At 58.1% G+C, this 57,671-nt stretch carries 46 protein-coding genes (2 of these 46 cut by a window edge); 23 read left to right on the forward strand and 23 right to left on the reverse strand.

The window, feature by feature from the left end:
* The 3 genes in view from GWQ27_RS06255 to GWQ27_RS06265 are tightly spaced (each overlapping or abutting the next) and all read left to right on the forward strand, a layout consistent with a single transcriptional unit that may run on beyond the window.
* Positions 1-1,793: the 3' portion of a hypothetical protein gene (locus GWQ27_RS06255; RefSeq protein ID WP_275906925.1), read on the forward strand. 88 nt of this gene lie to the left of the window's left edge; only the last 1,793 of its 1,881 coding nucleotides appear in the window; its start codon lies off the left edge, out of view; it ends in the stop codon at positions 1,791-1,793.
* Positions 1,786-2,781, forward strand: a complete 996-nt coding sequence (locus GWQ27_RS06260) for a hypothetical protein (protein ID WP_275906926.1) — start codon at positions 1,786-1,788, stop codon at positions 2,779-2,781. The genes GWQ27_RS06255 and GWQ27_RS06260 overlap by 8 nt, the downstream gene beginning before the upstream one ends.
* Complete coding sequence (locus tag GWQ27_RS06265) at positions 2,778-3,818, forward strand: N-6 DNA methylase (RefSeq protein WP_275906927.1); 1,041 nt, start codon at positions 2,778-2,780, stop codon at positions 3,816-3,818. Before GWQ27_RS06260 ends, GWQ27_RS06265 begins: the two co-directional genes overlap by 4 nt.
* A 58-nt stretch (positions 3,819-3,876) precedes the next feature.
* On the opposite strand, the gene GWQ27_RS06270 is transcribed toward GWQ27_RS06265, so the two are convergent.
* Together GWQ27_RS06270 and GWQ27_RS06275 are read right to left on the reverse strand one after the other, a co-directional pair.
* A complete protein-coding gene (locus tag GWQ27_RS06270) occupies positions 3,877-4,704 on the reverse strand; it encodes a methylated-DNA--[protein]-cysteine S-methyltransferase (RefSeq protein WP_275906928.1) in 828 nt (275 codons plus the stop codon).
* A gap of 51 nt (positions 4,705-4,755) precedes the next feature.
* On the reverse strand, positions 4,756-5,520 hold the full coding sequence (locus tag GWQ27_RS06275) for an SDR family oxidoreductase (RefSeq protein WP_275906929.1): 765 nt from the start codon (positions 5,518-5,520) through the stop codon (positions 4,756-4,758).
* Positions 5,521-5,841: 321 nt separating this feature from the next.
* Between GWQ27_RS06275 and GWQ27_RS06280 the strand changes: the two genes are divergently transcribed.
* Both GWQ27_RS06280 and GWQ27_RS06285 read left to right on the forward strand, forming a co-directional pair.
* Complete coding sequence (locus GWQ27_RS06280; protein WP_275906930.1) at positions 5,842-7,215, forward strand: leucine-rich repeat-containing protein kinase family protein; 1,374 nt, start codon at positions 5,842-5,844, stop codon at positions 7,213-7,215.
* A gap of 223 nt (positions 7,216-7,438) precedes the next feature.
* On the forward strand, positions 7,439-8,086 hold the full coding sequence (locus tag GWQ27_RS06285) for a thiopurine S-methyltransferase (RefSeq protein WP_275906931.1): 648 nt from the start codon (positions 7,439-7,441) through the stop codon (positions 8,084-8,086).
* Between the two features lie 303 nt (positions 8,087-8,389).
* Here GWQ27_RS06285 and GWQ27_RS06290 read toward each other — a convergent pair whose 3' ends face one another.
* Positions 8,390-11,164: an insulinase family protein gene (locus GWQ27_RS06290; RefSeq protein WP_275906932.1), complete on the reverse strand. Its 2,775-nt coding sequence runs from the start codon at positions 11,162-11,164 to the stop codon at positions 8,390-8,392.
* A 162-nt stretch (positions 11,165-11,326) separates the two neighbouring features.
* Between GWQ27_RS06290 and sixA the strand changes: the two genes are divergently transcribed.
* The 3 genes from sixA to GWQ27_RS06305 all read left to right on the forward strand — a co-directional run bounded on the left by sixA (position 11,327) and on the right by GWQ27_RS06305 (position 13,255).
* Positions 11,327-11,794: a phosphohistidine phosphatase SixA gene (gene sixA / locus GWQ27_RS06295; RefSeq protein ID WP_021140381.1), complete on the forward strand. Its 468-nt coding sequence runs from the start codon at positions 11,327-11,329 to the stop codon at positions 11,792-11,794.
* Positions 11,795-11,927: 133 nt separating this feature from the next.
* On the forward strand, positions 11,928-12,134 hold the full coding sequence (locus GWQ27_RS06300; protein WP_021140380.1) for a DUF1107 domain-containing protein: 207 nt from the start codon (positions 11,928-11,930) through the stop codon (positions 12,132-12,134).
* Between the two features lie 200 nt (positions 12,135-12,334).
* Entirely contained in the window at positions 12,335-13,255 is a 921-nt protein-coding gene (locus GWQ27_RS06305; RefSeq protein WP_275906933.1) for a DMT family transporter, read from the forward strand.
* 47 nt (positions 13,256-13,302) lie between these two features.
* On the opposite strand, the gene GWQ27_RS06310 is transcribed toward GWQ27_RS06305, so the two are convergent.
* Positions 13,303-14,919 carry a peptide ABC transporter substrate-binding protein gene (locus GWQ27_RS06310; RefSeq protein WP_275906934.1) on the reverse strand — a complete coding sequence of 539 codons (1,617 nt, stop codon included), beginning with the start codon at positions 14,917-14,919 and terminating at the stop codon, positions 13,303-13,305.
* Here GWQ27_RS06310 and GWQ27_RS06315 point away from each other — a divergent pair.
* Positions 14,903-15,292 carry a hypothetical protein gene (locus tag GWQ27_RS06315; RefSeq protein ID WP_275906935.1) on the forward strand — a complete coding sequence of 130 codons (390 nt, stop codon included), beginning with the start codon at positions 14,903-14,905 and terminating at the stop codon, positions 15,290-15,292. The two genes, GWQ27_RS06310 and GWQ27_RS06315, sit on opposite strands and share 17 nt — an antisense overlap.
* Positions 15,293-15,302: 10 nt before the next feature.
* Positions 15,303-16,337 (forward strand): class 1 fructose-bisphosphatase, encoded by a 1,035-nt coding sequence (gene fbp, locus GWQ27_RS06320; RefSeq protein WP_005315352.1) that lies wholly within the window; start codon positions 15,303-15,305, stop codon positions 16,335-16,337.
* An 88-nt stretch (positions 16,338-16,425) separates the two neighbouring features.
* Here fbp and mfd read toward each other — a convergent pair whose 3' ends face one another.
* Positions 16,426-19,902 carry a transcription-repair coupling factor gene (gene mfd / locus GWQ27_RS06325; RefSeq protein ID WP_275906936.1) on the reverse strand — a complete coding sequence of 1,159 codons (3,477 nt, stop codon included), beginning with the start codon at positions 19,900-19,902 and terminating at the stop codon, positions 16,426-16,428.
* A gap of 9 nt (positions 19,903-19,911) precedes the next feature.
* Positions 19,912-20,487, reverse strand: coding sequence for a PilZ domain-containing protein (locus GWQ27_RS06330; protein ID WP_275906937.1), 576 nt, complete (start codon positions 20,485-20,487; stop codon positions 19,912-19,914).
* Between the two features lie 76 nt (positions 20,488-20,563).
* Between GWQ27_RS06330 and GWQ27_RS06335 the strand changes: the two genes are divergently transcribed.
* From GWQ27_RS06335 to lolE, 3 genes are read left to right on the forward strand one after another with little or no spacing between them, the layout of a single operon-like run.
* Positions 20,564-21,799 (forward strand): lipoprotein-releasing ABC transporter permease subunit, encoded by a 1,236-nt coding sequence (locus tag GWQ27_RS06335; protein ID WP_099993449.1) that lies wholly within the window; start codon positions 20,564-20,566, stop codon positions 21,797-21,799.
* Positions 21,800-21,854: 55 nt separating this feature from the next.
* Entirely contained in the window at positions 21,855-22,553 is a 699-nt protein-coding gene (lolD, locus tag GWQ27_RS06340) for a lipoprotein-releasing ABC transporter ATP-binding protein LolD (protein ID WP_275906938.1), read from the forward strand.
* Complete coding sequence (gene lolE, locus GWQ27_RS06345; RefSeq protein WP_275906939.1) at positions 22,553-23,794, forward strand: lipoprotein-releasing ABC transporter permease subunit LolE; 1,242 nt, start codon at positions 22,553-22,555, stop codon at positions 23,792-23,794. The genes lolD and lolE overlap by 1 nt, the downstream gene beginning before the upstream one ends.
* An 88-nt stretch (positions 23,795-23,882) precedes the next feature.
* On the opposite strand, the gene yfbR is transcribed toward lolE, so the two are convergent.
* Both yfbR and GWQ27_RS06355 read right to left on the reverse strand, forming a co-directional pair.
* Positions 23,883-24,473, reverse strand: coding sequence for a 5'-deoxynucleotidase (gene yfbR, locus GWQ27_RS06350; protein WP_005315363.1), 591 nt, complete (start codon positions 24,471-24,473; stop codon positions 23,883-23,885).
* A 95-nt stretch (positions 24,474-24,568) separates the two neighbouring features.
* Positions 24,569-25,003 carry a YccF domain-containing protein gene (locus GWQ27_RS06355; RefSeq protein WP_011898663.1) on the reverse strand — a complete coding sequence of 145 codons (435 nt, stop codon included), beginning with the start codon at positions 25,001-25,003 and terminating at the stop codon, positions 24,569-24,571.
* Between the two features lie 428 nt (positions 25,004-25,431).
* Here GWQ27_RS06355 and tig point away from each other — a divergent pair, with 428 nt between their 5' ends.
* From tig to ppiD, 6 genes are all read left to right on the forward strand, one after another.
* Complete coding sequence (tig, locus tag GWQ27_RS06360; protein ID WP_159166523.1) at positions 25,432-26,742, forward strand: trigger factor; 1,311 nt, start codon at positions 25,432-25,434, stop codon at positions 26,740-26,742.
* Positions 26,743-26,828: 86 nt separating this feature from the next.
* Positions 26,829-27,452, forward strand: a complete 624-nt coding sequence (clpP, locus tag GWQ27_RS06365; protein ID WP_005315368.1) for an ATP-dependent Clp endopeptidase proteolytic subunit ClpP — start codon at positions 26,829-26,831, stop codon at positions 27,450-27,452.
* A gap of 128 nt (positions 27,453-27,580) precedes the next feature.
* Positions 27,581-28,855, forward strand: a complete 1,275-nt coding sequence (gene clpX / locus GWQ27_RS06370) for an ATP-dependent protease ATP-binding subunit ClpX (RefSeq protein WP_017411865.1) — start codon at positions 27,581-27,583, stop codon at positions 28,853-28,855.
* A gap of 141 nt (positions 28,856-28,996) precedes the next feature.
* Positions 28,997-31,351, forward strand: coding sequence for an endopeptidase La (lon, locus tag GWQ27_RS06375; protein WP_021140372.1), 2,355 nt, complete (start codon positions 28,997-28,999; stop codon positions 31,349-31,351).
* Positions 31,352-31,591: 240 nt separating this feature from the next.
* Complete coding sequence (hupB, locus tag GWQ27_RS06380) at positions 31,592-31,864, forward strand: nucleoid-associated protein HU-beta (RefSeq protein ID WP_005315375.1); 273 nt, start codon at positions 31,592-31,594, stop codon at positions 31,862-31,864.
* Between the two features lie 151 nt (positions 31,865-32,015).
* Positions 32,016-33,929, forward strand: coding sequence for a peptidylprolyl isomerase (gene ppiD, locus GWQ27_RS06385; RefSeq protein WP_275906940.1), 1,914 nt, complete (start codon positions 32,016-32,018; stop codon positions 33,927-33,929).
* 292 nt (positions 33,930-34,221) lie between these two features.
* Here ppiD and GWQ27_RS06390 read toward each other — a convergent pair whose 3' ends face one another.
* The 5 genes from GWQ27_RS06390 to GWQ27_RS06410 all read right to left on the reverse strand — a co-directional run bounded on the left by GWQ27_RS06390 (position 34,222) and on the right by GWQ27_RS06410 (position 40,538).
* Positions 34,222-35,814 carry an ABC-F family ATPase gene (locus tag GWQ27_RS06390; RefSeq protein WP_111587757.1) on the reverse strand — a complete coding sequence of 531 codons (1,593 nt, stop codon included), beginning with the start codon at positions 35,812-35,814 and terminating at the stop codon, positions 34,222-34,224.
* Positions 35,815-36,050: 236 nt separating this feature from the next.
* Positions 36,051-37,706, reverse strand: a complete 1,656-nt coding sequence (locus GWQ27_RS06395) for a cation acetate symporter (protein WP_042467894.1) — start codon at positions 37,704-37,706, stop codon at positions 36,051-36,053.
* Complete coding sequence (locus GWQ27_RS06400; RefSeq protein WP_058394009.1) at positions 37,703-38,014, reverse strand: DUF485 domain-containing protein; 312 nt, start codon at positions 38,012-38,014, stop codon at positions 37,703-37,705. The genes GWQ27_RS06395 and GWQ27_RS06400 overlap by 4 nt, the downstream gene beginning before the upstream one ends.
* Before the next feature lie 107 nt (positions 38,015-38,121).
* On the reverse strand, positions 38,122-38,748 hold the full coding sequence (locus GWQ27_RS06405) for a 3'-5' exonuclease (protein WP_275906941.1): 627 nt from the start codon (positions 38,746-38,748) through the stop codon (positions 38,122-38,124).
* Between the two features lie 2 nt (positions 38,749-38,750).
* Positions 38,751-40,538: a putative nucleotidyltransferase substrate binding domain-containing protein gene (locus GWQ27_RS06410; protein WP_275906942.1), complete on the reverse strand. Its 1,788-nt coding sequence runs from the start codon at positions 40,536-40,538 to the stop codon at positions 38,751-38,753.
* 182 nt (positions 40,539-40,720) lie between these two features.
* Here GWQ27_RS06410 and GWQ27_RS06415 point away from each other — a divergent pair, with 182 nt between their 5' ends.
* Complete coding sequence (locus tag GWQ27_RS06415) at positions 40,721-41,527, forward strand: crotonase/enoyl-CoA hydratase family protein (protein ID WP_005315394.1); 807 nt, start codon at positions 40,721-40,723, stop codon at positions 41,525-41,527.
* Between the two features lie 79 nt (positions 41,528-41,606).
* Here GWQ27_RS06415 and GWQ27_RS06420 read toward each other — a convergent pair whose 3' ends face one another.
* On the reverse strand, positions 41,607-43,106 hold the full coding sequence (locus GWQ27_RS06420) for an alanine/glycine:cation symporter family protein (RefSeq protein ID WP_111587760.1): 1,500 nt from the start codon (positions 43,104-43,106) through the stop codon (positions 41,607-41,609).
* 300 nt (positions 43,107-43,406) lie between these two features.
* Here GWQ27_RS06420 and GWQ27_RS06425 point away from each other — a divergent pair, with 300 nt between their 5' ends.
* Positions 43,407-43,844: a GNAT family N-acetyltransferase gene (locus GWQ27_RS06425; protein WP_275906943.1), complete on the forward strand. Its 438-nt coding sequence runs from the start codon at positions 43,407-43,409 to the stop codon at positions 43,842-43,844.
* An 18-nt stretch (positions 43,845-43,862) separates the two neighbouring features.
* The gene (locus GWQ27_RS06430; RefSeq protein WP_275906944.1) at positions 43,863-44,678 is read left to right on the forward strand and encodes a M90 family metallopeptidase; all 816 of its coding nucleotides are present in this window, start codon (positions 43,863-43,865) and stop codon (positions 44,676-44,678) included.
* A gap of 81 nt (positions 44,679-44,759) precedes the next feature.
* On the opposite strand, the gene GWQ27_RS06435 is transcribed toward GWQ27_RS06430, so the two are convergent.
* The 9 genes from GWQ27_RS06435 to GWQ27_RS06475 all read right to left on the reverse strand — a co-directional run bounded on the left by GWQ27_RS06435 (position 44,760) and on the right by GWQ27_RS06475 (position 56,821).
* Entirely contained in the window at positions 44,760-45,356 is a 597-nt protein-coding gene (locus GWQ27_RS06435) for a GPR1/FUN34/YaaH family transporter (RefSeq protein ID WP_005315399.1), read from the reverse strand.
* A gap of 644 nt (positions 45,357-46,000) precedes the next feature.
* Positions 46,001-48,892 (reverse strand): DUF748 domain-containing protein, encoded by a 2,892-nt coding sequence (locus GWQ27_RS06440; protein ID WP_275906945.1) that lies wholly within the window; start codon positions 48,890-48,892, stop codon positions 46,001-46,003.
* Positions 48,893-48,940: 48 nt separating this feature from the next.
* Positions 48,941-49,702, reverse strand: coding sequence for a transporter substrate-binding domain-containing protein (locus tag GWQ27_RS06445; protein WP_275906946.1), 762 nt, complete (start codon positions 49,700-49,702; stop codon positions 48,941-48,943).
* Positions 49,703-49,739: 37 nt separating this feature from the next.
* A complete protein-coding gene (locus GWQ27_RS06450; RefSeq protein WP_005315403.1) occupies positions 49,740-50,150 on the reverse strand; it encodes a MerR family transcriptional regulator in 411 nt (136 codons plus the stop codon).
* Between the two features lie 14 nt (positions 50,151-50,164).
* Positions 50,165-51,121, reverse strand: coding sequence for a hydroxymethylglutaryl-CoA lyase (locus tag GWQ27_RS06455; protein WP_275906947.1), 957 nt, complete (start codon positions 51,119-51,121; stop codon positions 50,165-50,167).
* A complete protein-coding gene (locus tag GWQ27_RS06460) occupies positions 51,118-53,103 on the reverse strand; it encodes a biotin carboxylase N-terminal domain-containing protein (RefSeq protein ID WP_265421463.1) in 1,986 nt (661 codons plus the stop codon). Before GWQ27_RS06460 ends, GWQ27_RS06455 begins: the two co-directional genes overlap by 4 nt.
* Positions 53,104-53,206: 103 nt before the next feature.
* A complete protein-coding gene (locus tag GWQ27_RS06465; protein ID WP_265421462.1) occupies positions 53,207-54,046 on the reverse strand; it encodes an enoyl-CoA hydratase-related protein in 840 nt (279 codons plus the stop codon).
* A gap of 10 nt (positions 54,047-54,056) precedes the next feature.
* Positions 54,057-55,676 carry a carboxyl transferase domain-containing protein gene (locus GWQ27_RS06470; protein WP_275906948.1) on the reverse strand — a complete coding sequence of 540 codons (1,620 nt, stop codon included), beginning with the start codon at positions 55,674-55,676 and terminating at the stop codon, positions 54,057-54,059.
* Complete coding sequence (locus tag GWQ27_RS06475) at positions 55,673-56,821, reverse strand: isovaleryl-CoA dehydrogenase (protein WP_265434535.1); 1,149 nt, start codon at positions 56,819-56,821, stop codon at positions 55,673-55,675. Before GWQ27_RS06475 ends, GWQ27_RS06470 begins: the two co-directional genes overlap by 4 nt.
* 252 nt (positions 56,822-57,073) lie before the next feature.
* On the opposite strand from GWQ27_RS06475, the gene GWQ27_RS06480 reads away from it, so the two are divergent.
* Positions 57,074-57,671: the 5' portion of a CoA-acylating methylmalonate-semialdehyde dehydrogenase gene (locus GWQ27_RS06480; RefSeq protein WP_275906949.1), read on the forward strand. Its footprint extends 914 nt past the window's final position; 598 of the gene's 1,512 nt are visible here — the first part of the coding sequence; its start codon is at positions 57,074-57,076; its stop codon lies beyond the right edge, outside the window.

The following is a 57,671-nucleotide window of genomic DNA, read 5'->3' on the forward strand; positions in this document are numbered from 1 at the left end:
CACTTTTTAATGAACCATCTTATTTTGAAGAACTTAGGACACATCGTCCTTGTGTTTTGATCGGAGGGCGAGGTACGGGAAAAACGACAGTGCTGAGAGGCTTGTCATATCAGGGTCAGAAAGCACTATCAAGCAATACAACACCAATTAAGGATTGGCCATTCTATGGTTTATATTATCGAGTTAATACAAATAGAGTTACTGCATTCAGAGGTGCAGAGCTGACAGAAGAAAAATGGGCTTCTTACTTTGGTCATTACATAAATCTTATTTTTTGTCAGCAGCTTTTAGATTTTGTTGATTGGTTTCAGTCCAATGAGAACTGTGAGGTTCAGATTAATTATAAAGATCTAAAAAGAGTCACTATTACGCTTGGATTGGAAGATATAAATACATTAGAAGATTTAGTTGAGGAGATAGAGTATCTCATCTTGGATTTCGAATCGCTGATAAATACAGTAGCAGATAACCCACCAGAGCGTATATCTACCCTCGGAGCCCCATTGGATGCTTTAGCTAGAGCTTTGCTTACATCTCCACAACTAAAAGGGAAGCAGTTTTATTTTTTGATAGATGAATTTGAAAATTTTGAAGATTATCAGCAGCGTGTTCTAAATACAATAATCAAGCATGCTAATACAGATTATACATTTAAAGTTGGTGTAAGAGAGCTTGGGTGGCGTCAAAGAGCGACGTTGAACCTTAATGAGCAGTTAACATCCCCTGCTGACTATGCGCGTATAAGTATTATGGATCGTCTAAACGATGCTCGGTTTCCAGCTTTCGCGGAAACTGTAATTCGACAAAGAATATCCAGTGCTTTTTCAGATGATGCTTCTGTCATTACGGCTCCTCAGCAGCTATTACCATCAATGAGTGAGTTAGAAGAGGCTGAGATTTTACTTGGCACAGATGGACTCACAAAACTTAAAGAGAAAATTTTAAAAATAGCACCTCCAGATCTTGTTGAGGCTGTAAGAAATATAGAGGCCGGCCATCTCTATTTTCTAAATTATATGGGGGGCGATAATGATGATAAATTTGTTGAAAATATAAAAACTTGGATTGAAAATAAGTCTGAATGGAAACATAGATTAGACAATCATTTTCATGCTTCACTGTATGCAATCAGGAAAGGTAAGCGTGGAATTAGCAAATACTATTCAGGGTGGGACACTTATGTATCCCTATCGAATGGAAATATAAGGTATCTACTTGAGCTGGTTCATGCTGCCTTCATAAGGCATGTGGAAAATGGAGGTGGTTTGCATGAACCTATATCACCTAAGTCCCAAACTGAAGCGGCGGAAGAAATTGCTAGAAAAAATCTATCAGAGTTAGAAGGTCTAAGTGTTGAGGGTGGAAAATTAACTAAATTGGTTCTAAGTATTGGTCGTATTCTGCAAGTAATGGCATCCGATGCGCATGGTCATGCTCCAGAGGTTAACCAGTTCCATATTAAACAAAATCCTTTGGTGATAGATTGCTCAGATCAAGTCAAAAGAATTTTAGATCAGGCTGTTATGCATTTGGCTCTTGTCCGTTCGCCTGGAAACAAATTAATGTCGGAAAGTGACACTGCTGATTATGATTATCGATTGCACCCAATTTTTTCATCATTATTTGTTTTCAGTCATAGAAAGAAAAGGAAATTTTTGTTAGCTGACCAACAAATTCTTGGTCTCATATCACGCCCTAAAGATACTATTAAAGAGGTTTTGTCTCAAAGTAATAGAAGTGATGACTTAAATCTCCCAGATCAACTTAACTTATTCGGTTCTTACTATGCGTGAAACTAAAGAAATTCCAATTCTAACGGATACTTTCGATAAAGCTGAAGATTTTAGACCGATAGAAAATAGCCTTTACATTTTTGCCTCAACGGGAGAGAGTAGAACATCGCATACTGATTCTTGGAGCACCTTAATTCAGAATGTTAAGTTATTAGAGATTTTAGAAGAAACGCAAAATTCATTTAAGGTGAAGGGCGATGTAAATTCTATTTCTCTTCGTTCAGAGTTAGCACTGAAAGCTCTGTGGGTGGACCTGCTCCCTGCTTCAAAAGTGTACTTAGATATTACCGGATTAACACATTCAGTATGGGCCGGCATATTGAAATCTGCTCTTCAGATGAAGCTTGAGGTGCTAGTAGTATATGTCGAGCCAGATGCGTATTCACGAAGTTCTGCTCCAGTAGAAGGACAAATATATGATTTAAGTGCAAGCATACAGGGTATATCGCCATTACCTGGATTCGCTACATTATCATCTAGAAATAGTGAGCAGTTTACATTCATACCATTATTAGGTTTCGAGGGGCCTAGACTAAGGTACATAATTGAGCAAATTCAACCAGGTTTTGAATATATAACGCCTATTGTTGGCTCCCCAGGATTTAAGCCTTGGTATGTCTTTGAAGCTTACATAGGAAATAAAGGTGCTTTAACAGAAACATCCGCTTGGCAAGCTGTTCGGTACGCTCCGGCGAATTGCCCATTTAGTTGTTACTACCTATTAGAAGAGATTGCAGCAGACAATAATGAAAAAGCACTTAAGATTGCCCTGATAGGTACCAAGCCTCATGCTCTTGGTGCGATTCTGTTTACTTTATCTAGCTCTACACCTGTTGAGTTGGTACATGATCATCCAATTAGAAAGGCGGGACGAACTGGAGGTACAGCAAAGTTACTGGTATATCATGTTTCAGCTCTGTTTGATGATTCGTCAGCTATTCATTTATCTCGTACCAGTTATCGCCCCCGCAGGTCAGCTTGTAGATGATCGATATCCATTACACACCTAGTGAACTAGCTCAAACTATGATTGAATGCATTCCTAGCAGCTTTACCCCGAGCACAATAGCTGATTTTTCTGCTGGTGAGGGAAGCTTATTAAATGAAGCTGCAAAAAGATGGCCGTTCGCAATGGTTTTTGCAAATGACTTGAATAAAACAAGTTCTAGAATGCTTGCTTCGCTAAATAAATTATGGTCGGTTTCATGTTCTGATTTTCTTAAGTCGACATCACACACTAATACAAAATTTTCCTCAAAAAAGGGAGGGGTAGATTTAATTCTATTAAATCCACCATTTAGCGAGCGAGGGCGAAAGCCTATTGAATGGTTTGAACAGCCAAGTATTAAGTCTGGTTTGGCTACTCGGTTTGTTAGCTTGAGTTTAAATTATCTTTCATTAAATGGTTATATGCTTGCCATTCTTCCGAATGGTTCGTTAAATAGCGAGAGAGACTCTCACGGATGGTCTGAAATTAAAAAACGGTATAGCGTAGAAATTATGGCTACTAATCCGTTGCACACCTTTAAAAATGCTGCGGCGAGAACATCTATAGTTTTAATAAGACATAAGTTAGCGAATGATTTTGATGAAGTGGATGAGTTTCCTCTGGAAAAACCTGCTTATAGATTTGTCCGCCGAGGAAGAGTCCAAATGCACTCTTTTAAATCTAATGCTAATGGATATCCGCTCATACATACGACTGAACTTACAAATGGAAAGGTTATCATAAATGGTACTAATATATTAGTAATGTCGAGCATCATTGTCCGTGGCCCTGCATTACTTTTCCCTCGCGTCGGAATGGTTACTCATGAAAAAATTTGTATTTTGGCTAACAATGTTGCTGTAGTGCTTTCAGACTGTGTTTTAGCGATCGAGTTTCAAGAGATGATTAGAGCTGTCAATACGAGGGAGTACCTTTTACGCGACTGGCTAAATTTTTCAAATATTTATAATGGTACAGGGGCTAAATATACAACCATTAAAAAGACAGAGGCGTACTTTCAAGGGGTGATCTCTTGATATATAGAATATATAGAATTTGGTGATTTTAATTAAGCAGGATTATAGGTTTTGCTAGCTACTCAAACCTCGCCGCTTCCCAGGCGTGTATCGCCTGTTTGCGGGTCTCACCCCAGTGATAGCCGCCGAGTTTGCCGTTTTGCTGGATGACTCTGTGGCAGGGGATCATCAAGGCGACGGGGTTGGCGCCCACCGCCAGCCCCACGGCGCGGGCGGCCTTGGGGTTGCCGACGGCGCTCGCCACCTGGGCGTAGCTCACCACCTTGGCGGGCGGGATCTGCAGCAGCGCCCGCCAGACGCTGATCTGAAAGTTGGTACCGCTCACGTGCAAGGAGATGGGGCGATCCGGTGCCTTGCTGCCATCGAACATGGTGTCGATGACCCCCTGGGTACGTGATGGCGCCTCCCGCAGCTCCGCTTCGGGCCAGCTGTGGGCGAGGGCGGTTAGCGGTGCCTGTGGAGCCTGGTCATCTAGAAACGAGAAGTTGCACACCCCCCGCGGGGTCAGGGCGACGAACGCCTGGCCGAAGGGGGTGTCGTGCACCCCGTGATCGATAACCAGCCCGGCCCCGCGCTGCTTGTACTCGCCCGGCGTCACCGCTTCGAGCTGCACGAAGTGATCGTAGAGCCGCGAGCCGCTGCTAAGGCCCAGGGTATCGGCCACCTCCAGCAGTGGGCGCGACTCCTGCAATAGTGCCTTGGCCCGCTCCAGGGTCAGCACCTGCAAGTAGCGCTTCGGGGTAACCCCGGCCCAGCGGCTGAACAGCCTCTGGAAGTGAAAGGGGCTTAAGTGCACGTGCGCCGCTATCTCGTCCAGGGTGGGCTGGCGCTCCACCTGGCTTGCGATAAAACGAATGGCATCGGCGATGCGGGCGTAATCAGACATAAGGCGCTCTCACGATAAGGTTGCGGTCGCAGGATCTTGGGTGCGACAAGGTCATGTACGACAAATAGATACCCCACCATCGGCCAGCAGGGCAATCCCGGTGGTAAAGCTGGATGCATCGGACGCGAGATAAAGGGCCGAGCGGGCGATCTCCTCCGGTTGGGCCAGCCGTTTGAGGGCATGCATATTCTGCACAAAGGCGAGACTCTCTGGCGTATTGGTAAAGGACTGCCCCATGGGGGTGTCGGTGCCCCCCGGCAGCAGGGCGTTGACCCGTACCCCTTGCGCCCCGAACTCGGCGGCCAGCACCTGAGTCAGGCCGATGAGGCCGGCTTTGCTCGCGGCATAGGCCGCCATGCCGGGCAGCCCCAGGGTATGGCCGACGAAGGTGGAGGTAAAGATAAGGGAGCCGCCGCCGCGCGCCAACATGGCGGGGATCTGGTATTTGGCCCCCACAAAGGCGCTGGTGAGGTTGGTATCCAGGGTCTCCTGCCACTGCGCCAGCTCAAGCTCCTCTACGCTGCCCGGTGTCCCCGTGGTGCCGGCGTTGTTGAAGGCGATATCGAGCCCGCCGAAACGCGTTAGCGCGAGATCCACCAAGGCGCAGGCATAGGTTTCGCTTCTGACGTCTCCCGTCAGACTCACCGCCTGGCCCCCCTCATGGCGGATCTCCTCCACCAGCAGATCCAGCTTGGGTTGGCGGCGGGCACCGACGACGACGCTGGCTCCTTCCCGGGCAAACAGGATGGCGCTGGCGCGGCCGATGCCGGAGCTGGCTCCGGTGATGATGGCGACCTTGTTGGACAGTAGTGACATGGCAGTTCCCTCGCTGAGTGTGTTGTGCGCCAGTTAAGTGGCGCACAGGGTTGGCAGTGGATTGGAACCTCAATAGGTTCGAACCCACTCTGGGTTGACCCCACTATGGCAACCAGCCCTCGCTGGGACGACCCGGATCTTGCTCTCTTTGCCCCCAAGTCGCTTTGTTACACGTCGATGCAGGCCTTAGTGGCAACAAAAGGGGCGATCTGCGTCCCGAATTCTTTATAATGCCCGCCTTTAAAACCGCTGGACGCAGGTTCGGCGCGCGCTGATGGCTGGCTACGCCATCAGGCAGATGATCAGGATTGAGAAACGGTTATGCATACTCTGGAACAGCTGCGCGCGGGTGAACTGTGCGGCGCCCGCCATCTGAAGCTTTGTGAAAATCTGACGGAGTTCCCACCCGAGATCCTGAGCCTTAAAGAGACGCTGGAGGTGCTGGATCTGACCGGCAACCAGTTGAGCGGCCTGCCGGACGAGTTGGCCGGTTTCAGCAAACTGCGCATCATTTTCTGCTCCGAGAATCGCTTTACCGTGCTGCCCGAGGTGCTGGGGCGTTGCCCGGCACTGACCATGGTGGGCTTCAAGGCCAACCAGATTTCCACAGTCCCCGCCGCGTCGCTGCCAGTGGGGTTGCGCTGGCTGATCCTGACTGACAACGCCATCGCACAGTTGCCCGATGAGTTGGGTCAGTGCAGCCGCCTGCAAAAGCTGATGCTGGCGGGCAACCGTCTGCGCGAGCTGCCCGCCAGCCTTGCCAACTGCCGCAATCTGGAGCTGCTGCGCATCGCCGCCAACCGGATCGAACGCTTCCCCGGCTGGTTGCTCACGCTGCCGCGCCTTGCCTGGCTTGCCTATTCCGGCAACCCCTTTAGTGAGGGGGAGGAGGCGCGGGCCATCGATGTGGATCATGTGGCTCATATCGCCACAGTGCCTTGGCGGGCGCTTGAGTTGGGTGAGTTGCTGGGGCAGGGGGCCTCTGGCGTGATCCACAGTGCCACCCGCATCACTTGCGACGGATTGCAGGGTGACGGGCCGCGCTCGGTGGCGGTCAAGCTGTTCAAGGGGGCTGTGACCAGCGATGGTTTGCCCCACTGCGAGATGGCGGCGTCGCTGGCGGCCGGCACCCATCCCAATCTCATCAGGGTGCTGGGGAAGGTGGCGGATCACCCCTCCGGCATGCCGGCGCTGGTGATGGAACTGATAGACCCAACGTTTGCCAATCTGGCGGGCCCGCCGAGTCTGGACTCCTGCACCCGCGACGTCTATCCAGCAGGGCTGTCATTCACTCCGGCTGCCGTGCTCGCCATGGCGCAGGGCATAGCGGCTGCCGCGGGGCATCTGCATGAGCGAGGCATCATGCACGGCGATCTCTATGGCCATAACATACTGCACTCCTTTCAAGGGAAGGGTCAGGTGCTGCTCGGCGATTTTGGCGCGGCCTCTTGCTACGACCGCACGGAATGCGTGCTGGCCGATGGGCTGGAGCGGATAGAGGTGAGGGCCTTTGGTTGCCTGCTCGACGAGTTGCTGGCACGCTGCCAGCCGGAGAGTGAGGCGTTGCAGGATCTCGCTCTGCTGGCCCAGGCATGCCTCTGCGAACAGGTGTCGCAGCGCCCCTCGTTCGCACAGATCTCGGCCAGGATAACGGCGGTGGCGGCCATGATGGCGGCCGAGCCCGTCTGTGCCTGAGCCCGCGTGGCCAGTTGGCATGTCAGCGCACGTTATGTTGGTGAGGCTGCAGATCACCCATCACATATCCATGACATAAAGATGTCAGAAAAGGGGCCTGGCGGTCCTTTTTGGTTTTGCAATCGTTTGCCTGGCAAAAATCACCCGTCGGCCCGGCGCAAGGCTTGCGTGCGCCGGGTTAAGTTGTGATATTGAGGCATCTTTAGGTAACAGGGGTATTAGGATGGAAGCTGCGTTTTGGCATCAGCGTTGGGAAGAGAACCGGATTGGCTTTCATCAGGCAGACTTCAATCGCTGGCTGCAATCCTGGTGGTCTGCCCAGCAACAGGATGAACCCGTGCTGGTGCCCCTGTGCGGCAAGTCCCGCGACATGCTCTGGCTCAATGGCCTGGGGCACCCCATCGATGGTTTCGAGCTTTCTGCGCTCGCCATCGAACAGTTTTTCAGTGAAAACCAGCTCACCGAGACCCTCAGCGAGCTGGGCCCTTATCAGTGCCATCAGCACGGCTCCTTGCGCATCCATCAGGGGGATTTCTTTGCCGCCCCCGAACTGGGGCGGCGCTACCGGCTGGCCTATGACAGGGCGGCGCTGATCGCCTTGCCGACGGAGATGCGCCGCCAGTATGCGGAGCTGATGAGTCGCCTGATGGAAACCGGTGGCCAGATCCTGCTGGTGACTCTGGAGTATCAGCCGGAGCAGCAGAAACAGCCGCCCTTCTCGGTGGGGGAGATGGAAGTGCGCACCCTGTTCGAGCGCGATTTTCGGGTGGAAGTGCTGGGCCGTGCCGCAGAAGTGGATCACCCCAGGGTACTCTCCGGTCAGCTCTCCTATTTTGATGAAGTGGCCTATAGCCTGATCCGCCGGGGCTAAAAAGTGAAAGCGTGATCCAGGCCGACAAACCGGCAGGTCACCGACTCTTTGCTACCTCCTTTGACATAGATCAACGTGACAAGGGAGGGGAGTGCCTAAGATGAGCCTGTTTCTCAATCACTGTTGATATTGGCAGGTGCGCTCTGGTTTGAACCATCCGGCCGACCATCAACGCTGTGTCTGATTTTCACGCTCATGTTCACTTTTGGCGGCTTTGGTCGCAATTGTTATGGTTTTTCCAGCCGACCCCAAGGGGTCGGCTTTTTATTGGGCGGGATTGGCTGATGGGCGGGAATGCCTGCTTCAGGCCTCGAAGGTGTTGGCGGCGAGCCTGAACGCCTTGGGGTCGTCGATAAACTGGCCCGTGATGCGCTCGTCGTGTTCGTGACCCTGGCCATAACTGCAGAGGATCAGTCTGTCCGAGGTGCGTGAGCGCAGCTGTATGATGAAGCGTACCAGATCGGCACGGCTCAGTTTGCCCACCTCTTCGCACACCCTTTCCCGCTGATCAAACCCCAGATCCTTGTTGCCTATGCTGACCCAGAGCCGCTGGCCGCGACTGCGCAGGTTGGCGTCCCGTTCGCTAAGCTGGGCCTGCAGGCCCACCTTGCTGTCTTGCCACTGTTGCTCGGTCAGCTCCAGCATGGCCAGCGGGAAGAGGTCGATGAACTCTTCTACCGCATCCAGCAGGTGCTGGGGCCCTGCCACTGGCGACTGGATATAGAAGATGAGGCCGGGGTGACGGTTGAGGGGCAGGTTGCCGGCACCCACCACGTACCCCAGCTGCTGGCGCGTGCGCAGCTCGTGGAAGAAGGTGGATGACATTATGTGGTTGGCCAGGGTGAAGCAGGCGAGATCCCGCGCCCGGGTGGTGCGTGACTGGTAGTAGACCAGCAGTGCCGAGTCTTCGTGCTCGCAGCCCTGCTCACGAATGAGGGTGCCCCTGTTTTGAATGGAGATGAGAGGGCGGCGGGTCTCGGCACTGGGCTGGCTGTGGGTGCCGAGGTGGCGCTCCAGCAGGGCGGCAAGTTCGAGCGCCTCGGCGGCATTCCAGTCACCGTGAACCAGCGCCTCTATGTGTACCTCCCCGAACAGCTGGGCGACAAACGCCGGCATCTCGTCAAGTTCCACGGTGCGCAGATGGCGCAGCAACTGCTCAAACGGCGGGTTGTTTGGTTGCAGCAAACTGGTGAGCTGGTTGAACAGCTGGGAGATGGGCCGCGCCTTGGACTGGTTGTCCCAGTTGCGGATGAGCTGCTCTTTTATCTCGGCGAAGCGGCCCGGATCCGGATAGCCCAGGGTGCGGTTGCCGAGGATCATGTCGAGCAGCAGGGGTTGCTTGTCGGCAAAGCCGCTCAGGTTGATGGTAAAGCCGCCCTGATGGGCATAGATCTGGTAGCCCAGCCCCGCCAGCTCCGCCGGGTAGGTGAGGGCGTTGAGGTGATCGGTGAGTAGCTCCACCGCAAGCCGTGCCATGGCGATGTGGCGCGGGCTTTTGACCGCGTGCTCGCTGTCGATGGAGATGTAGAGGTTGCCCTTGGGCACGCTGAACTGATGCTCGTGCAGATGCCAGAGCCGAAACCCAGGTCTGTCGATGATGCAAGCGGGCATGTCGGCCTGCAGTGCTGGCTGGCGCGGATCGAGCCGGTTGCTGATAAAGGGGTTCGGCAAGGGCAGAGTGAGGGCCGGATCGGGTTCGCTCTGCTGCCAGTGGATCTTTTCCGCCTCCGTGATGATGTCGACGCCATAGGGGGTCTGATACCAGCGGGCCAGGCGATCCGTGGCCAGCTCCGGCGCCGTGATGGTCATGCGCAGGTTGTGTGGCGTGAGCTTGGCGAGCAGGCGGCGGATCAGCGCCTCGTCGTATTCGCGCATCATGTAATCGCCGTAGAGCAGATCCTCGGGCGTGTAGCTGAACAGGTTCAACACCAGGCCGGAAACGGTGTCGAGGGCCCGGCCCCGCTCCTGAAAGCGGAACGCCGACTCAAGCACGGTACGCTTCTCTTCGTAGCGCCAGCTTTCTACCCCGCCACGCTCGATGAGTTTCAGATAGCCGAACAGGGCGGCTACTATCTCGTTGACGTGTTCAAGCCCGAGCGGCGTGAGGCCAAAGCTCACCCCAAAATCCTTGAAGTTGGCACCGCTGATTCCGCCTCCGGCGGAGAGCTGGTTGACCCAGCCTTTTGCTTTCAGCAAGGAGAGCAGGCTGCCATCCCCTTCATAGCCGATGAGGTGGCTCAGGAAGGTGAGGGGTTTTTTGTCATAAAACTCATCCACATTGGGCAGCGGAAAGGTCAGCGCCAGCTTGCGGGTCTCCTTGACCGGATTGATGCGGATGCGGATGCCGAGATCGTCGAGGCGATAGAGGGGAACCGTCAGGGCCGGTATTCCCAAATTGCGATTCAAAATGGGAGCGAAAAAGCGATCGCACCACTCAATCTGGGTCTCGATGGATTCAGGCGAGATCATCACCAGCGCCATGCGATCCGCGCTGTAGTGAGATTCGTAGAACCGGATGAGATCGGCGCGCTGATCCCGGCCGGGCAGATCCGCCAGGGTATCCAGGTTGCCGACCGAGAATTTGGAGAAAGGGTGGGCCGGGTTGACCGTCTCTTTATGTACCTGGTAGCTGCGGCGCACATCGTCCTGCAGCTTGAGGCGGTATTCGGAGTCGACCGCGTTGCGCTCTTTATCCACCCATTCGGGTGTGAAAGTGGGGCAGATGAAGAACTGGGAAAAACGGTCGAGACCGGCCTCGAAGAAGCCGGTGTCTATCTCGAAAAAGAAGTTGGTGAACTCGGTGCCGGTCCAGGCATTGTTGCTGCCGCCATGACGGCTCATAAATTGCTGGTATTCACCAGGCTTGGGATAAGTGCGGGTACCAAGGAACAGCATATGCTCAAGGAAATGAGCCATCCCCTGCCGATCGGCCGGATCGTCGAAATGGCCGGTGTTGACGGCCAGAGAGGCGGCAGACTTGTCGGTGTCGGGATCGCAGATCAACAAGACCCTGAGCCGGTTTGCCAGCTCCAGATAGTGGTATTGCCGATGGTCATTAGGGCTGGCATATGGGCTCATTGGCGCGTGACTCGTGTTGGATTTATTTGAATTTAAACATGATTATCGACCCCGCTATCCAGTGAGGCAAACCCTTTTCTGAGAGGTAGCGCAATTGTTTCCCCCGGCATGGCGGGGTAAGATCCCCCCGCTATCAAAACAGGCCCGTTGGGCGAGGTTGTAATGAAAATCTACATCATGCGTCATGGCCAGGCTGGCATGAATGCGAAAACAGATGAACAGCGTCCACTGACCGAGCAGGGAATTGAAGAGTCCATTCACATGGCCAGTTGGCTGGCACCCCAACTGGACGGGGTGCTGGATTTGGTTGTCCATAGCAATTATCTGCGCGCCAGACAAACCTGGCAGAGCATATGCAGTGAATTGCCCAAGGCCACCAGGGTCGAAGAGAGCAAGGAGATCACTCCCTATGGGGATCCTGCTTTTGTCGCAAGTTATCTCACTGCGTTGGCGGCAACACATGACCATATTTTGATGGTCAGCCACCTGCCATTGGTGGGTTATCTGGTGCAGAGCCTCTGCCCGGCGGCAGGTGCCCCCATGTTTGCCACGTCAGGCATGGCCTGTATCGAATGGCAAGATGGCAAGGGGGTATTGCTCTGGCTGGAAGGACCACATACAATACGTTAAAAGTTAATAAAAAGTTATAGATTGGTTTTTTGGGGAAGAGAGTTGCGATTTTTCCGGATTTTTATAAAGAATTTACGGAATTATTTCGCAGAAGCTGCTGTCATACGGATACAACTGCAAGAGGTTGCAAACGATGAGAGTGTTCAAGAAGTACCTGCCACTGATGGTGGCAAAACATGTCAAAACCTTCTTCAAGGGGCGGATTTATATCCACGGCAGGGGGCGTTTTGATTTCCAGTCAGGCTTGCTGATGATGCCAACACCAGCTGACATACCCCACCGCCAGACCGTGGTCGAGGTCAACGAGATGATCTCCAGACTGCACATGGATGCGGCATAAGTTCTGTGCCATCTCATCCAGCCGCTTCATGCCCGCTACTGTGCGGGCATGATTGTTTTCAGCCCTGACATGGCCGAATTGGCTCAGTTCGATCTCGGTTCAACGTCACCCGCATTCGCAAGGCCGGGCTGTGCTTGCGAATCTTGTTTACCCCCTTATACTCCCGCCTGAAATACCGGATCGTTTCTGTGGACAGCGCTATGCCTCTTGCCTTTTTGTTTCCCTTCTCCTGCATGGCCATCTGGTCTGGCAATGCCATTGTCAGCAAGCTGGCGGTTGGATTGCTTTCACCCGCGGCACTGGCCTGGTCGCGCTGGATGGTGGCCGCCATCATCTTGACGCCTTTCCTCGCACACCGCGCCTGGCGGGATCGGGCCAAACTGCGGGCCGGCTTTTATCAACTGGCGGCGTTGGCCCTGCTCGGCATGGTGCTGAACCAGACCCTGGGGTACTACGCGGCGCAAACCCTGGGAGCCACGGAGATAGGTCTGATGATGGGGCTGACACCGCTGATGACGGTACTGCTCAGTATCTGGCTGCTGCGTGAGCGTCCCACCTGGGGGGCTCTGCTCGGTGGGCTTATCTCCATTCTGGGGCTGACCATCTTGCTGGGGCAGGGGGATCCGTCCCGTCTGTTTATCCAGGGCATTCATATCGGCTCTGTCTACATGCTGCTCTCGGCGGGCACCTATGCCCTCTATAGCGTCTTGCTCAAAAAGTGGGATCTGGGGCTCGACAACTGGTCCATGCTCTACGGCCAGGTGCTGTGCAGCCTGCTGTTTCTCACCCCGTTCTACCTGCTGGTGGATGGGCAGTGGCCAGATGGCCGCGCGCTCTGGCTCATCCTGTATGCGGGGATCCCCACTTCGGCGCTGTCGCCTTGGCTCTGGATGCAGGGCATAGCCCTTCTGGGGGCAAGCCGCACCGCCATCTTCATGAATCTGCTGCCAGTGATGACGGCGGCACTGGCCATCAGCTGGCTGGGGGAAACGCTGACCAGCTATCACCTGATCGGTGGTGGCATGACGCTGCTTGGGGTATTGCTGGCGCAACTGCTGGTGCAGCCTGTGGTGCTGCGTCGTCGGGCCAGGGTGGCACTGGCGAGCTGTCGGGAAGATTGAAAAAAGACCGCCTTCGAGGCGGTCTTTCTGTTTAGGAGGTCAGGGCGTTACTGCGCGGTGAGATAGAGGTCTTTCGAATAAACCACGTCTTGCGGGTTCTGATAGGGATAGCCCTTGATATTGGGCTTGAGCAGCCGTGACTTGACATAGAAGTAGACGGGGGCGATAGGGGCCTCTTGGTCGATCAGCGCCTCGGCCTCTTGATAGAGCCGGTTGCGCTCGGCCGGATCCTTGGAGTCATGGGCCTTCGCCAGCAGGGCATCATATTGCTTGTTGAACCACTTGCCGCTGTTGGCGCTGCTGCTGGAGGTCATGATGTCGAGGAAGGTCGAGGCATCGTTGTAATCCCCGTTCCACGAGTAGCGACTGACGGTAAAATCCCCCTCATTGAGTGCGGACACCATGGTCTTCCACTCCATGTTGTTGAGCTTGGCGGTAACCCCCAGGTTGCGTTTCCACATGGAGGAGATGGCCAGGGCTATCTTCTTGTGGCTCTCGTTGGTGTTGTAGAGGATGTCCACATCCAGCGGCTTGCCCGGGCCGTATCCGGCCTCGCTCAGCAATGCTTTCGCCTGTTTGATCCTCTCCTCCTTGCTCAGCAACTGGCTGGCAGGGCGCTTGAGCTCGAAGCCGTCGACGCTCGGCGGGGTCAGGCTGAAGGCGGAGAGCTGACCTTGTCCCAGGATCTTCTCGGTGATGGTGTCTCTGTCGATAGCAAGCGACAGCGCCTTGCGCACCTTGGGATTGTCGAACGGTTTGCGCTGAGTGTTGAACACATAGTAATAGGTGGCGAGCATGGGAGCGTTGACAAGCTCCTCCGGGCTTTGGCTCTTGAGCTGTTTGTACTGCTCCAGCGGATAGGGCGTGTAGTGCAGTTCCCCTGCGCGATAGCGGTTGTAGGCGGCGGTGTCGGAGACTATCTCCAGATAGAGCACCTTGTTGAGCACTGTGTTCTGGTTATCCCAGTAGAGGGGATTGCGCTCTGCGATGAGGCGCTCGTTGGGGGTCCACTCCTTGAGCATAAAAGCGCCGTTGGAGACGATGTTGCCCGGCTTGACCCACTCATGACCAAACTTCTCTATGGTCGCCTTGGGCGTGGGGAAGGTGGTGTAGTGGGAGAGCGTCTTCAGAAAGAAGGGCACAGGATTGTTCAGGGTGATCTGCAGGGTGTGCGTATCGAGGGCCTTGATGCCGAGGGCATCCGGGCTTTTTTTACCCTGCACCACGTCGCTGGCGTTGGTGACGCCGGTCAGCTCGATGAACCAGGCATAGTTGGAGGCGTTTCTGGGATCCGCCGCCCGTTGCCAGCCATAGACATAATCCGCCGCCGTCACCGGCTCGCCGTTGGACCATTTGGCCTCGGGTCTCAGCTTGAAGGTGTAGACGGTGCCCGTGGTGTCGAGTTCATAGCCAAGCGCCCCGGCTGCTTGCAGCTTGCCGTCGCCATCCAGGGTGTAAAGACCCTCGAACAGGTCGTTGACGATGTCGCTGCCAGAGCTCTCTTCCACCATCTGGGGATCGATGGAGGCGGGCTCTGAACCTATGTTGCGCACGAAGATTTGTTGATCGCCGGGTAGCAGCTGGGTGCCGGCCGGTACGTTAGCCGCCAGAGTCGGTAACGCGAACAGAGCGGCAACCGTGCCGGCAATGAGTGTCCTTTTCATTGAATATCCTTATGTTTTTTTGCTTCCAAAGCCTGGTCAGTGTGCTGGATTGATCTGGAGATCTCAAGAGGTGGGCACCGGCCTTGCCATCAGCTACCCAGATAGGGGGCCAAGTGGGCCGTTGCACCCATCATGGCTGCTTGTTCGTGATTTTTTGCTGCGAATTAACATGATGAAAGTCACCAATTGGCACTGGTTTTATGCCCTTTTGATGGGGTGGCGAGGCGTAAATCGCACGTTTATCCAGCGGCTTAATTCGCTGCAAAAACAAAAAACAGGCGTTACATTAGGTTACAAAACAAGGCTGCCGAGGATCGGCACTTTTTTTGTCGACGTGTGCAAACGTTTTCAAAGCCAACGGAAACGCTCTTAAAGGAACAATAATGCGAAACATGATCACCATGGGCGAGTTCATCGTCAAAAAGCAGGCGGATTATCCCACCGCGACCGGCGAGCTGACCTCACTGCTCAGTTCCATCCGCCTGGCCGCCAAGGTGGTGAACCGGGAGATCAACAAGGCGGGGCTGGCAGATATCATCGGCTCCATGGGTGCTGAAAACGTGCAGGGCGAGGTGCAACAGAAGCTGGATGTGTATGCCAATGAGCGCTTTAAAGCCGCGCTGGAAGCCCGTGGTGAAGTGTGCGGTATTGCATCCGAAGAAGAAGAGGACTTCGTCTCCTTTGATTCCGAGCTCTCCCGTCACTCCAAATACGTGGTGCTGATCGATCCCCTCGACGGCTCTTCCAACATTGATGTCAACGTCTCGGTTGGGACAATCTTCTCCATTTACCGCCGTCTCAGCGCCCCGGGGACGGGCGTCACCCTGGAAGACTTCCTGCAACCGGGCAACCGTCAGGTCGCTGCCGGTTACGTGGTCTACGGCTCTTCCACCATGCTGGTCTACACCACCGGCTTTGGCGTCAACGGCTTCACTTACGATCCTTCCATCGGTTGCTTCTGCCTCTCCCACGAGAACATCCGCATCCCGGAGGAGGGCAAGATCTACTCCATCAACGAGGGCAACTACATCAAATTCCCGGACGGAGTGAAGAAGTACCTCAAATATTGCCAGGAGCGGGACGAGGCGACTCACAGACCCTACACCTCCCGCTATATCGGCTCCCTGGTCTCCGATTTCCATCGCAACCTGCTAAAGGGCGGCATCTATATCTATCCGTCCGGCACCAACTCCCCGAACGGCAAGCTGCGCCTGCTCTATGAGTGCAACCCCATGGCATTTCTGGTGGAGCAGGCCGGTGGCAAGGCGTCCGACGGCTTTGGCCGCATCATGGACATCCAGCCCACTGCCTTGCACCAGCGCACCCCTTACTTCGTCGGTTCCACCAAGATGGTGGAGCGGGCCGAGGCCTTCATGCGGGAGTTCTCCGCCCACGAAGATCCTGCCAATCAGGGTTGATGCACTGATCCAGCGTCTGCGATGAGCGCATAAAAAAACGGGAGCCGACATGGCTCCCGTTTTGTTTGGGCGAGTTGCGTTGCTTGCATCAGTGGCTGGCGTGGTTGGCGAGATCCGCCAGCAGGCCGTCCACCAGTTTCAGGCGCATGGCGCGGTCCGGGGTCGGCACCTGGAAGCGCAATCGGGTGGGTCCATCCATCTTGTAGATGCGTGGCTGCTCGGAGAGCAGCTTGACCAGATAGCCAGGGTTGACGCGAGTCTCCTGAGTGAAGTCCAGGTAACCGCCGCGCTCGCTCATCTCCACCCGGCGAATGCCAAGGGCGGTGGCGCGCTGGCGGAAGGCGGCAATCTCCATGAGCGTCTTGGTTGCCTCCGGCAGCAGGCCGAAGCGGTCGATCAGCTCCACCTTCAATTCGCGCAGCTCCTGCTCGTCGGCCGCGCTGGCGATGCGCTTGTACATGGACAGACGCATGTTGACGTCCGGTATGTACTCCTCCGGCAACAGGGCGGGCAGGCGCAGCTCGACCTCTGTGTGCTGGCTCATCAGCTGCTCCAGCGATGGCTCCTTGCCATTTTTCAGCGCCTCGACCGCCTGCTCCAGCATCTCCATGTAGAGGGTGAAACCGACCGATTCGATCTGGCCGCTCTGATCGTCGCCCAAGAGCTCGCCTGCACCCCGGATCTCCAGATCGTGGGTCGCCAGCGCAAAACCGGCGCCGAGATCTTCGAGCGATGCGATGGCCTCGAGCCGCTTGAGTGCATCCTTGCTCATCAACTTGGGATGAGGGGTGAGCAGGTAGGCATAGGCCTGGTGGTGGGAGCGGCCAACCCGGCCCCGCAACTGGTGCAACTGGGCCAGCCCCAGATGATCGGCGCGATCCATGATGATGGTGTTGGCGCTGGGGACGTCTATGCCGGTCTCTATGATGGTGGTGCAGACCAGCAGGTTGAAGCGCTGGTGGTAGAAGTCCGACATGACTCGCTCAAGATCGCGTTCGCGCATCTGGCCGTGGGCGATGCCGATACGGGCCTCCGGCACCAGCTCGGCGAGATCGCCGGCGCATTTTTCTATGCTCTCCACGTCATTGTGCAGGTAGTAGACCTGACCGCCCCGCTTGAGCTCACGCAGTACCGCCTCGCGGGTGACCGCAGGATCCTGCTGGCGCACAAAGGTCTTGATGGCGAGGCGCTTGGCGGGCGGGGTGGCGATGATGGAGAGATCCCGCATGCCGGCCATCGCCATGTTGAGGGTGCGCGGGATAGGCGTCGCCGTGAGGGTAAGGATATCCACGTCGGCCCGCAGCGCCTTGATCTTCTCCTTCTGGCGCACCCCGAATCTGTGCTCCTCATCGACGATGAGCAGCCCCAAATCCTTGAAGGTCAGGTCTGAGCCCAAGAGCTTGTGGGTACCTATGATGATGTCGACCTTGCCATCGGCCAGCTCCTTCATCACGCTGGTCTGCTCCCTGGCGGTACGAAAGCGGCTCAGCACCTCGACCCGCACCGGCCAGTTGGCGAAGCGATCGCGGAAGTTGTCGTAGTGCTGCTGGGCCAGCAAAGTGGTGGGCACCAGCACGGCGACCTGCTTGCCGCCGTGGACGGCCACGAAGGCGGCTCGCATCGCCACTTCTGTCTTGCCAAAGCCCACGTCGCCGCACACCAGCCGGTCCATGCTCTTGGCTTGGCACATGTCCCCCAGTACCGAATTGATGGCGTTGAGCTGATCCTCTGTCTCCTCGAACGGGAAACCGGCGGCGAACTGGCGGTAGGCCTCCCTGTCGTGCTGGAAGGCAAAACCGTGGCGCGCCGCCCGCAGGGCATAGACATCCAGCAGCTCGGCTGCCACGTCGCGCACCTTCTCTGCCGCCTTGCGCCGCGCCTTGACCCAGGCCTCGCCGCCGAGTTTGTGGCTGGGCGGGTTGTCAGAGCCTGTGTAGCGGCTGATGAGGTGCAGGTTGGTGACCGGCACGAACAGCTTGTCGCCACCGGCATACTCGAGGGTCAGGAACTCGGTGGGCAGGCCACCGGCATCGATGGTTTCGAGCCCCAGATAACGGCCGACGCCGTGATCCAGGTGAACCACAGGCTGGCCCTGGGTCAACTCGCCGAGGTTTCGGATCACCGCATCCGAGCTTAAGTTCTTGTTCTTTTCCCGGGCTCGCTTGCTGCGGACTTTACCGCCCAGCAGCTCTGTCTCCGTGATAAGGGCGAGCTCATCATGCCCGGCCTCTTGCAGCAGCTCTCGTAGCAAAAAGCCCCGCTCCAGCGGTGCAACCAGCAGACCGTGGCGCGCCTTGCCCGCCATGAAAGCCTCAAGGGAGGGGAACTCCTTGGGTTGCAAGGATATGCGCGCCAGCAGATCGCCGAGCACTTCCCGCCGCCCTTCGGATTCCACTACGAACAGGGTGCGGCCCGTGAAGCTGTCCAGAAACTGGTTCAGCGCCAGCATGGGCTGCTCTTTGCTGTGATCCAGTTGCAGCTCCGGCAGCGCGGCTATGGGGAGATCATGCTGGCCGGCGCCGCCGTCGGTGGCGGCTTCCTGCAGCCGCACGGCGCCATAGTGACCGAGGGCAGCAAACAATTGCTCCACCGGCAGGTAGATCTGCTGGGGTGGCAACAAGGGGCGGGTGTTGTCCCAGCGCCTGTCCTCATAGCGCTGGCCTATGTCGTTCCAGAAGCGTTGGGCCGCGGGATAGATATCCCCCACTGTGAGCAGCAGGGTGTTGTCCGGCAGGTAGTCGAACAGGCTGGCGGTCTGATGGAAGAAGAGCGGCAGATAGTATTCGATGCCGGCGGGCCAGCGCCCCTTGCTCACCTCCTGATAGACGGAGCCTTCCGCGCGCGACAGCTCGAACTGTTCGCGAAATTGCCCGCGAAACAGCTCGATGGCGGCCTCGTCGGTGGGGAATTCCCGGGCGGGCAACAGGCTGACCGTCTTGACCGGTTCGCTGGAACGCTGGGTCTCGGGATCGAACGGACGTATGGAGTCCACCTCGTCATCGAAAAAGTCGATGCGATAAGGGCTGTTGCTGCCCATGGGAAAGAGATCGAGCAGTGAGCCGCGGGCGGCAAACTCGCCGTGCTCCAGCACCTGATCCACCGCCACATAGCCTGCCTCGGCCAGACGCCCTCGCAGTTGTTGCAAGTTGAGGCGCTGACCGGCCTTCACCATCAGGCTGTACTTGTCGAGGTAGACTTGGGGAGCGCAGCGCAGCATCAAGGTCGAGATGGGCACGATCAGCACGCCGGCGTTCATTTGCGGCAGTTTGTAGAGGGTCTCCAGTCGCTGGGAGATGATGTCCTGATGGGGGGAAAAGGTGTCGTAGGGCAGGGTTTCCCAATCCGGGAACATCAGCACAGGGCAACCTTGATCGGCCAGCAGGAACTGCAATTCCTGCTCGAGGCGCAGGGCACTCGGGGTATCGGCGGTCACCAGCAGGACTGGGCGGCTCGCTTGGGTAGTAAGGCGGGCGGCAACCAGTGACAGGCTGCTGCCTGTCAAGTGGCCGAGCGTTAATTTTTGGCCCGCCTTGGCGGGCAAGGCGGGAAGCTTCATTGGCATCATGTGATTCTTTTAACGTTGACGGTCTTGAGCACGCAATTTGAGTTGCTTGGATTGGACATGCAGGCTGGCACGGACCAGCAGTTCGCGGTCATCCTCACGGATCCGGGCATAATCGAGCCCCACCTGAGTGCCATGCTCGCCCGGTTCCAGTCTCTTGACCTCGGCATAGCAGTAGATGGCGGAGGCCTCTTCCCGCAGGAAGATCTTGAGCCGCACTATCTGGTGCAGGAGCGGCGGCTCGCCATGACCCTGGCGCGGATGCAGATAGGTGAGCTGGCCTGCGCTGAAACGCAGGGTCTGGAAGCGATGCTCGGGGTGATCCTGCACCGACAGCACATAACCCATGATCATGTCGATCTTGCGCGACTGCTGGTTGACGATTTCCACCAGATCGTGCATCGATTCATTCTGGTTTCGCATCAGGCGACTGGTCACCATGTCGATGGAGGTAATGGAGGAGGCGATGCGAAAGGGCTCGGGCAGTTCGGCCTCCAGTGCCTCCAGCGTCGGCAGAGGAAAGTCACCGGGCATGGGGATCACATTGACCGGGGTGGCATGGGTGACGCTGAAGAACTGTTCCTGCATGGAGGCTATCCCTTGTTGTCATAGACGGTTTCCCTTTATTATCCGGTATCTTATTTTGTTGGCAACGTAGAACTCCTTGAAGACTGGACTTTTTCAGCCGCTGTCGCTGGCCATTGGCCTTCGCTACGCAGGCTCACGACGCAGTAATCGCTTCGTTTCATTCATCTCCCTGTTCTCCACCTTTGGTATCGCCATCGGGGTCGCGGCCCTGATGGTGGTCATATCCGTGATGAACGGCTTCGAAGGGCAGCTCAAGGGCCGGATCCTGGGCGTGATCCCCCATGTGGTGGTGACCAACCAGACTGGCCGCATCGATGCCCATCCCGACGGTTTGCCCGACCTTGCCAAGCTGCCCCATGTGATTGCCAGCGCCCCCATGCTCGATAGCGAAGGGATGTTGCAGAGCCCGGGCCAGCTCATCGGTGTCAGCGTACAGGGGATAGACCCGGCCCAGTGGCCAAAGGATGACATACTGCACGCCCAGATGCAGATGGGTCGCCTCGACAGTCTGCAGCAGGGTGAATACCACATAGTGCTGGGGCAGGGGGTGGCCAGCCGTCTCAAGGTCTCCATGGGGGATCAGGTTCGTCTGCTTCTGACCGAGGGCACCCGTTTCACGCCCTTTGGTCGGGTCCCTGCCCAGCGCCTGTTTACCGTTTCCGGCATCTTCGGGGTCGGCGCCGACGTGGATAGCCAGGTTGCCCTGGTTGCGTTGGGGGATGCCCAGCGCCTGCTGCGCCTGCCGACAGAAACCGTCGGCGGCATTCGGCTCTGGCTGGACGATCCCTTTGCCGCCGATCAGGTGATAAAGACAGCATTGCCGGACGGGCTGGAATGGCAGGACTGGCGCCGAGAGCGCGGTGAGCTGTTCCAGGCGGTCGCCATGGAGAAGCGCATGATGGGGCTGATGCTGGTGCTGATCATCGCGGTCGCCACCTTCAACATCCTCTCAGCCCTGGTGATGGTGGTCACCGACAAGGAGGGAGAAGTTGCCATACTGCGCACCATGGGCATGAACGAGGCAGGGATAGTCAAGATATTCATGGTGCTCGGCGCTTCCAGCGGTGTGATCGGCGCCCTGCTTGGCGGTCTGACCGGGCTCGCACTCTCGCTCGGACTCAACCCCCTGCTCGATGCGGTGGGGCTCAACCTCTATATGACGGCGGGCGGTAGCGGCCTGCCCGTGATAGTGGAGCCAACCCAGGTCATTACCATCTTGCTGGGCGCCGTGCTGCTCAGCTTCAGTGCCACCCTCTACCCTGCGGCCCGTGCGGCCCGGGTGAAACCGGCCGAGGCGCTGCGTTATGAATAACTCATCTTCTGTTGTTACCTCCGGTGAGATTGCCGGCGTAAGTGGAGCTCCCTTTATGAATGAACCCTTGTCCAGTGAACCTCTGCTGCGTTGTCAGGCCCTGAATCATGTTTATCAAGAGGGTGAGCTGGAGACCCAGGTCCTCAAGGGGATTGATCTGAGTGTGGCCCCCGGCGAGATGCTGGCGGTGGTGGGCAGCTCGGGATCGGGCAAGACCACCTTGCTGCATCTGATGGGGGCGCTCGACAACCCGTCAAGCGGCGCCGTGCTGTTCAAGGGGCAGGATATCCACCACTGGGATAGCCGTACCCAGGCGAAATTCCGCAACCAGGAGCTGGGGTTTGTCTATCAGTTTCACCACTTGCTCGCCGAGTTTACCGCGCTGGAGAACACCGCCATGCCGCTGCTCATCGCCGGTGAGTCGGTAGCCGTCGCCACCGACAAGGCGACTCGCATGCTGGGTCGGGTGGGCCTTTCCCATCGCCTCAACCACAGGCCATCCGAGCTGTCCGGTGGCGAACGCCAGCGGGTGGCCATTGCCCGCGCCCTGGTCAACGAGCCCAGCCTGGTGCTGGCGGACGAGCCCACCGGCAACCTGGATCACGCCAGCGCCACTGCTGTTTACGAGCTGCTCTGTGAGCTCAATCGTGAGCTGGGCACTGCCTTTGTGGTGGTCACCCATGACCTGAGTCTGGCCGCCAAGCTCCATCGGCGGGTCACCCTGGTGAGCGGCATCATGGCGGAGGTCGCCTGATGTTCAAACCGCTGCCCCTTTTTCTGGGCCTGCGTTACAGCCGCTCCCGTCGTCGCAACGGCTTCATCGCGTTTATTTCCGCCTCGTCCCTCATCGGCATCGCCCTCGGTGTGATGGCCCTCATTCTGGGTCTCTCTGCCATGAACGGGTTCGAGCGGGAGCTCAAAGACAGGGTGCTCTCAGTGGTGCCTCACGGTGAGCTGATGGGGATGGAGGCGCCATTGCCTGACTGGCCCAAGTTGCGGGATTACCTGCTGGCCCAGCCAGGAGTGGAAGCTGCCGCGCCTGTGATCACTCTCAATGGGTTGCTTGAGCATGGCAATGCCCTCAAGGGCTTGCAGGTGCGTGCCGTGTTGCCGGAGCTCGAAGCGAATCTGTCGGATGCGGGCAAGTACATGACAGGCCGTGGTCTGCGTGAACTGCAGGCGGGCGAACATGGGCTTATTCTCGGCAAGACCATCGCCGACAAGCTGGGGGTCAAGATAGGTGACTCGGTTGCCCTCTTGCTGCCGCAAGGGGGGGACGCCGCCGGCATCAAGAACCCGAAGCGGGAATCCCTCAAGGTAGTGGGCCTGCTTGAGATCGGCGGTCAGCTCGATGGCATGCTCGGCTTCATGCACCTGGCCGATGCCCAGACCATGACCGGCATGGGCAATACGGTGGAAGGGTTCAGCCTCAAGGTCAGCGATGTGCTCAAGGCACAATCCATCACGGTCGCGGCTGCCCAGAAATTTCCGCATTACGTCTACATCAGCAGCTGGATGAGCCGGCAGGGTTACCTCTATCAGGACATACAGATGGTGCGTACCGTCATGTATGTGGTGATGCTGATGGTGGTGGCAGTGGCCTGCTTCAACATCGTCTCCACCCTGGTGATGGCGGTGAACGAAAAGCGCAGCGAGATTGCCATCTTGAAGACCATGGGGGCGAGCCCCGGTCAAATCCGGCTTACCTTTGTCATTCAGGGCATGGTTAACGGGGTGCTCGGCGCTTTGCTCGGGGCCCTGCTCGGTGGCCTGCTCTCCAGCAGGCTGACCCAGATCCTGGGCTTTATCGAAGGGGTGATAGGCCATCGCTTCCTCAACCCCGACATCTACTTCATCGACTTCCTGCCGACCGAATTGCACATGCAGGATCTGGCTATCGTAACTGGCGCAGCCATACTGATGAGCCTGTTGGCGACCCTCTATCCTGCCTGGCGGGCGAGCGGACTGGTGCCATCGCGGGAGTTGGGGCACTGATGCGCGGTATCTAATTTGCCGATCAATAACGAAGGGCCCGCCGGTGCAAACCGGCGGGCCCTCCTGTTTTTAGGTGGTTTGGGCTGGCTTAGTGGGCGTTCAGCTCATCCAGTGGCAGGGAGAAGCTTGCCACGAAGACATCGATGAAGTAATGCATCTGCGGGCTCATGCGCGCTTCCAGCATGGCTTCGAGGCGTTTCCTGGCTGGTTCGAACTCCCGGTTGCCGGCGTTTATCTCCTCCAGACACTTGGTGTAGGCGCAGAGGGTATCGGCGTCTTTCACCAGACGAACCAGCCCGGCGTCCTGGGCACCCGAGTCCAGCAGAGGGCGAAAATCTTCCACCAGTTCGGCCGGTAGCATCCCCAGCAGGCGCTGCTCGGCGGCCAGCTCTATCTTCTTGTACTCCCTCGCAATTTCGGGATTGAAATACTTGACCGGTGTGGGCAGATCGCCGGTCAGCACTTCGCTGCTGTCGTGGTAGAGCGCCATCACGGCGGCGCGATCCGCATCGACCTGACCACCAAAAAGACGATTCTGGATAAGCCCCAGGGCGTGGGCCACCATGGCGACCTGCAGACTGTGCTCGGCGATGTTTTCAGGTTGTATGTTGCGCATCAGCGGCCAGCGGTAAATGAGTTTCATGCGGGCGAGATTGGCAAAAAAATGGCTGGGGAGCATGGAGGGCCTCGGGCAGTGGCAATGAAAAAGGGCAGACCCTAGTCTGCCCTTTTTTTGCTGCGCAGGCAGCTTGCCCGTGCAATTTTGCGTGGTGCTCAGCGAATGTAGCGACCGGATTCGGCTTCGTGGTTGGTCACCACCATCTGACCTATGGGGGCCAGGGCAATCAGGGCCAGCTTGAGGTGCTGGATGCCAAACGGAATGCCTATGATGGTCACGAAGCAGGCCAGCGCGGAGGCAATGTGACCGATTGCCAGCCAGATCCCGATCACCAGGAACCAGAGGATGTTGCCAATCAGCCCCAGAGTACCGGTGCCGATGTCGCTTTGCCCAGTCATGCTCTTGCGGCTCACCGCCTGCTTGCCAAACGGGAAGAAGGTAAAGGTGCCGATGACGAAGCAGGCGCGACCCCAGGGGATCCCGATCAGCGAGACAAAGCAGAGCAGCCCGGCCAGCCACCAGGCCAGCCCCATGAAGACGCCCCCCAGAACAAACCAGAGCAGGTTAAACAAGAAGCGGAAAAAGGCCATGTTGGTCACTCCAGACTCATAAATTTGGCTGTCACCATAGCGAGCAGCTGCCATAGACGCAATGGTTGATGTGACAGGGTGGACAATTTGGGTCGCAACCCCTGAACAGGCTGGCTTTTTGGCAGAAAATGAGGTGAAAAAGTAGGCCTTTGCGCGAAAAAAGGTGAGCAAGTGCAAATTCTTGCGTGTTGTGCGCTTGAAGTCTGCTCGGGAGTTCCCCATATAAGGGTCAGTTTTGCGCGAATTGTGCTATCGCCACCCCCGTTGGGGGATGTGTGGCTCGACTCGACCAAAGTGCGCCGCTATAATGTCGCGTCATATTTTCTCATCACAAAGACAGTCGTTGTCTTTATAAACAGGAAGACTCCGGGCTTTGCCCAGGGGCAATAAGGGTCAGCACACAGTGCTGAGTTGAACGAGGTAAAAGAATGCAAGTTTCTGTAGAGACAACCCAGGGTCTGGAACGCCGTCTTACCATCACTGTACCGGCTGCTACCGTTGACGCTGCCGTGCGTAAAGAATTGAACGGCCTGGCCAAAACCCGTCGTATCGACGGTTTCCGTCCTGGCAAGGCCCCGGTTGCCATCATCAAGAAGATGTTCGGCGCCATGGCTCACGCTCGTGTTGCTGATGAAATGATGCAGAACAACTTCATCAAGGCCATCATCGAAAACAAACTGAGCCCGGCCGGTGCCCCGACCATGGATCCGAAAGAGATCCAGGAAGGTCAGGATTTCGAATTCACCGCGACCTTTGAAGTTTATCCCGAGTTTGAAGTGGCTGGCCTGGAGACCATCAAGGTCGAGAAGCCGGTTGCGACCGTCAAGGATGAAGATCTGGCCAACATGATCGACACCCTGCGCAAGCAGCACGCCACCTGGGCTGATGTCGATGCCGCCGCTGCCGATGGCATGCGTGTGACCATGGACTTCATCGGTTCCATCGACGGTGAAGAGTTCGACGGCGGCAAAGCCGAAGGCTTCAACCTGGTACTGGGTGCCGGTCGTATGATCCCTGGCTTCGAAGACGCCATCATGGGCAAGAAAGCGGGCGAAGAGTTCACTATCGAAGTGACTTTCCCGGCTGACTACCACGCTGAAAACCTGAAAGGCAAAGCGGCCAAGTTCGCCTCCAAGTTGATCAAGGTTGAAGAGCAGATCCTGCCTGAGCTGACTGAAGAGTTCGTCAAGCGTTTCGGTATCGAGAGCGGCAACGTTGAAGAGCTGAAAGCTGAAGTGCGCAAGAACATGGAGCGCGAACTGGCTCAAGCCCTGAAAAACAGCGTGAAAGAGCAGGTTCTGAACGGTCTGGTTGAAGCCAACCAGATCGATCTGCCGAAGGCTGCCGTTGCTCAGGAGATCGATACCCTGCGTCAACAGGCTCTGCAGCGTTTTGGCGGTTTCCAGGGCGGCAACGCACCTGAGCTGCCAGCTGAGCTGTTCCAGGCTCAGGCAGAGCGTCGCGTCCGTGTAGGTCTGCTGCTGGGCGACGTGATCCGTACCAACGAGATCAAGGCTGACGATGCTCGTGTGACCAGCATCATCGAGTCCATGGCTACTGCCTACGAAGATCCGAAGGAAGTGATCGAGTACTACCAGAAGAATGAGCAAATGCTGAATGGCGTGCGCAATCTGGCGGTTGAAGATCAAGCCATCGACCTGATCCTGTCCAAAGCGCAAGTGACCGAGAAAGAAGTTGCCTTTGACGAAGTGATCAACAAGTCCGGTGCCGCTGCCTAAGAACATTTGACTTAAGGTCAAGACTGTTAAGTATAATGGCTCGTGTGATCTCCACTCGGGCCATTTTATTTTAGGGACAATGCCTTATGTACAAGAACTATAACGATGTGACTGAATCCCCACGCAATGCGCTCATCCCCATGGTGGTAGAGCAGACTGCAAAAGGGGAGCGTTCTTACGACATTTATTCTCGTCTGTTGAAGGAGCGGGTGATCTTCCTGACTGGTCAGGTTGAAGATCATATGGCGAATCTGGTTGTAGCCCAGCTGCTGTTTCTGGAGTCCGAAAATCCGGATCAGGACATCAGCATCTACATCAACTCTCCGGGTGGTGCCGTCACGGCCGGCATGTCCATTTATGACACAATGCAGTTCATCAAGCCGGATGTGAGTACCGTCTGTATGGGGCAGGCCTGCTCCATGGGTGCCTTCCTGCTGGCCGGTGGTGCCAAGGGCAAGCGTTTCTGCCTGCCCAGTGCCCGCGTGATGATCCATCAGCCGTTGGGCGGTTTCCAGGGACAGGCATCTGACATTCAGATCCATGCCCAGGAGATCCTGAAAATCAAGAATACCCTGAACGAGCGTCTGGCCTTCCATACCGGTCAGGAGATGGCCACCATAGAGCGTGATACCGACCGTGACAACTTCATGTCGGCCGATCAAGCCGTGGCTTATGGCCTGGTTGACGGTATCCTGAGCCAGCGCGGCTGAGCTCCGGTATCGTTCTGGACATGGCCTGAGTGACTGTGTCCTGAACTAGCATGCTTGAGCAGGGTGTCGCGGACTGTTGTAAACTCAACGGGACGACCCATCCTCTATTGATAAAACGAGGTTGCTGAATGACAGAAAAACGCAAGGGTGAGGGTGATAAGCTGCTCTACTGCTCTTTTTGCGGCAAAAGCCAGCATGAAGTGCGCAAGCTGATCGCTGGCCCTTCCGTCTACATATGTGATGAGTGCGTCGAGCTGTGCAACGACATCATCCGCGAAGAGATCCGCGAGATCTCTCCCAAGCGCGATGGTAGCGAGCTGCCGACCCCTCATGAAATCCGTGCTCACCTGGATGACTATGTGATCGGGCAGGAATATGCCAAGAAGGTGTTGGCCGTGGCCGTCTACAACCACTACAAGCGTCTGCGTAACAGCAGCGAAGCCGGTGGTGTGGAGCTGGGCAAGTCCAACATTCTGTTGATTGGCCCGACCGGTAGCGGCAAGACGCTGCTGGCCGAAACACTTGCTCGTCTGCTGGATGTGCCGTTCACCATGGCCGACGCCACCACACTGACCGAAGCCGGTTATGTGGGTGAAGACGTGGAGAACATCATCCAGAAGCTGTTGCAAAAGTGTGACTACGACGTAGAGAAGGCCCAGCGCGGCATCGTCTACATCGACGAGATCGACAAGATCTCCCGCAAGTCAGACAACCCCTCCATTACCCGCGACGTGTCCGGGGAAGGGGTGCAGCAGGCCCTGCTCAAGCTGATCGAAGGCACCATTGCTTCCGTGCCGCCGCAAGGCGGTCGCAAGCACCCGCAGCAGGAGTTCTTGCAGGTCGATACCTCCAAGATCCTCTTCATCTGTGGCGGCGCCTTTGCCGGTCTGGACAAGGTGATCGAGCAACGTTCCGTCAAGGGCACCGGCATAGGGTTTGGCGCTGACGTCAAATCCAAGAATGCCAGAGCGACCTTGAGCGAGAATTTTGCCAAGGTGGAGCCGGAAGATCTGATCAAATATGGTCTCATCCCCGAGTTCATCGGCCGTTTGCCTGTGGTCGCGACCTTGACCGAGCTGGACGAGGCTGCCCTCATCCAGATCCTGAAAGAGCCGAAAAATGCGCTGACCAAGCAATATGCTGCCTTGTTCGATCTTGAAGGGGTGGAGCTGGAGTTCCGTGACGACGCCTTGAACGCCATTGCGCACAAGGCGATGGAGCGGAAAACCGGTGCCCGTGGTCTGAGATCCATCGTGGAAGCCGTGTTGCTCGATACCATGTATGACCTGCCATCCCTGGAGGGTGTCAGCAAGGTGGTGATCGACGAGACGGTGATCAAAGGGGACTCCGCGCCCTTGATGATCTACGAAAATCCCGAGACCCAGGCTGCTGTATCAGAGTAACAGTCTGATTTTTAATCAAATGAAAGGGGCTTTTTGCCCCTTTCATGCTTTTTACCGATTCGGCGATTGAATCTCATCTCTGCGCCCCCATATACTCAGCCAAGCGCTTTGCCAACGGTATAACAAGCCGAGAGGACATATATGAACCTAGAGCGTTCAGAACGCATCGAGATTCCCGTCCTGCCTCTTCGTGACGTGGTGGTTTACCCCCACATGGTCATTCCACTCTTTGTGGGGCGGGAAAAATCCATTCGCTGTCTGGAAGCGGCCATGGAGCAGGACAAAAAAGTTCTGCTGGTGGCCCAGAAGGATGCGTCAACCGATGAGCCGACGGTGGAGGAAATTTTCTCCGTCGGGACAGTTGCCAATATTCTACAGATGCTCAAGCTGCCGGATGGCACCGTCAAGGTGCTGGTGGAAGGGGGCCAGCGTGCCCGTCTTGAGCGGATAATCGATGACAAGGACTTCTTCGTCGGTGAGGCGCAGTACATCGCGTCTACCGCCATCGAGGAGAAGGACCAGGACGTGCTGGTGCGCTCCGCCATCGGTCAGTTTGAAGGCTATATCAAGCTCAACAAGAAGATCCCGCCCGAGGTATTGACCTCGATTTCGGCGATCGATGATGCTGCTCGCCTGGCCGATACCATGGCCGCGCACATGCCGCTCAAGCTCGAAGACAAGCAGAAGGTGCTGGAAATCGCCTCTGTGTCCGAGCGCATCGAGTTTCTGATGGCCATGATGGAGTCGGAGATTGACCTGCTGCAGGTCGAGAAACGCATCCGTACCCGGGTCAAGAAGCAGATGGAGAAGAGCCAGCGGGAGTACTATCTCAACGAGCAGATGAAGGCCATCCAGAAAGAGCTGGGTGAGCTGGAAGACAGCCCGGATGAATTTGAAGCCCTCAATCGCAAGATTGAAGAGGCAGGCATGCCGGAAGATGCCCGTGAAAAGGCCCATGCCGAGCTCGCCAAGCTGAAGATGATGTCTCCCATGTCTGCCGAAGCCACAGTCGTGCGCAGCTATGTGGACTGGATGGTGCAGGTGCCTTGGAAGGCGCGCTCCAAGGTCAAGAAAGACCTTGGCAAGGCGCAGGAGGTGCTGGATTCGGATCACTTTGGTCTGGAGAAGGTCAAGGAGCGCATCCTCGAGTATCTGGCGGTACAGGCGCGGGTGAACAAGCTTAAAGGTCCGATCCTCTGTCTGGTTGGTCCTCCCGGTGTGGGCAAGACCTCGCTGGGCCAGTCCATCGCCAAGGCAACAGGTCGCAAGTATGTGCGCATGGCCTTGGGTGGGGTGCGTGACGAAGCGGAAATCCGCGGTCACCGTCGAACCTATATCGGTTCCATGCCCGGCAAGCTCATCCAGAAGATGGCGAAGGTGGGAGTGAAAAACCCGCTGTTCCTGCTCGATGAAATCGACAAGATGAGCTCGGACATGCGTGGCGATCCCGCTTCTGCTTTGCTGGAAGTGCTGGATCCCGAGCAGAACAACAGCTTCAACGATCACTATCTGGAAGTGGATTATGACCTGTCGGACGTCATGTTCGTGGCCACCTCCAACTCCATGAACATCCCGGGTCCGCTGCTGGACCGGATGGAAGTGATCCGCCTCTCCGGTTATACCGAAGATGAGAAGCTCAATATTGCCAAGCAGCATCTGGTCTCCAAGCAGATCCAGCGCAACGGCCTGAAAGAGTCCGAGATCACCATCGAAGATTCTGCCCTGGTCGGGGTGATCCGCTACTACACCCGCGAGGCGGGGGTGCGGAATCTGGAGCGGGAGATCTCCAAGATTTGTCGCAAGGCGGTCAAGCGCATCCTGCTGGACAAGAGCATCAAGCATGTTCAGGTCAATCAGGCCAACCTCAAGGAGTTCCTCGGGGTGCAGCGTTTCGACTACGGCAAGGCCACCGACCAGAACCAGGTCGGTCAGGTCTGTGGTTTGGCGTGGACCGAAGTGGGCGGCGATCTGCTCACCATCGAAACCACCAACATGCCGGGCAAGGGCAAGCTCACCTACACCGGTTCACTCGGTGATGTGATGCAGGAGTCCATCCAGGCTGCCATGACGGTAGTACGGGCCCGTGCCGACAAGCTGCGCATCAATGCCGACTTCTACGAGAAGCGCGATATCCATGTGCACGTGCCGGAAGGGGCGACCCCGAAAGACGGTCCGAGTGCCGGTATCGCCATGTGTACCGCTCTGGTCTCCAGCTTGACCGGTAATCCGGTTCGTGCTGATGTGGCCATGACGGGGGAAATCACCTTGCGCGGCGAAGTGTTGCCCATCGGCGGTCTCAAAGAGAAGCTGCTGGCGGCTCATCGTGGTGGCATCAAGCGTGTGCTTATCCCGAAAGAGAACGAACGAGACCTTGAAGAGATCCCGGACAACGTCAAACAAGACCTTGAAATTTATCCGGTTCGCTGGATTGATGAAGTGCTGGAACTGGCGTTGCAGGACAATCCGCAAGGGTTTGAGCGCGTTTCTGTCGTGTAAATGTTGATGCGCCGCAAATTTGGCGCATTCGGGGGGTGGTTAAGGCTTGCATGCGCCGGGTAACGGAAGTAGCCTTGACCACCGATCGGGTACTCATGATGAGTCGCAATGCGTGATGTGGCGCGGGTTTGCGCTAGATTGTCACTTGCAACTGATCAGGAGGCTTGCTATAAAACCTCCACTTGTTGTGGCCAGGGAAATCAGCGCCGCAGCGATGTTCGATAAAAGGGGAATATAAGAGTGAATAAATCTCAACTGATTGACAAGATTGCAGACGGTGCTGATATCTCCAAAGCCGCTGCTGGCCGTGCGCTGGACGCTTTCATTGATGCCGTGGGTGAAGCCCTGAAAGAGGGTGACCAGGTTGCTCTGGTGGGTTTCGGTACTTTCGCGGTGCGCGAGCGTGCTGCCCGTTCTGGCCGTAACCCGCAAACTGGCGCGACCATCGAAATCGCAGCTGGTAAAGTTCCTGCTTTCAAAGCCGGCAAGGCCCTGAAAGACGCTGTCAACTAAGCGGGGCGCTGATATTACATCGGCCACCGTCCTTGGTCACAGACCAGACAAGTGAGAGGGCTCTCCCTCATACTGATTGACCAAGGCGCATCGCAATCGGTGCGCCTTTTCATTATTTACGCCCATCGAGTTCGGGAGCATAAGTACAAACATGATGTTGGATAAACTACGCGAAGGGGCGCAGGGCAAGGTAGCCAAGGTTATCTTGGGCCTGATCATCCTCTCCTTTGCCTTGGCCGGTGTAGGCAGTTACCTCAATGGCCCGGCACGTACCGCCCCCGCTACCGTCAACGGCAATGACATCAGCTCCGCTGCGCTGGAAAATGCCTATCGCAACGAGCGGGCCCGCATGGAATCCCAAATGGGGGAATCTTTCAGCCAGTTGGCCGCCAACCCTGATTACATGAAGCAGTTCCGCCGCGGTGTGCTGGACAGGCTGATCGATCAGGCCCTGTTCGACAGCAAGGCCCGTGAACTGGGCTTGCGGGTCAGTGATGAGCAGATCAAACAGGCCATCATCGCCATGCCGGAGTTTGCCGAAGATGGCAAATTCAACAATGACCGCTACCTGCAGCTCATTCGTCGTGCCGGCATGACACCGGAGATGTTCCGTGACTCACTGCGCCAGGACATGGTGCGTCAACAGCTGATGGGCGCCCTGCTCGGCACCGAATTTGCACTCAAGGGTGAAGCGGAGCAACTCGACAAGCTCTACAACCAGACCCGGGATCTGCGTCTGGTGCGTCTTGCTGCCGCCGCTTATCTGGGTGATGTCCAGGTTTCCGATCAGGAAGTGGAGCAGTACTACAAGACCAACAGCGCGCGTTTCATGAACGACGAGAAGGTGAAGGTCGACTATCTGCTGCTGGATGCGGCCAACCTCGGCAAAGATATCAAGGTCACCGAGCAGGATGCCAAGGATTACTACGATCAGCACCAGGACCTGTTCCAGCGTGCCGAGCGTCGTCATGTAGCGCATATCCTGATCCCGTTTGGCAAGGATGAGAAGGCGGCCGAGAAACTGGCTGGCGAACTCCTGACCAAGGCCAAGGGCGGCGATGATTTTGCTGCGCTGGCCAAGGCCAACTCCTCCGATACTTTCTCTGCGAAGAAGGGCGGCGAGCTGGACTGGTTCGAGAAAGGTGTGATGGATCCGGCCTTCGAGCAGGCCGCCTTTGCCCTGAACAAGGCAGGGGATCTCTCTGCCGTGGTGAAGAGCCCGTTCGGTTTCCACGTCATCAAGTTGCTGGGTGTTGAAGCGGCTCAGACCAAACCGTTTGTGGATGTCATGGGTGAAACCATCCGACGTCTGCAGGCTGACAAGGCCAAGGAGCTGTTCTTTGCCGAACAGCAGAAAATGGCTGACAGCAGCTTCGAGAACCCGGACTCGCTGGATCTGACCGCTGATACCATGGGCCTCAAGGTGCAGTCCGTGGACTTCTTCAGTCAGGCGGATGCACCGGCACCCCTCAATGATCCCAAGGTACTCTCGGTGGCGTTCTCCGAACAGCTGCGCGATGACAACACCAACTCTGATGTGATCGAACTGGCTGATGGCAAGGCGCTGGTCCTGCACATCACAGGTTATCAACCGAAAGCGGCCAAACCGCTGGCGGAGATCAAGGAGCAGGTGATCGCAGCCATCAAGCATGACAAGGCCAGTGAAGTGGCTCGTGGCAAGGCGCAGGGCCTGCTGGACAAGCTGAAGGCCGGTGAGAACATCCAGGCCGATCTGACTGCGCTGGGCTTGAAGATGGAGACCCACAAAGGGATTGCCCGCTTCGCTCAGGACATGGATCAGAACCTGGTTGCCCAGGTGTTCCGCATGCCTCATCCGAAGGATGGCAAGCCGAGTGTCGAGCTGGTCGCCGAAGCCAATGGTGATCGCGTGGTGGTCGCACTGGACAAGGTGGTGGTAGCCAAGGAGCCGTCCCAGATGGTCAGCCTGCTGCAAGGCCAGCTTGGCCAGGGCAAGGCCCAGGTGAGCTACAAGTCCCTGATCGACGAGCTGCGCAAAGCCGCCAAGATCGAGTACTTCACCGATGTGGAAGCCACAGTCGAATAAACCCGATCGGTTGCAATCCATTGAAAGAACGGCCCCGTGATGGGGCCGTTTTTTTATCTGCGAAGTGGGGTTGAGGTCGCTATGCTGGCTGCGTGACCTGCGTGACCTGCGTGACCTGCGTGACCTGCGTGACCTGCGTGACCTGCGTGACCTGCGTGATACGTTATGCGCAGCGTAGAAATGCGGATATGTGTTGGTTGCCCGCAGGGGACGGATCAGAGTGCGGCGGCCATAAAAAAACCGGCAATCACTTGCCGGTTTTTTCTATTCAAGCGCCCTGGCAGGCGAGGGGTTACACCACGCCCTGAGTGCGCAGGTACTCCTCGTAGGTGCCGCCGAAGTCACGAATACCGTTCTCGCTCAGTTCCAGGATGCGGGTCGCCAATGAGGAGACGAACTCGCGGTCGTGGGAGACGAAGATCAGGGTGCCCTGATACATTTCCAGCGCCATGTTCAAGGATTCGATAGATTCCATGTCCAGGTGGTTGGTCGGTTCATCCATGATGAGGATGTTGGGGCGCTGCATCATCAGCTTGCCGAACAGCATGCGACCCTGTTCACCACCGGAGAGCACCTTGACTGGCTTCTTGATGTCATCCTGGGTGAACAACAGACGACCGAGAATGGAGCGTACCGCCTGCTCATCTTCATTCTCCTGTTTCCACTGTGCCATCCAGTCGAACACATTGAGGTCGGTGTCGAAGTCTTCGGCATGATCCTGAGCGTAGTAACCGATCTGGGCATTCTCGGACCATTTGATGGTACCGGTGTCCGGGGTCAGATCGCCAACGAGGGTCTTGATCAGGGTGGATTTACCGATGCCGTTGGTACCCAGAATGGCGACCTTCTCGCCCACTTCCAGCATCATGCCCAGATCCTTGAACAGGGGCGCATCGCCATAGCCTTTGGCAACGTTTTCCATTTCCAGGATGTTGCGGTAGAGCTTCTTCTCCTGCTCGAAGCGGATGAAGGGGTTCTGACGGCTGGACACCTTCACTTCCTCAATCTTGATCTTGTCGATCTGCTTGAGTCGAGAGGTGGCCTGGCTGGATTTGGAGGCGTTGGCGCTGAAACGGGAGACGAAGGATTGCAGATCGGCGATCTGGGCCTTCTTCTTGGCGTTGTCGGAGAGCAGACGCTCGCGGGCCTGGGTGGCGGCCGTCATGTACTCGTCGTAGTTGCCCGGGTAGACGCGCAGCTCGCCGTAGTCCAGATCCGCCATGTGGGTGCAGACGGAGTTCAGGAAGTGACGATCGTGAGAGATGATGATCATGGTGCTTTCACGTTCGTTCAGCACCTGCTCCAGCCAGCGGATGGTATTGATATCCAGGTTGTTGGTCGGTTCGTCCAGCAACAGGATGTCGGGGTTGGAGAAGAGGGCCTGGGCCAGCAGCACCCGCAGTTTCCAGCCTGGAGCCACTTCGCTCATGGGACCGTTGTGCTGTTCGATGGGGATACCTGCACCCAGCAGCAGTTCGCCTGCACGGGATTCAGCGGTATAGCCATCGTACTCGGCAACCATGCCTTCCAGCTCGGCGGCCTTCATGTAGTCGTCGTCGGTGGCGTCCAGGTTGGCGTAGATGGCATCGCGTTCGGCGATGGCGGCCCACAACTCGCCGTGACCCATCATGACCACGTCCAGCACGCGCATCTCTTCGTAGGCGAACTGGTCCTGGCGCAGCTTACCGATACGCTCGTTGACGTCCAGGCTCACATTACCGCCGCTCGGCTCAAGGTCGCCGCCGAGGATCTTCATAAAGGTGGACTTGCCACAGCCGTTGGCGCCAATGAGGCCATAGCGGTTGCCGCCGCCAAACTTGACGTTGATGTTCTCAAACAGCGGCTTGGCGCCGAATTGCATGGTGATGTTATTGCTGCTTAACAAAGTAAGTGTCCCGGTTGGTCTGTCAAATGGCGCGCATTATGGCACAGATCCCCCGAAAGTTTTAGCAAGAACTGTGATCTGGCCCCATTGCGGGCAGGGCACAGATCAGGTGGCAAGTCCTCTGAACGTTTTGATGAAGTCAGTGACCGGTTCTCATGGCATGGGGGGAATCGTCAGTGAGCGTCGGCCATGAAAAAAGCCGGCGCAGGGCCGGCTTGCAACAAGGTAAGTTGTGGTTAGTGGGCCGTCGCACCGGAGGCACCGAGCCCGGTTTGTGAACGGATGAACTGGGGCAGGAACTTGGCATGTTCGTCGGCCGCATTCTCGGACTTGTCGGTGACAGAGAACAGCCAGATCCCGATGAAAGCAACTGCCATGGAGAAGAGGGCCGGGTACTCGTAGGGGAAGATAGCTTCTGCATGCCCCAGTACCTTCACCCACACGGTCGGGCCAAGCACCATCAGGCTGACTGCACTGACCAGACCGAGCCAGCCACCGAAGACGGCGCCGCGCGTCGTCAGACGGGACCAGAACATGGAGAGGAAGAGCACAGGGAAGTTGCAGCTCGCCGCAATGGAGAAGGCCAGGCCGACCATGAAAGCGATGTTCTGCTTCTCGAACAGGATCCCCAGACCGATGGCGACCACCCCCAGCACCACAGTGGTGTACTTGGAAACGCGCAGCTCGTCTGTTTCGTTGGCCTTGCCCTTCTTGATGACGCTGGCATAGATATCGTGGGAGACCGCAGAAGCACCTGCCAGGGTCAAGCCCGCGACCACCGCCAGTATGGTGGCGAACGCAACGGCGGAGATGAAACCGAGGAACAGGCTGCCACCGACTGCATCGGCCAGATGAATGGCTGCCATATTGGTGCCGCCCAGCAGGGCGCCGGTGGCGTCCTTGAAGTCAGGGTTGGTGCTGACCAGCAAAATGGCGCCAAAGCCGATGATGAAGGTCAGGATGTAGAAGTAGCCGATGAAGCCGGTGGCATAGAATACCGATTTACGGGCTTCCTTGGCGTCGCTCACTGTGAAGAAACGCATCAGTATGTGGGGTAGACCGGCGGTACCGAACATCAGCGCCAGACCCAGCGAGATGGCGGAGATGGGATCAGACACCAGTCCACCCGGACTCATGATGGCGATGCCCTTCTCATGCACCTTGACCGCTTCGCTGAACAAGGCACCGATATCGAAGTTGACGGACTTCATCACCATGATGGCCATGAAGCTGGCACCGGAGAGCAGCATCACCGCCTTGATGATCTGCACCCAGGTGGTGGCCAGCATGCCGCCAAACAACACATAGAGCACCATCAATATGCCGACCAGCACCACGGCCACATGGTATTGCAGGCCGAACAGCAGCTCGATGAGTTTGCCTGCACCCACCATCTGGGCGATGAGGTAGAGGGCCACTACCACCAGAGATCCACTGGCGGAGAGGCTGCGCACCGAGGTCTGCTTGAGGCGATAGGAAGCCACATCGGCAAAAGTATATTTGCCGAGATTGCGCAGCCGCTCCGCGATCAGGAACAGTATGATGGGCCAGCCCACCAAAAAGCCGATGGAGTAAATGAGGCCATCGTAGCCCGAGGTGTAAACCAGAGCGGAAATACCGAGGAAAGAGGCGGCAGACATGTAGTCACCGGCGATGGCCAGACCATTTTGAAAGCCGGTGATGCGTCCGCCAGCGGCATAATAATCGGAGGCAGAGCGGTTACGCTTGGAGGCCCAATAGGTAATGAACAGGGTACCCGCCACGAAGATCACGAACATGACGATGGCAGAGATGTTGAGGGGTTGGCGATTGACGTCACCGGTCAGCGCCTCGGCCGCCAGCAAGGGGGAAGAGGCCAGCGAGGCCAGCAACAGCAGAGACTTGCCTTTCATGATTGCACTCCCTTGAGGATCTTCTGGTTCAGCTCGTCGAACTCGCCGTTGGCCCGGAATACATAGATGCCGGTCAGTATGAAGGAAGATAGGATCAGTCCCACTCCCACCGGGATACCTCGGGTGATGGTGGAGCCCTCGCTCAAGGGGGTGCCAAGCCAGCCGGGGGCAAAAGCGATGAGCAGGATGAAGGCCAGGTAGAGCCCCAGCATCAGGATGGAGAGGGTCCAGGCAAAGCGCTGGCGTTTGGCCACCAACTCCTGGAAGTGGGGATCTTGCTGGATCCTCAAGTAACGTTGCTGTTCCATTGCAGTTCTCCATGACATAAGTGTCAGCGGTGGATGAAGGGGAGTCCCTACCGAGCAGGTGTCTGCTCATGTAAGCAAAATGTGAATTAAATGTTATTTGCGGGCAATTAGACTTTGGGATAAGCCAGTGGCCCGCCTTGAGTCAGGCGCAGGTAGATAAGAGCAGCCGTGATGGCATCACTCAGGGCGTCGTGTACGGGCAGGGAAGGCAAGTTCAGGTGCTGGCGGATGGCGGCCAGATGCAGGTCGATGACCGCGTCGGGATAACGGCGATAGAGGTGATCGTGGTAGAGCCGGCTCACCTCTATCCCTTGTTGGGCAAGGGTCAGCCCCCACTGTTTCTGGCAGGCTAGGTTGAGAATGCGCAGATCGTAGGCGATGTGATATCCCACCAGTTCACGTGGGCCGATAAAGGCCAACAGCTGGTGCAGCGCGGCTTCCAGCCTCATGCCCTGTTGCAAATCCTGATGGCGCAGGCCGTGGATCACCACGGATTGCGCGTTCAGGCTGGCGGGGGCTTGTACCCGCAGTGAGAGCGCTTTGCCGGTCAATATCCGGTTACCCTTGATGCGCACCGCCCCGATGGAAACGATCTCGGCCCGGGCAGGATCCAGGCTGGTGGTTTCAAAATCGAGGGCAATCAGCTCATCCCCTGGTGGCAGGGCAAAGAGCGGTGCGAACTCGCCAGTTCGGAAAGCACGGCCATGCCAGTAGCGTCGAGCGCGGCTCCACATGCCTATTGTCTCAGACGAAAGTGCAAGGTGAGCCACTGCTGGAATTTCTTTACCTGATGCAGCGCCTGACGCAGCAGATCCCGCTCGCCGTGGCTGAGTTCATTGACCCGTACCCGGCTCTCTCCTCCCTTGAGCTGGCTGCGCAATCGCAGGCGGATAAAGAGTCGAAATGCCTCTGCCAGATTGTCACCATAGTTGGCGCTAAGTCGTTCTGACGCTACCAGTGCCTCGATGCGCCCCAGGGTCGAGGTCTCCATAATGGTCGCCTCCAGTGCCAGCATACGGATGCCATGGACCAGGGGGAACAGTCCGCCCCGCTTGAGATCCAGCCCATCAGCGGAGCGTTCCAGCCGGCCAAACAGGGTGAGCGGCGCATGAAACGCCACTGCCGGTCTGACCATCTCCGCCAGCAGATCCCGCCTGTCGGCAAGCTGCTCCCGCAGTTGACGGGCGATGGGAGGGAGCAGGTTGCGATCTCCGGCGATAGGGTGAGCATCGGCCAGGGTGGCGAGCCAGAGCAGGCTGGCTTCGTTTGCTGCGAGGCAGGCCTGCTCAATCCCGCTCTGCCACTGCGTCACCTCTTTCACCCATAGGGGGTTGTTGACCATCACCTGGCCGGGGCAGGGCGGGTAGCCGAGTTGCTCAAGCAGTGCGCTGAAGGCGGCCAGATCTTTCTGTTGACTGGGCCAGTGCAGGTCGGCGGGCAGGATCAGGGCATTGTCCTGATCTGTTTTGAGGATCTGTTCGCCGCGCCCCTCCGAGCCCAGCATCAGCAGGCACACCTTGTCCTGTACCTCGGGTGGGATCACCAGAGAAAAGGCCTTGGCGATCAATTGCTCGTTGATGGTGGCGATGAGTTTCATCAAAAAGGCGGTGTGGATACCCCGGCCAAACAGGGAGCGGGTCAGTTGTTGCTGCTCCCGGGCCACCGCTTCCAGCGCGGGCAGTGTATCGGCGCGGGCGATGCGCAGGGTCAACACATGGGAGTGGGTGGAGAAGAGCCCCAGCACCTGTGTCAACTGCAAGATGCCCATCACTTCACCTTGTTGCCAGATGACCAGCCGCTTGATGCGATGACGGGTCATCAATAACAGGGCATCAAACAGATAGCTGCCCAGTGGCAGGCCAATCAGTGGTGCCGGGGTCAGCACGGCGAGCGGGGCCGTCAGCGGCAGCCCCTTCAGGGTGAGGGCGTGCAGCAATGTCTTGCGGGTGGCCAGGGTCAGGCTGCCATCGTGAGCGGGATAGAGCAGGCAATCCGTGCCCTTGGCCACCATGGCCTCGGTCGCCGCCAGCAGGCTGAGCCGGTTGTCGACAACGAGCGGTGCTTGCAGATGACAGGGTTCAATCCGGGTCAGGATAAATTCCGCCAGATTCTTCTGGCCCAGCTGTTCGCGCTGCTCTTGTTGCTGTTGTCGTTCGGCCAGGCTGGCGGTGAAGTAGCCAGCCAGCGCCGGATTGCTGTCGCACAGTGCCCGAAACTCGGCGTGGGGAATGAGCTGGCAGAGGGTATCTTCCAGTGCGTTGAACTGGTGGCGACAGCGGCCATCAAACTGGGCCCGCACATCAAACAGATCGTCGACCCCGTAATCGCCAAAATGGTGATGGGTCGCGGATTCCTCCACCGCTCCCTTGATGATGAGGTAGAGGCCGGGCGGGGCATCACCGGCGTTCAACACCGTCTGTCCCGCGCGAAAATAGCAGATGGAGAGGTGCTGTTCGAGCCGCTCACGCTGCTCTGCATTCAGTACATCAAATGGGGGGCGGGCAAAGTTGAACAAGCTAGTCATGGCAATCCTTGGCCTGTGGCGTCAGATCAGTCTGACAAAGCCGTGACGCAGGAGCCAGCCGACTTTAGTCGCACACCTTGCCTGCAACAGGAAGCGGGAAAATGGTGGCCTCGCTGTACCTCGCAATAACACTCTGATAACGTGGTGGTATGACCAGTTTGATTCAAGGAGCGGAGAGGGAAATGGAAAAACCAAGGGTCAAGTGCGAGATCCGGGACGGTATCGCCGAGGTGATGCTGGCGCGGGGGGACAAGCTCAATGCGCTGGATAGAAGCATGTTTGGCGCCATCGACCAGACGCTCGCCGAGTTGCAGCAACACAAGGGGCTACGGGCCGTGATCCTGTATGGGGAAGGGCGCGCCTTCTGCGCCGGTCTGGATGTGAAATCCATGCTCAAGCAGCCGGTGGCGGCACTGGACATACTCAAGCGCGAGGCGGATGAGGCAACCAATCTGGCGCAGCGGGTCGCCTATGGTTGGCACCAGTTGCCGGTGCCTGTGATTGCCGTGACCCAGGGGGTGTGCTTTGGCGGCGGCTTGCAGATTGCCCTCGGCGCAGACTTCCGGTTCAGCACCCCGGATTGTCGCTTCTCCGTGATGGAGATCAAGTGGGGCATCATTCCCGACATGAGTGGCTGCGTCACCCTGCGTAACCTGATGGGGGTGGATACCGCCATGGAGCTCGCCATGAGCGGGCGCGAGTGCGATGCCCTTGAGGCCAAGTCCCTGGGGTTGGTGAGCCGGGTATGTGAGGATCCGCTGACAGAGGCGCGGGAGTTTGCCCGTACCCTCATCACCAAGTCGCCGGATGCGCTGGCGGGGATCAAGCAGCTCTACCAGCAGGCTTGGGCTCGCAGTGATGAGGTGATGCTCAAAGAAGAGACCCGTTTGCAAAAGCAGATCCTAGGCCGGCCCAATCAGTGGCGCGCCACCTTCAACAGCCTGTTTCGCTGGCGCTTGCCGTTCGGGCCGAGGCGCAACGCCCTCTGAAGTGGTAAAGGGAAGCGGTAAAGGATACAGCAAAAGAAAATGGCAGCCGAGGCTGCCATTTTTCGTTGTGTCGTTGCACTTATTTGATGACGGTATCCGGATCTGCCTCGAAGGCATGACCGGTTTTCTCACGCATCAGGTTTACCTCGGCGCGGTTGTCGATCCAGTAGTCGGCGTTCTTGATACCGAGTTTTTCCGGGTGGAATACTGGGTCGACCCCTTGTGCCAGCTGTGCTTCATAGTCCTTCAGGCAGACGAAGGCGGTTTTTTGCAGCAGCAGGATGGCGACTATGTTGAGCCAGGCCATCAGACCGACCCCTATGTCCCCCAGACCCCAGGCGAGATCCGCCGTCTTGACGGTGCCGTAGACGGTCGCCGCCATCAGGGCAATCTTCAGCAAGAAGGTGAGCCAGGGGCGGTTGATCTTGCGGTTGATGAAGGCGATGTTGGTTTCGGCGATGTAGTAGTAGGCCACTATGGTGGTAAACGCGAAGAAGAACAGCGCGATAGCAACAAAGTAGTTACCAAAGCCGGGCATCATGCTCTCCATGGCGGTCTGCACATAGCCTGGGCCTGCAGCAATGCCGGCGATACCTGTGTAAATGGCTGCGCCATCCGGTCCTTGCACGTTGTAAAGGCCGGTGATCAGCAGCATGAAGCCGGTGGCGGAGCAGACAAACAGGGTGTCGATGTAGACGGAGAACGCCTGCACCAGACCCTGTTTGGCCGGGTGGCTCACAGCGGCGGCAGAGGAGGCGTGGGGGCCGGTTCCCTGGGCTGCTTCGTTGGAGTAAACCCCGCGCTTGACGCCCCACATGATGGCCAGGCCCAGAATGGCACCAAAGCCTGCGTCCAGACCAAAGGCGCTCTTCCAGATCAGCAGGATGATGCTTGGCAACTGGCCAATATTGAGGGCGATGATGACGCAGGCCACTATGATGTAGCCGAGCGCCATGAAGGGCACTACGGTACTGGCAAAGCTGGCGATCCGCTTCACGCCACCGAAGATGATAAAGCCCAGCAGCAGAGCCAGCACGGCCGCGGTCACGTTGGGACTAAGACCGAAGGCGGTGTTGAGGCTGGAGCCGATGGAGTTGGCTTGTACCCCCGGCAGCAGCACGCCGCAGGCGAAGATGGTGGCGATGGCAAAGATCCAGGCGTACCAGGTCATGCCTAGTCCTTTCTCGATATAAAAGGCCGGGCCACCGCGGTACTCACCGTTGATCTTCTCCTTGTAGACCTGACCCAGGGTAGACTCCACGAAGGCAGAGCTGGCACCGAGGAAGGCCACCATCCACATCCAGAACAGGGCGCCCGGGCCACCGAAGGTGATGGCAGTGGCGACGCCGGCAATGTTACCGGTACCGACCCGGCCCGCCAATGTCATGGAAAGTGCCTGGAAGGAAGAGACCCCCGCTTCGTTGGCTTTGCCTTTGAACATCAGGCGTACCATGCCTTTCAGGTGACGCAGTTGTAAAAAACGGCTGCGCAGGGAGAAGTAGAGGCCTACCCCCAGGCACAGATAGATGAGCGCAGGGCTCCAAATCACACCATTGATAGCATTGACGATTTCATTCATGTACAACAACTCCTTTGTTGTGCTGTCTTGGCGAGGTCTTTGCCTCGCTCCCTTAAAATGGTGAGTGACCAAGGGGGTCACTCAATCTTGAGCGGGACTTTCAACTACCAAGTCCGTGGGTTTTAACATATCGGTTTGTTCAAGGGCTTCCCAGCGAAATATGTTGTCATGTTGTTAATTTGTGAGTTGGCGTTAACAAATGGTCCTTTTAGTCGGGATGTGCTGGCATCCCCGCCATGACCTCCTCTCTCGTCTACTTGGATTGGTGGTAACAGAGACACAGCAAATTTGAGGCCAAGGATGAAAATAGAAAACCATCTCAATGTGATCCGCCTCGCCGGGCAGGGGGATGCGGTCGCCATGGCCCGCCTGTTCGGGCAGCTTGGCTATCCCGCCAGCCCGGTCGAGGTGGCTGAACGCTGGTTGCAGCCAGCTCCTGATCGTGAGGTGCTGCTCGCCTGTCACGAGGTCGAGGCAGTGGGAGTGCTGGTGTGGCATCGCCTGCGGCCCTTGCATGTTGCACCAGACTGGGGCCTGATCTCGGCGCTGGTCGTCGATGAAGGTGCAAGAGGCGCTGGTGTAGGAGCTGCCTTGCTGGCGACGGCAGAAGATCGCGCTCTGGCGCAAGGCTGCAGCCAGCTGGAGTTGTCCAGCAGTCTCAAACGGCAAAATGCCCATCGTTTCTACCTGTCTCAGGGTTACCTTGAGCGTCCGAAGCGGTTCGTAAAAGTATTTTGATTGGCAAGAGGAGTCTGCGTGTTCTGGTCCCGGTTATGGAGTCTGTTTGGTGGTATGTCCCGACAGGAAGAGAGCGCCCCACGAGCGCTGGAGTGGCAGCAGGCCCTGGCTGTGGTGCCCATCTTGCAGGGATTTTCCAAAGACGATCAGCTGCGGCTGATTGCTCTGGCGCAGCAATTTCTGGCCCGCAAGACCCTGACCCAACTCGGGGTCGAGCTGACTTCCCGCCAGCAGGCAGTATTGGCCTTGCAGGCGGTGCTGCCCATTTTGCATCTTGGTCTCGACTGGTATCGTGGCTTTCACGAAATCATACTGATCCCGGAACCCGTGGTCCGTCGTCAGGAGGTGCAGGATGAATTCGGTCTGGTGAGCGAGTGGGAAGAAGAGAACGCTGGTGAGTCCTGGCCTCAGGGGCCGCTGGTGCTGGCCTGGAGCGAGTTGCAGCAGGACGGGGATTGGGATGGCTTCAACCTGGTGATCCACGAACTGGCTCATAAACTCGACATGCTGGGGGGGGATGCCGACGGTGCGCCGCCGCTGCCAAGTGGCATGGATACACGCCAGTGGACCCTGGCCCTGCAGGAGGCGTTCGATGCCATGAATGCCCAGCTGGCCCGCGACGAGGTCACCGCTATCGATCCCTATGCCGCCGAGCATCCGGCCGAGTTTTTTGCCGTGTGCTGCGAGAGCTTCTTTACCGATCCGTTGCGCTTGCGGCAGGTCTATCCGGCTGTATACCGGCAACTAAGCCAGTTCTTCAGCCAGGATCCCGCCCTGCGTTTTCCGGCGACCCGCTTGTTGGCGGGAGAGGCGCAAACGGGGCTAACTGTCTGATAACCGATCCGCAGATGATTTAATCTGAATAGCAAAAAGGCACCCGAAGGTGCCTTTTTCACAATCTGAATGGCTTACCTATCAGGCAGCAGCTTTCAGCTGTACTGCAGCGGCTTTCTTGTGATCGCCAATCGGCAGCACAGTGCGGCCAAACTGTTCGTTGATCACGGTAGCCATGGCCAGGTAGATGGCGCTGGCGCCACAGATGATGCCTTCGAAACCGGCGATGGTGCCGATCAGGGTGCTGCCGGTGAAATCACGGGCGGCCAGCAGGAAGAACAGCACTGTCAGGGAGGCGAATACGAACTGCTTCACACGGGGGAAGTTGACGGTGCCGACCAGCATGAAGAGAGTGAACATGCCCCACATCAGCAGATACCAGCCCATGTAAGCGTGGGGAGTGGCTTCGGCCAGACCCATGGTCGGCATCACGAGCAGGAACACCAGGCTCCACCAGAAGGTGCCGTAGGAGATAAAGGCGGTGACACCGAAGGTGTTGCCACGCTTGAACTCCATGATACCGGCGATGATCTGGGCCAGACCGCCATAGCACAGGCCCATGGCCAGGATCATGGCGCTGATGGGGAAGAAACCTGCGTTATGGATGTTCAGCAGAATGGTGGTCATACCGAAACCCATCAGACCCAGAGGGGCAGGGTTGGCCAATTTTTCGCTCACGTGGTGTTCTCCAAAAATAGAGGTGGGGGTTGATAAAAGACGCGCGATTTTAGGCAGGCAACGGGTCCCTCGCAAGAGGGGAGTACAAAAAATGGTAAAAAAACTACACGAAATTTTATCCACGTCATTATTCGTGCCATTCAGGTAGATAGCAGGTGAATGAATAGCGGTGGCAAGGTTGATTTTTTGTGTGAGCCACGTCGGATGTGAAAGTGAATAACAGATAGCAGCAGTGCCTTCGTCCCCTGGTTTTCGAGCCTGTTTCGTGCCACTGGGCTCTTGTCTGTTGCAGCCCGATGCCTGGCATTTGTCAGAGGCAAAAATCACCATATATGCCATCAAACAAAAAGAGGGAGTCACCGTTTGAAGCGCAGGAGACACTTGCCCGGATCCAGAGAAAAACCGGTCGAGCAGGGGCGCTCACATGGGCGCCTTATGTGGATAACGGGTCGCCAGAGGAGAGCAGAGCACAGTCTTAAAGGGGGTTTGGAGTGAGGGCGGATATATCCTCTATGCTCTGCGCACTCAATGATGAGTCGTTAGTGGCTATGGTCTCAAGGAGGACGTGGACGCAAGGCGGCACGAACAATCAACGAGAGCTGGGATGAAAACGCCGGGGAGCCGTTTCTGCTCCCCGGCAGCGGTCAGTTATCCAGTGTCAGAACGACCTTGGCTTCCTTGTCCGCCTCCTTTACCTGACTGTCGAGTACGAACAGCCGTTCCGGCGCTATCCCCTGGGTATCCACCAGATACTCCTTGGTGTTCTGGGCACGGCGCATGGCCAGATTGCGCAGGGACTTGGCGGTGATCAGCTGTTGATCCCGCAGCAGGATCACCGCCAGGCTTCGCAGGGCCGGGCTCGACTCATCCAGTTTCAGCCGATCGGCCAGATCCTCAAGATCCTCGTGGAAGTGCGCCTCGTAGGCTTCGGCCAGCGCGGCTTGGAGTATGGGGTCCTGCTCCAGCAGATCGAGGTCAACCGGCATGCCCGTGATCTTGGTCAATGCACGCTCCAGCTTCTGGCGCTGCAAAATGGGGCGCTCTTCATTGAAGTTGACCTTGCCGCGAATGTTCATGCTGATCTTGGGTCTCTCCTTGAGCGCTTGCGCCAGCTTGGTCAGCCTGATCTGCTGGGTCGGAGTGAGAGCCGGCTCACCCAGCAGGAAGGGCAGCTCATCCAGATCCTCAGTGCCTCCGGTCAACGACGCCAGCAGAGAGAAGGGGGACGTAATGGCCTTTCTGAGGGTATTGCCCAGCACATCCCAGAAGATATTGCCGAGGCTGAAATTTGGCTGATCCAGATTGCCTTTTACCTTCAGGTTCATCTGGATGACGCCGTTGGCATCGCTGAGCAGGGCGATGGCCAGTCCCAGCGGCATGTCCTTGGCCTGCTCGCTCTTGATCTTCTCTCCCAGTTGCAGCTTCTTGATGGTGATGTCGTTATCCCCCTCCAGTCGATTGCCCTGCAGCTTGTAGTTCAGCTTCATGGAGAGCTGTCCCTTGTCGATGGCATACCCGGCGTAGGTACTGGAGTAGGGGGTAAAAGTGGTGAGTTCCAGGTTGCTGAAGGTGACTGCCACATCGAGCACGGGCTGCTCGATCAGCAGATTGGTGTTGCCGCGAATGGTCACGGGGGCATAGCGGTCAACCTTGCCGTTGAAGGCGAGATCCGAACGTTGGCCGGGAATATTGCTGATATGGCGGCTCTGGCCGCTGAGGGAGGCAATGTCCACCACGAATTCCGGGCTCAGGCTGCGATCGGCAAAGCGCAGGTTGCCCTGTTCGGTGCGGACCTGATCGATGGTAATGCGGGGGACGGGCCCGTTGGCGGGCTCTGTGCTGGCGGCTTGTGGCAGCACCAGTTGCTGGAGGTTGGTGATCCCGTCTTCGTTGATCTCGATGCGGGCGAAGGGTTTGCGCAGCAGTATGTCGCCAATCTTCACCTGCTGGCTGATGCCGTCATAGTGCAACCCGCTCAGCTCCAGACGATCTATCTGCAGCAGGCGTTGATTGTCGGCCCGATCTAGCACGAACAACTGGTCTATGTCGAGCCCTCCTTTGACCTCGAGTTTGCTCAGCGCCCCCTCGGCGTTGGTGGCCAAGGCCAGTCTGGTACGGCTGGCAAGCTGGCCGTCGCGCACCGTGATGCGCAGCAGATCCTGCAGGTAGGGTTGGGCCCATTTGAGGGGCAGCCCCTGCTGCTTGAACTCGCCCTTGAGGGTGAAAGGGGCCAGGGTGAGGTCGCCGTCAAATCCGAGGGAACTCTGGGTGTTGAGGGTAGCATTGAGGTTGAGCGGGCTGGGCTGATCAGACTGACTGCCAAGGGGACCCAGCGTGAGGTTCAGCCCGGAGATCTCGCGCAGCAGCGGCTTGCCACTGCTCGACTCGGTCAGCTTGAACTCCCCCTGGCTGATGCGCGTCTCTTTGAGCGACCAGCGCCAGGGGGTGCCCGGAGCCGGCTTTTTGCCCGAGGGTTTATCCGCAGGCTGGGGGACAAGCAGTGCTGTCAGGTCCAGCTGCTGCGCGGCGTCGAGGGTTGCCGTGACCACCGGGGCCTTGAGTGCGATCTTGTCGATCCTGACAGACTGTTTGTTGCCATCCAGGGCTATGCCTGCCAATGCCAGCTGTTTGAAGCGGGCAAACTCGGCGCCCTTGTTCTGCTTGAGTTGCCAGTCGCTCAAAGTCAGCTTGCCCTTTGACAACTGCCAATCCAGTCCATGTTTGCCCTGACTGAGCTGGTAGTTCAGTTCGGCGCTGGCCTCGCCCTTGACCAGATTGACCTTGAGGTAGGGGGCCCAGAGCGGCGCGAAGGGCGAGAGCGCAAGCTTGCCGAGACTGAGCTGGCCTTTGCCTGCCCCCGTCATGATATCGAGCTGGCCGCTCGCCTTGAGCGGGCTCTGTTTGTTGAGCCGGGCGGTCAACTGGAAGTGGTTGGTATTTTTCGCCGCAGTGGAGAAATCCGGCAGTTGCAGATCGAGCCCGCTCAGGGTGAGCGGGGGTATCCAGCCCGCACTGTTTTTCTTGCGACTGTCCTGGTAGCTGATTTGACCCTGTACAGCGGCCAGTTTGGCTATCTGTACCAGAAGGGGCTCGCTGCTGGTCGTGACGGGCGTCTGCGAGGGCGTCAGCACGCTGGCCAGGGCATCGGTCAGATTGAAACGTACCTCACCTTTGCTGTCGGCCCGACGGATGAGATTCACCATCGGCTTGGTGAGGGTGGCGTCACTCAGAATAATGGCCTTCTGCCGCCAGCTCTGGCCAAGCTCGGGGACAAGCTGCAGCTGCTCGAATGCAATGATGGGTTGCTGTTTTTCATCGAGCAGCGCCGAGGGACCGATGGCAAGGGAGGGATGGCGCAGGCTGACATGGATCTCCCCCAGCGTCAGGTTCAGACCATAGTGTTTGGCCAGCCAGGCGGGCAGGTGGCGCTGGGTGAGAGTCGGCGCTTGCCATAACAGGACCAACAGGGAGATGAGCAGTGCGGCGAAGAGATAAAGGGTATAGCGCAGCAGGCGGACACGCAGGGGTTTGGGCATGAAGGTCTCCAATTGATGCGCACAGGGTAGCAAGTTTTCAGGACATAATCATGGTGCCGCTTGATGCTGTACGCCGTACTTTGTCCACAGACGTGCCAGGGTTCCGCTTTTCTTCAACTCGGCCAGCCAGGTTTCCAGCTGGCGGGTCGAGATGTCTGCCGTCGGGCTGAGCAGTGCTCTCAGCTCATACTGCTGATCCCACTTGTCTGACCGCAGCAACTGGGCTGCCAGCTCGGGATACTGTTGGCTGAACTGGTTGAGATACGCGAGGTTGAGGATGGCCACGTCGCCGCGCCCCTTGAACAATCCCTGTATGGCGGTGGCATTGTCTTTCACCAGCGTGATGCGAAAGCGCTGCTTGAGCGCGTCTGCATTGGCATTGAAGTCGGCAAATCCATAGTGATAACCGGTGACGCCGATAAGTTTGCGCTGATCAATGTGTTCGAAGAAGGTTTGATCACGCCCTGGCACCTTGAGGGCGACATATATTTCGCCCCCCAGCAGTAAAGGTGGGGTCATGTGAACTTGTTCCGCATCCCAATTCCAGCGGATATCCTCGAACAGCATGAGGGAGAAGCGGCCGAGTGCCAGCGCCTGATAGCGATGGGTGGCCGAGGTGGGGACAAAGACGAAACGCACCTCTTGCTGAACTTCGTTGAGCGCCGAGATGAGATCCAGAGTCAGTCCCCGATAGTGGTTTTCACTCTCCTTGACCACGAAGGGGGCATAGGGGTAGCCACCGACCCGGATCAGGGGGTGGCTCCAGGCCGTGGAGCAGAACAAGAGTAACAACCAGCACCAGCATTTCATCGGGAGCACCAAGATGGTGAGATGATCCCAGATTCGGTTAATCTGCGCTGGTTTTCAAGCTGTTAAGGGAATTTGCACAGCGCTGCTCGGCGGCTTCCAGCTCTGCCATCACCATCTGGATATCCTCCAGTTGCTGGTGCAGGGATTGGCGCTTGGCATTGATGAGCTGGATCATGGAGTGGAGCTGGGTCTTGCTAGAGCGATCCGTGTCATACATGTCGAACAGCTCGCGGATTTCCGCCAGGCTGAAGCCGAGCCGTTTGCCGCGCAATGTCAGCTTGAGGCGGATCTTGTCCTTGTGGCTGTAGATGCGGGTCTGTCCTTCCCGGGTCGGGGTGATCAGTCCCTCATCCTCGTAGTAGCGGATGGTCCTTGGCGTGATATCAAATTCATGGGCCAGCTCCGAGATGCTGTAGGTGATCTCCTTGCCGGGCAGGGACGGTGGCATGGTAGTGACTCCTGTTAGTGCGAGGATGACTGGCAAAGGCGCATCCGCAGCCGCTCTGCATTGGCGTGGAGGGCCTGACCTACCCGGGAGCCGTTGGGACGGCCGAGTCGTTCGCTTACCCATTGGCCGGTGGCCGCCAGCTTGTCCAGATCCACCCCTGTGCTCATGCCAAGGCCGTGCAGCAGATAGATCACCTCCTCCGAGGCGACGTTGCCGGAGGCCCCCGGTGCGTAGGGGCAACCACCGAGTCCGGCCACCGAGCAGTCTATGGTGCGGATGCCGCGCTCCAGCGCCGGCAGCAAATTGGCCAAGCCCTGGCCGTAGGTGTCGTGAAAATGGACCGCGAGCCGTCCTGCCGGGATCTCGTGCAGCACAGCATCCAGCATGGGGGCGACCGTGCCAGGGGTACCGACTCCTATGGTGTCCCCCAGCGAGATCTCATGACAACCGAGATCAAGGAGTCGCTCGGCCATGCCCGCTACCCGTTTCGGGCGGGTCGGGCCATCGAAGGGGCAGGCGATGACGGTGGAGAGATAACCGCGCACCTTGATGCCGAGGCGGCGTGCCTCCTGCACCAGAGGGGCGAAGCGCACCAGCGACTCTTCCACACCGATGCCGATATTGGCGCGGGTAAAACCGTCAGAACAGGCGGTGAACAGACCAATCTCGTCAGCCCGGGCGGCAATGGCAGCCTGCAGGCCTTGCAAGTTGGGCACCAGGACACCGTAGCGGGTTGGCCCCTTGCGCGGCAGGGCCTTGAACAGTTCGGCAGAGTCGGCCATCTGCGGCACTCGCCTGGGGGAGACGAAGGCTCCCACCTCGATGCGCTGCAAGCCGCTCTCGACGAGACGGGCTATCAGCTCAAGCCGCTGGATAAGGGGCAGGGCATTGGCTTCGTTTTGCAGGCCATCGCGCGGGCCCATCTCCACCAGGCTTACCTTGTCGTCCTGCATGCCAGATTCTCTTTTCATGTACTGCTCTCTTGCGTCTTCAGCGTGCTTTCATCGGCCAGGCCGGTATCGGTAAAACGTACCAGCACGGCGCCCTGACTCACTTGTTCCCCTGCTGTGCATTGCAGGGTATCGATCACACCGTCTTGTTCGGCTTTCAAGACGTGCTCCATCTTCATCGCCTCCAGTACCAGCAGGGGTTGCCCTTTGCTGACGCGTTGCCCGACCTCGACCAGCAGTGCCACTACGATGCCATGCATGGGGGCAATGGCGCCCTGCATGGTGGTGCTGGCGTGATCATGATGGGTCTGGTGTGCGTGATCATGGTGGCAGAAGCGAATACGTTGCCCATCCAGTTGCACCATGAAATCGCTCGCCCCAACAGCCTGTATGGGGTAGCGCTGCCAGCGCCCTGCATGTTGCAGGCGGATATGATCAGCGCCCAGCGCATAGGGAATTTGCTCTCCCTGCCACTCAAGCTTGCCTGCACATTCGGTGAGGCTCAGTACCCGTGCCTCCTCGCCGATCTGCACCGCCGCCGTCCAGCTTTTGCGTTGACCCAGACGAAAGCCGGATGCCTGTTGCCAAGGGGCGCTGCCTGCACTGCGGCTGGCGAGCCAGAGGGTGGCCAGCGGCCAGGCAAGCTCGGGCACTGTCAATGGTTCTGTGGGGATGGGCCACTGGGTGTGATGGCGCATGGCCAGCACGTCCGGCTCCTGACACAGGCGCAGCAACAAGGGGCCGTTGTGCACCAGGGGGCCGAGTTCCAGCGCACCCAGCGCATCGGCCAGTCTGGCAAAGGCTTCTGCTCGGCTCTGGCCGTGGGCAATCAGCTTGGCAATCATGGGATCGTAATAGGGGCTCACCTCATCTCCGGCAGTCACACCTGTGTCGATGCGCACCCCGTCCGGCCACTGCAGCCACTCTATGGGGCCGCTGGCGGGTAGAAAACCGGCTGCCACATCCTCGGCATAAAGGCGCGCTTCAACCGCATGGCCGTGCAGGACCACCTCCTCCTGGGTCAGGGGCAGGGGCTTGCCTTCGGCGACCGCCAACTGCCAGGCCACCAGGTCCTGGCCGGTGACACACTCGGTGACAGGGTGTTCCACCTGCAGGCGAGTGTTCATCTCCATAAAGAAGAATTCGTCCCCGCACAGCAAAAATTCGATGGTACCAGCCCCTCGATAATCGATGGCTTTGGCAGCGGCGACGGCGGCTTGCCCCATGGCTTGGCGCAGTGACGGGGGGATGTCGGGGGCGGGGGCCTCTTCAATCACCTTCTGGTGGCGTCGCTGCAAGGAGCAGTCCCTGTCCCCCAGATAGATGGCGTTGCCGAGGCTGTCGGCAAACACCTGCACCTCCACATGACGGGCCTTGGGCAAGTAGCGCTCCAGCAAGACGCTGTCATCGCCAAAGGCGCCCAGCGCTTCGCGTTTCACGGCCGCCAGCGCCTCGTCAAATTCGTCGATCTGTTCGACCAGGCGCATCCCCTTGCCACCGCCCCCGCTGGCCGCCTTGATCAGCAGCGGCAAGCCGGTCAGCAATGCCTGCTCGCGCAGCAGCTCGAGGCGCTGATCCGTGCCGTGATAGCCGGGCAGCACGGGAACGCCGGCTGCCTGCATCAGCGACTTGGCGCCGGACTTGTCCCCCATGGCGAGGATAGCGGCGCCACTGGGGCCGATAAAACGCACACCACGCTGCTCGCAGGCGGTGGCAAAGTCGCTGTTTTCCGACAAAAAGCCGTAGCCGGGATGGATGGCATCGGCGCCTGCCTGCTGGGCGATGCGCAGTACCTTGGCCGCATCGAGATAGCTCTCCCGCGCGGGGGCAGGTCCCAGATGCCAGGCTTCGTCGGCTTCCCGCACATGCATGGCATCTTGGTCGGCATCCGAGTAGAGGGCTATGGTGTGGATGCCGAGCCGACGGGCTGTCTTGATGATGCGCACGGCGATTTCGCCGCGGTTGGCAATCAACAGCCGTCTAATCGGCGTCTGGTTGGTCATGACGGCTCCTCACATTGCGCTGAAAAGGCAGAATGGGATGATGCGCGGCGGTTGTCCTCGTCGCGGTTGGCGATCTGCAGTCGCTTGACGGTGTTGCTGTGAGTCATGCTTCATCCTTGAAACGGGGGCGCCAGCTGGGGGGGCGTTTATCAAAAAAGGCCTGCATCCCCTCCTGGGCCTCGAGCCCGACCCGCACCCGGGCTATGGTCTCGACGGTTTTCTCTTCATGGAGGCGGGCGGTATGGCTTTCGATGGCGGCCAGCAGTCGCTTGGTCTCCTTCATCGCCTCCGGGCCGTTGCGACACAGGCGCATGGCCAGCGCGCGCCCTTCGGCCAGCAACTGCTCCGGCCTGGTCAGCTGGTGCGCCACATTGAGCCGGCAGGCGGTGATGGCATCGAAAGGTTCGGCGCTCAGCATGTAACGGCGTGCCTGGCGCATGCCCATGGTGCGCACCACATAGGGGCTGATCACCGCAGGTACCAGCCCCAGGCTCACCTCGGAGAGGCAGAAGCGTGCATCTTCGCTGGCCAGCACCAGATCGCAGGCACAGACAAGGCCCAATGCACCGCCATAGGCAGCTCCCTGCACCAGCGCCAGGGTGGGGAAAGGGAGCTCATCCAGGGTTTGCATCAGCCTCGCCAGTACCCGGGCGTCTTCCCTGTTGTGTTCAAAGTCGGCGTGAGCGAGATTGCGCATCCAGTTGAGATCGGCGCCGGCACAAAAGTGCCTGCCCTCGGCGCGCAGCAGCAAGGCATGGGGGCGTTCGGCGAGCGATTGACCATGAAGATGGGCCAGTTCGTCGAGGCAATCGAGCAGCCCCAGCATGAGATCGGCATCAAAAGCGTTGTGGCGAGCGGGGCGTGACAGCACCAGTTCGGCCAGTGGCCCATGGCGCTCCAGGCGAAATCCCGCCGGAGGATCATTGAAAAGTGGATCGGACATGACGAACTCCTTACATCCGGAATATGCCGTATTGCTCGGGTCCCGGCTCAGCACCCCGGCAGGCGGCCAGCGCCAGCGCCAGCACTGTGCGGCTTTGCGCCGGGTCTATGACGCCGTCATCCCATAACCGCGCGCTGGCGTAATAGGGGTGACCCTGCTGTTCATACTGGGCGATCACGGGCGCGCGGATGGCGGCGGCTTCCTGCTCGCTCAATACCTTGCCCTCAACGGCTAGCTTGTCCCGGCGCACCTGTACCAGCACACCGGCAGCCTGCTCGCCGCCCATGACAGAGATGCGACTGTTGGGCCAGCTGAACAGAAAATCGGGCTCATAGGCGCGGCCACACATGCCGTAGTTGCCCGCGCCGAAGCTGCCGCCGACGATCAGGGTTATCTTGGGTACCCGGCTGCAGGCTACGGCGGTGACCAGTTTGGCCCCATGTTTGGCGATGCCTTCCCGCTCTGCGGTACTGCCCACCATAAAGCCGGTGATATTTTGCAGGAACAGCAGGGGAATGGAGCGCTTGTTGCAAAGCTGGATAAAGTGGGCGCCTTTCTGGGCGCTATCGCTGTGCAACACGCCGTTGTTGGCAAGGATCCCCACCTGCATGCCACAGATGCGGGCAAACCCCGTCACCAGGGTAGTGCCGAACAGTGCCTTGAATTCGTCAAATTCGGAGCCATCTACCAGACGGGCGATGAGCTCTCGGGCATCGTAAGGGCGCTTGAGGCTGGTGCCCACCAGACCGTAGAGCTCTTCAATGGGATACTGGGGTTCGTCATAGCCTGGGTCGCGCGAAGCGAAACCCGACGCCGGAATAGTATTTTCCCCCAGATTACCAACCAAGGTGCGGGCTATGGCCAGGGCATGGGCATCGTCTCGCGCCATGTGATCCGCCACGCCTGAGTGGGCGCAGTGCACCTCGGCGCCGCCCAGGGCCTCGGCGCTGATCTCCTCGCCGGTGGCCGCTTTGACCAGTGGGGGCCCCGCCAGAAAGATGGTGGCCTGTTCCTTGACCATGATGGATTCATCCGCCATGGCGGGTACATAGGCGCCCCCGGCGGTACAGAGCCCCATCACCACCGCCAGCTGGGGAATGTTTTGGGCGGACATGCGGGCCTGGTTGTAGAAGATGCGACCGAAGTGCTCCCGGTCGGGGAACACCTCGTCCTGCATGGGCAGGAAGGCGCCGCCGGAATCCACCAGATAGAGGCAGGGCAGGCGCAGGCGCTCGGCGATGGCCTGGGCCCGCAGGTGTTTTTTCACCGTCAGCGGGTAGTAGGTGCCCCCCTTGACGGTGGCATCGTTCACCACCAGCAGGCAGAGCCTGCCCGCAATCTGGCCGAGCCCTGTTATGATGCCGGCGGCGGGTACAGGTTCGTCATAGACCTGCCAGGCAGCCAGCGCCGAGAGTTCGAGAAAAGGCGAACCCGGGTCCAGCAGCTGGTTGATGCGCTCTCGGGGCAGCAGCTTGCCACGGGCCTGATGGCGGGCGTTGTTGGCCGCGCCCCCGCCCTGGGCTATCTCGGCGAGCCGGACATTGAGATCCTCGACCAGCGCCTGCATTGCCGTTTTGTTGGCGGCAAATTCCGGGCTGGCCGTGTCGAGACGGGAGTGTATCTGACTCATGCGTTCTCTCCCATCAGCTCTCGACCGATGAGCCAACGGCGGATCTCCGAGGTGCCGGCGCCTATCTCGTAGAGCTTGGCGTCCCGCAGCAGGCGGCCGGTGGGATACTCGTTGATGTAGCCATTGCCCCCCAAGAGCTGGATGGCATCCAGCGCCATCTGGGTGGCATTCTCGGCGGCAAACAAAATGGCGGCGGCGCAATCCTTGCGACTGGTGCGGCCCTGATCGCAGGCGCTCGCCACCGAGTAGACCAGGGCCCGGCTGCTGGCCAGACGGGTATACATGTCCGCCAGCTTGCCCTGTACCAGCTGGAACTCACCTATGGCCTGACCGAACTGCTTGCGCTCACGCACATAGGGCAGCACAACGTCCATGCAGGCCTGCATGATGCCAAGGGGGCCGGCGGCCAGCACCACCCGTTCGTAATCGAGACCGCTCATCAGTACCCGGGCCCCGCCGTGCAAGCTGCCGAGCAGGTTCTCCCGGGGGACGCGGCAGTTGTCAAATACCAGCTCGCAGGTGCTGGAGCCGCGCATGCCGAGCTTGTCGAGCTTCTGGGCCGTGGTGAAACCTTGTGTACCCGCCTCAACGATAAAGGCCGAAATCCCCTTGGGTCCGGCGCTGGTATCGGTTTTGGCATAGATGACAAAGGTGTCGGCATCCGGGCCATTGGTGATCCACATCTTGTTGCCGTTCAGCACGAAGTGATCGCCATCGTGCTTGGCGGTAAGCCGCATGCTGACAACATCGGAGCCTGCTCCCGTCTCGCTCATGGCCAGTGCCCCCACGTGCTTGCCGCTGACGAGGGAGGGCAGATAGCGCGCCTTCTGATCAGGGGTGCCGTGGCGGTGGATCTGGTTGATGCAGAGGTTGGAGTGGGCGCCGTAGGAGAGGCCGACCGAGGCGCTGGCGCGACTCACCTGCTCCATCACCAGCACGTGGGCCAGATAACCTAGGCTCACGCCGTCATACTCTTCCGCCACAGTAATGCCGTGCAGCCCGAGTTCGCCCATTTGGGGCCAGAGATCCCGCGGAAACACGTTGCTGTGATCGATCTCGCTGGCGCGCGGCGCTATCACTTTCTGGCAGAAGGCCTCGACCTGCTCGGTCAGGGCGCTGAGGGTCTCATCCATCACTGCGTGCATCCTTGCTCTCCTTTGAATGGTTGGTTCTCACCCATCTGACAGCCCCTATGGTCGTAAACAGGGTGTCAAACTGGTCAGTCCATTTGCGAGTTAAGTTTACGTTAGCGTAAACGTAAATTGATTGTTAGTCTAAGGTAAATTTGTCGGGTGGCGGCTGCAAGGTGGCTCGTCCCCCTCCATCAACCGAGCTCAAGGAGTGAGCGGCATGACAAGCCAATATCCATTGCAGCCTGCCAGCAAGGAGAGCAGGGCATGAGCAACCATCAGACCCAATACGGCGATGTGCCGCTTTATATCGGTGGCGAGGCCTGTGCTTCCACAAGCGAGGCGTGGATCGAGGTGACCAATCCGGCGGATCAGAGCCTGCTGGCACGCGTGCCCAAAGCGACCCCGGCCGAGGTGGAGCGCGCGGTGCGCAGCGCTCACGACGCCTATCTGCTGTGGCGGGATGTGCCTGCCCCCGAGCGGGCGCGGGTCATGTTCAATTACCAGCATCTGCTTAAAGCCCATCACGATGAGCTGGCCTCCCTGCTGGCCCAGGAGACCGGCAAGAATCTGGCGGACGCCAGGGGGGATGTGTGGCGCGGCATCGAGGTGGTGGAGCAAGCCTGTGGCATCGCCAGCCAGATCATGGGGGAGACAATGGGCAACGTGGCGCGTCGGGTGGATGGCCACTCCTGGGTGCAGCCGCTGGGGGTCTGTGTCGGCATCACGCCGTTCAACTTCCCTGCCATGATACCCCTGTGGATGTTCCCGCTGGCGGTAGCCTGCGGCAACGGCTTCGTGCTCAAGCCTTCCGAGCAGGATCCGCTTACCCCCATGCGGCTGGCCGAGCTGTTCACCGAGGCAG

It is taken from the genome of Aeromonas sp. 5HA1 (assembly GCF_029237245.1).
Lineage (GTDB): Bacteria > Pseudomonadota > Gammaproteobacteria > Enterobacterales > Aeromonadaceae > Aeromonas > Aeromonas salmonicida.

What these genes read in the sequence shown, in the direction of transcription:
- GWQ27_RS06260 (WP_275906926.1), top strand. Translation starts at nt 1,786, where the DNA reads ATGCGTGAAACTAAAGAAATTCCAATTCTAACGGATACTTTCGATAAA.
- GWQ27_RS06265 (WP_275906927.1), top strand. Translation starts at nt 2,778, where the DNA reads ATGATCGATATCCATTACACACCTAGTGAACTAGCTCAAACTATGATT.
- GWQ27_RS06270 (WP_275906928.1), bottom strand. Translation starts at nt 4,704, where the DNA reads ATGTCTGATTACGCCCGCATCGCCGATGCCATTCGTTTTATCGCAAGC.
- GWQ27_RS06275 (WP_275906929.1), bottom strand. Translation starts at nt 5,520, where the DNA reads ATGTCACTACTGTCCAACAAGGTCGCCATCATCACCGGAGCCAGCTCC.
- GWQ27_RS06280 (WP_275906930.1), top strand. Translation starts at nt 5,842, where the DNA reads ATGCATACTCTGGAACAGCTGCGCGCGGGTGAACTGTGCGGCGCCCGC.
- GWQ27_RS06285 (WP_275906931.1), top strand. Translation starts at nt 7,439, where the DNA reads ATGGAAGCTGCGTTTTGGCATCAGCGTTGGGAAGAGAACCGGATTGGC.
- GWQ27_RS06290 (WP_275906932.1), bottom strand. Translation starts at nt 11,164, where the DNA reads ATGAGCCCATATGCCAGCCCTAATGACCATCGGCAATACCACTATCTG.
- sixA (WP_021140381.1), top strand. Translation starts at nt 11,327, where the DNA reads ATGAAAATCTACATCATGCGTCATGGCCAGGCTGGCATGAATGCGAAA.
- GWQ27_RS06300 (WP_021140380.1), top strand. Translation starts at nt 11,928, where the DNA reads ATGAGAGTGTTCAAGAAGTACCTGCCACTGATGGTGGCAAAACATGTC.
- GWQ27_RS06305 (WP_275906933.1), top strand. Translation starts at nt 12,335, where the DNA reads ATGCCTCTTGCCTTTTTGTTTCCCTTCTCCTGCATGGCCATCTGGTCT.
- GWQ27_RS06315 (WP_275906935.1), top strand. Translation starts at nt 14,903, where the DNA reads ATGAGTGTCCTTTTCATTGAATATCCTTATGTTTTTTTGCTTCCAAAG.
- GWQ27_RS06310 (WP_275906934.1), bottom strand. Translation starts at nt 14,919, where the DNA reads ATGAAAAGGACACTCATTGCCGGCACGGTTGCCGCTCTGTTCGCGTTA.
- fbp (WP_005315352.1), top strand. Translation starts at nt 15,303, where the DNA reads ATGCGAAACATGATCACCATGGGCGAGTTCATCGTCAAAAAGCAGGCG.
- mfd (WP_275906936.1), bottom strand. Translation starts at nt 19,902, where the DNA reads ATGATGCCAATGAAGCTTCCCGCCTTGCCCGCCAAGGCGGGCCAAAAA.
- GWQ27_RS06330 (WP_275906937.1), bottom strand. Translation starts at nt 20,487, where the DNA reads ATGCAGGAACAGTTCTTCAGCGTCACCCATGCCACCCCGGTCAATGTG.
- lolD (WP_275906938.1), top strand. Translation starts at nt 21,855, where the DNA reads ATGAATGAACCCTTGTCCAGTGAACCTCTGCTGCGTTGTCAGGCCCTG.
- lolE (WP_275906939.1), top strand. Translation starts at nt 22,553, where the DNA reads ATGTTCAAACCGCTGCCCCTTTTTCTGGGCCTGCGTTACAGCCGCTCC.
- yfbR (WP_005315363.1), bottom strand. Translation starts at nt 24,473, where the DNA reads ATGCTCCCCAGCCATTTTTTTGCCAATCTCGCCCGCATGAAACTCATT.
- GWQ27_RS06355 (WP_011898663.1), bottom strand. Translation starts at nt 25,003, where the DNA reads ATGGCCTTTTTCCGCTTCTTGTTTAACCTGCTCTGGTTTGTTCTGGGG.
- tig (WP_159166523.1), top strand. Translation starts at nt 25,432, where the DNA reads ATGCAAGTTTCTGTAGAGACAACCCAGGGTCTGGAACGCCGTCTTACC.
- clpP (WP_005315368.1), top strand. Translation starts at nt 26,829, where the DNA reads ATGTACAAGAACTATAACGATGTGACTGAATCCCCACGCAATGCGCTC.
- clpX (WP_017411865.1), top strand. Translation starts at nt 27,581, where the DNA reads ATGACAGAAAAACGCAAGGGTGAGGGTGATAAGCTGCTCTACTGCTCT.
- lon (WP_021140372.1), top strand. Translation starts at nt 28,997, where the DNA reads ATGAACCTAGAGCGTTCAGAACGCATCGAGATTCCCGTCCTGCCTCTT.
- ppiD (WP_275906940.1), top strand. Translation starts at nt 32,016, where the DNA reads ATGATGTTGGATAAACTACGCGAAGGGGCGCAGGGCAAGGTAGCCAAG.
- GWQ27_RS06395 (WP_042467894.1), bottom strand. Translation starts at nt 37,706, where the DNA reads ATGAAAGGCAAGTCTCTGCTGTTGCTGGCCTCGCTGGCCTCTTCCCCC.
- GWQ27_RS06400 (WP_058394009.1), bottom strand. Translation starts at nt 38,014, where the DNA reads ATGGAACAGCAACGTTACTTGAGGATCCAGCAAGATCCCCACTTCCAG.
- GWQ27_RS06405 (WP_275906941.1), bottom strand. Translation starts at nt 38,748, where the DNA reads ATGTGGAGCCGCGCTCGACGCTACTGGCATGGCCGTGCTTTCCGAACT.
- GWQ27_RS06410 (WP_275906942.1), bottom strand. Translation starts at nt 40,538, where the DNA reads ATGACTAGCTTGTTCAACTTTGCCCGCCCCCCATTTGATGTACTGAAT.
- GWQ27_RS06415 (WP_005315394.1), top strand. Translation starts at nt 40,721, where the DNA reads ATGGAAAAACCAAGGGTCAAGTGCGAGATCCGGGACGGTATCGCCGAG.
- GWQ27_RS06420 (WP_111587760.1), bottom strand. Translation starts at nt 43,106, where the DNA reads ATGAATGAAATCGTCAATGCTATCAATGGTGTGATTTGGAGCCCTGCG.
- GWQ27_RS06425 (WP_275906943.1), top strand. Translation starts at nt 43,407, where the DNA reads ATGAAAATAGAAAACCATCTCAATGTGATCCGCCTCGCCGGGCAGGGG.
- GWQ27_RS06440 (WP_275906945.1), bottom strand. Translation starts at nt 48,892, where the DNA reads ATGCCCAAACCCCTGCGTGTCCGCCTGCTGCGCTATACCCTTTATCTC.
- GWQ27_RS06445 (WP_275906946.1), bottom strand. Translation starts at nt 49,702, where the DNA reads ATGAAATGCTGGTGCTGGTTGTTACTCTTGTTCTGCTCCACGGCCTGG.
- GWQ27_RS06450 (WP_005315403.1), bottom strand. Translation starts at nt 50,150, where the DNA reads ATGCCACCGTCCCTGCCCGGCAAGGAGATCACCTACAGCATCTCGGAG.
- GWQ27_RS06455 (WP_275906947.1), bottom strand. Translation starts at nt 51,121, where the DNA reads ATGAAAAGAGAATCTGGCATGCAGGACGACAAGGTAAGCCTGGTGGAG.
- GWQ27_RS06460 (WP_265421463.1), bottom strand. Translation starts at nt 53,103, where the DNA reads ATGACCAACCAGACGCCGATTAGACGGCTGTTGATTGCCAACCGCGGC.
- GWQ27_RS06465 (WP_265421462.1), bottom strand. Translation starts at nt 54,046, where the DNA reads ATGTCCGATCCACTTTTCAATGATCCTCCGGCGGGATTTCGCCTGGAG.
- GWQ27_RS06470 (WP_275906948.1), bottom strand. Translation starts at nt 55,676, where the DNA reads ATGAGTCAGATACACTCCCGTCTCGACACGGCCAGCCCGGAATTTGCC.
- GWQ27_RS06475 (WP_265434535.1), bottom strand. Translation starts at nt 56,821, where the DNA reads ATGCACGCAGTGATGGATGAGACCCTCAGCGCCCTGACCGAGCAGGTC.